This is a genomic window from Serratia inhibens (assembly GCF_003591175.1).
In the GTDB taxonomy this organism is placed as follows: Bacteria; Pseudomonadota; Gammaproteobacteria; order Enterobacterales; family Enterobacteriaceae; genus Serratia; species Serratia inhibens.
In genome coordinates, this window is record NZ_QYYG01000004.1 from 115190 (window position 1) to 172860 (window position 57671).

44 protein-coding genes, 1 tRNA gene and 1 other RNA gene (2 of these 46 running past the window's edge) are annotated in these 57671 nt (G+C 55.3%); 8 read left to right on the forward strand and 38 right to left on the reverse strand.

The annotated features are described in order from the left end of the window. Window positions 1-963, reverse strand: the 5' end (the start) of a protein-coding gene (gene rep, locus D4100_RS15135; protein WP_065505695.1) for a DNA helicase Rep. It extends 1062 nt beyond the left edge of the window; only the first 963 of its 2025 coding nucleotides appear in the window; its start codon is at window positions 961-963; its stop codon lies beyond the left edge, outside the window. Between the two features lie 108 nt (window positions 964-1071). Here rep and ppiC point away from each other — a divergent pair, with 108 nt between their 5' ends. After that, window positions 1072-1353 carry a peptidylprolyl isomerase PpiC gene (gene ppiC, locus D4100_RS15140; protein ID WP_004950862.1) on the forward strand — a complete coding sequence of 94 codons (282 nt, stop codon included), beginning with the start codon at window positions 1072-1074 and terminating at the stop codon, window positions 1351-1353. Between the two features lie 24 nt (window positions 1354-1377). On the opposite strand, the gene D4100_RS15145 is transcribed toward ppiC, so the two are convergent. The 9 genes from D4100_RS15145 to bcsR form a co-directional block, all read right to left on the reverse strand. Then, the gene (locus D4100_RS15145) at window positions 1378-2871 is read right to left on the reverse strand and encodes a M16 family metallopeptidase (protein WP_119804678.1); all 1494 of its coding nucleotides are present in this window, start codon (window positions 2869-2871) and stop codon (window positions 1378-1380) included. Window positions 2872-3150: 279 nt separating this feature from the next. Next, window positions 3151-4440 carry a dicarboxylate/amino acid:cation symporter gene (locus tag D4100_RS15150; protein WP_119804679.1) on the reverse strand — a complete coding sequence of 430 codons (1290 nt, stop codon included), beginning with the start codon at window positions 4438-4440 and terminating at the stop codon, window positions 3151-3153. Between the two features lie 300 nt (window positions 4441-4740). Next, a complete protein-coding gene (hmsP, locus tag D4100_RS15155) occupies window positions 4741-6747 on the reverse strand; it encodes a biofilm formation regulator HmsP (protein ID WP_119804680.1) in 2007 nt (668 codons plus the stop codon). A gap of 277 nt (window positions 6748-7024) precedes the next feature. Beyond that, window positions 7025-10498 (reverse strand): cellulose synthase complex outer membrane protein BcsC, encoded by a 3474-nt coding sequence (bcsC, locus tag D4100_RS15160; RefSeq protein ID WP_119804681.1) that lies wholly within the window; start codon window positions 10496-10498, stop codon window positions 7025-7027. Continuing rightward, window positions 10480-11592, reverse strand: a complete 1113-nt coding sequence (bcsZ, locus tag D4100_RS15165; RefSeq protein ID WP_065505690.1) for a cellulose synthase complex periplasmic endoglucanase BcsZ — start codon at window positions 11590-11592, stop codon at window positions 10480-10482. The genes bcsC and bcsZ overlap by 19 nt, the downstream gene beginning before the upstream one ends. Window positions 11593-11597: 5 nt before the next feature. Continuing rightward, the gene (bcsB, locus tag D4100_RS15170; RefSeq protein ID WP_119804682.1) at window positions 11598-13904 is read right to left on the reverse strand and encodes a cellulose biosynthesis cyclic di-GMP-binding regulatory protein BcsB; all 2307 of its coding nucleotides are present in this window, start codon (window positions 13902-13904) and stop codon (window positions 11598-11600) included. A 55-nt stretch (window positions 13905-13959) separates the two neighbouring features. Further along, window positions 13960-16563: a UDP-forming cellulose synthase catalytic subunit gene (gene bcsA / locus D4100_RS15175; protein ID WP_065505688.1), complete on the reverse strand. Its 2604-nt coding sequence runs from the start codon at window positions 16561-16563 to the stop codon at window positions 13960-13962. After that, window positions 16560-17282: a cellulose biosynthesis protein BcsQ gene (bcsQ, locus tag D4100_RS15180; protein WP_065505687.1), complete on the reverse strand. Its 723-nt coding sequence runs from the start codon at window positions 17280-17282 to the stop codon at window positions 16560-16562. Before bcsQ ends, bcsA begins: the two co-directional genes overlap by 4 nt. A 3-nt stretch (window positions 17283-17285) precedes the next feature. After that, entirely contained in the window at window positions 17286-17477 is a 192-nt protein-coding gene (gene bcsR, locus D4100_RS15185; protein ID WP_065505686.1) for a cellulose biosynthesis protein BcsR, read from the reverse strand. Between the two features lie 215 nt (window positions 17478-17692). Here bcsR and bcsE point away from each other — a divergent pair, with 215 nt between their 5' ends. Genes bcsE through bcsG form a run of 3 tightly spaced genes read left to right on the forward strand, consistent with a single transcriptional unit; the run spans window position 17693 to window position 21103 of the window. Further along, complete coding sequence (gene bcsE / locus D4100_RS15190; protein ID WP_119804683.1) at window positions 17693-19264, forward strand: cellulose biosynthesis protein BcsE; 1572 nt, start codon at window positions 17693-17695, stop codon at window positions 19262-19264. Next, a complete protein-coding gene (gene bcsF / locus D4100_RS15195) occupies window positions 19251-19454 on the forward strand; it encodes a cellulose biosynthesis protein BcsF (RefSeq protein WP_065505684.1) in 204 nt (67 codons plus the stop codon). Before bcsE ends, bcsF begins: the two co-directional genes overlap by 14 nt. Further along, complete coding sequence (gene bcsG / locus D4100_RS15200; RefSeq protein WP_065505683.1) at window positions 19451-21103, forward strand: cellulose biosynthesis protein BcsG; 1653 nt, start codon at window positions 19451-19453, stop codon at window positions 21101-21103. Before bcsF ends, bcsG begins: the two co-directional genes overlap by 4 nt. A 326-nt stretch (window positions 21104-21429) precedes the next feature. Here bcsG and dppF read toward each other — a convergent pair whose 3' ends face one another. The 14 genes from dppF to D4100_RS15275 all read right to left on the reverse strand — a co-directional run bounded on the left by dppF (window position 21430) and on the right by D4100_RS15275 (window position 37106). After that, window positions 21430-22419, reverse strand: coding sequence for a dipeptide ABC transporter ATP-binding subunit DppF (gene dppF, locus D4100_RS15205; protein WP_065505682.1), 990 nt, complete (start codon window positions 22417-22419; stop codon window positions 21430-21432). Next, entirely contained in the window at window positions 22416-23396 is a 981-nt protein-coding gene (gene dppD, locus D4100_RS15210) for a dipeptide ABC transporter ATP-binding protein (protein ID WP_065505681.1), read from the reverse strand. The genes dppF and dppD overlap by 4 nt, the downstream gene beginning before the upstream one ends. 15 nt (window positions 23397-23411) lie before the next feature. Next, window positions 23412-24314 carry a dipeptide ABC transporter permease DppC gene (gene dppC, locus D4100_RS15215; protein WP_065505680.1) on the reverse strand — a complete coding sequence of 301 codons (903 nt, stop codon included), beginning with the start codon at window positions 24312-24314 and terminating at the stop codon, window positions 23412-23414. Window positions 24315-24325: 11 nt separating this feature from the next. Continuing rightward, window positions 24326-25345, reverse strand: coding sequence for a dipeptide ABC transporter permease DppB (dppB, locus tag D4100_RS15220; RefSeq protein WP_065505679.1), 1020 nt, complete (start codon window positions 25343-25345; stop codon window positions 24326-24328). Between the two features lie 168 nt (window positions 25346-25513). After that, window positions 25514-27121, reverse strand: a complete 1608-nt coding sequence (gene dppA, locus D4100_RS15225; RefSeq protein ID WP_013811013.1) for a dipeptide ABC transporter periplasmic-binding protein DppA — start codon at window positions 27119-27121, stop codon at window positions 25514-25516. Between the two features lie 601 nt (window positions 27122-27722). Next, entirely contained in the window at window positions 27723-29414 is a 1692-nt protein-coding gene (gene chiA / locus D4100_RS15230; RefSeq protein ID WP_119804684.1) for a chitinase ChiA, read from the reverse strand. A 547-nt stretch (window positions 29415-29961) separates the two neighbouring features. Then, a non-coding RNA gene (locus D4100_RS15235) (RtT sRNA) lies at window positions 29962-30077 on the reverse strand. 33 nt (window positions 30078-30110) lie between these two features. Continuing rightward, a tRNA-Pro gene (locus tag D4100_RS15240) sits at window positions 30111-30187 on the reverse strand. A gap of 119 nt (window positions 30188-30306) precedes the next feature. Beyond that, window positions 30307-31638 carry an MFS transporter gene (gene uhpC, locus D4100_RS15245; RefSeq protein WP_119804685.1) on the reverse strand — a complete coding sequence of 444 codons (1332 nt, stop codon included), beginning with the start codon at window positions 31636-31638 and terminating at the stop codon, window positions 30307-30309. A 96-nt stretch (window positions 31639-31734) separates the two neighbouring features. Then, window positions 31735-33276 (reverse strand): signal transduction histidine-protein kinase/phosphatase UhpB, encoded by a 1542-nt coding sequence (gene uhpB, locus D4100_RS15250; RefSeq protein ID WP_043911823.1) that lies wholly within the window; start codon window positions 33274-33276, stop codon window positions 31735-31737. Next, on the reverse strand, window positions 33276-33866 hold the full coding sequence (gene uhpA / locus D4100_RS15255) for a response regulator transcription factor UhpA (RefSeq protein ID WP_006316823.1): 591 nt from the start codon (window positions 33864-33866) through the stop codon (window positions 33276-33278). Before uhpA ends, uhpB begins: the two co-directional genes overlap by 1 nt. Window positions 33867-33985: 119 nt before the next feature. Beyond that, on the reverse strand, window positions 33986-35680 hold the full coding sequence (gene eptB, locus D4100_RS15260) for a kdo(2)-lipid A phosphoethanolamine 7''-transferase (protein WP_119804686.1): 1695 nt from the start codon (window positions 35678-35680) through the stop codon (window positions 33986-33988). A 377-nt stretch (window positions 35681-36057) separates the two neighbouring features. After that, complete coding sequence (locus D4100_RS15270; protein ID WP_004950797.1) at window positions 36058-36483, reverse strand: organic hydroperoxide resistance protein; 426 nt, start codon at window positions 36481-36483, stop codon at window positions 36058-36060. A gap of 158 nt (window positions 36484-36641) precedes the next feature. Then, on the reverse strand, window positions 36642-37106 hold the full coding sequence (locus D4100_RS15275) for a MarR family winged helix-turn-helix transcriptional regulator (RefSeq protein ID WP_006316825.1): 465 nt from the start codon (window positions 37104-37106) through the stop codon (window positions 36642-36644). Window positions 37107-37216: 110 nt separating this feature from the next. Between D4100_RS15275 and D4100_RS15280 the strand changes: the two genes are divergently transcribed. Further along, window positions 37217-37816, forward strand: coding sequence for an HD domain-containing protein (locus D4100_RS15280; protein ID WP_006316826.1), 600 nt, complete (start codon window positions 37217-37219; stop codon window positions 37814-37816). Window positions 37817-37819: 3 nt separating this feature from the next. Here the strand turns inward: D4100_RS15280 and D4100_RS15285 are convergent, their stop codons facing one another. The 11 genes from D4100_RS15285 to D4100_RS15330 all read right to left on the reverse strand — a co-directional run bounded on the left by D4100_RS15285 (window position 37820) and on the right by D4100_RS15330 (window position 52077). Then, window positions 37820-39214: a carbohydrate porin gene (locus D4100_RS15285; protein WP_119804688.1), complete on the reverse strand. Its 1395-nt coding sequence runs from the start codon at window positions 39212-39214 to the stop codon at window positions 37820-37822. 129 nt (window positions 39215-39343) lie between these two features. Next, window positions 39344-40747, reverse strand: a complete 1404-nt coding sequence (locus tag D4100_RS15290; protein ID WP_119804689.1) for a glycoside hydrolase family 1 protein — start codon at window positions 40745-40747, stop codon at window positions 39344-39346. A 14-nt stretch (window positions 40748-40761) separates the two neighbouring features. Continuing rightward, entirely contained in the window at window positions 40762-42633 is a 1872-nt protein-coding gene (gene bglF, locus D4100_RS15295; protein ID WP_119804690.1) for a PTS beta-glucoside transporter subunit IIABC, read from the reverse strand. Window positions 42634-42947: 314 nt separating this feature from the next. After that, a complete protein-coding gene (locus D4100_RS15300; protein ID WP_119804691.1) occupies window positions 42948-45074 on the reverse strand; it encodes a peptidase domain-containing ABC transporter in 2127 nt (708 codons plus the stop codon). Then, complete coding sequence (locus D4100_RS15305) at window positions 45067-46359, reverse strand: HlyD family secretion protein (RefSeq protein WP_119804692.1); 1293 nt, start codon at window positions 46357-46359, stop codon at window positions 45067-45069. Before D4100_RS15305 ends, D4100_RS15300 begins: the two co-directional genes overlap by 8 nt. 95 nt (window positions 46360-46454) lie before the next feature. Further along, window positions 46455-46778: a colicin V synthesis protein gene (locus D4100_RS15310; protein WP_119804693.1), complete on the reverse strand. Its 324-nt coding sequence runs from the start codon at window positions 46776-46778 to the stop codon at window positions 46455-46457. A gap of 29 nt (window positions 46779-46807) precedes the next feature. Then, the gene (locus tag D4100_RS25605; protein WP_147417755.1) at window positions 46808-47017 is read right to left on the reverse strand and encodes a hypothetical protein; all 210 of its coding nucleotides are present in this window, start codon (window positions 47015-47017) and stop codon (window positions 46808-46810) included. A 107-nt stretch (window positions 47018-47124) separates the two neighbouring features. Continuing rightward, entirely contained in the window at window positions 47125-48135 is a 1011-nt protein-coding gene (locus D4100_RS15315; protein WP_119804694.1) for a fimbrial protein, read from the reverse strand. 51 nt (window positions 48136-48186) lie between these two features. Beyond that, on the reverse strand, window positions 48187-50730 hold the full coding sequence (locus tag D4100_RS15320; protein WP_119804695.1) for a fimbria/pilus outer membrane usher protein: 2544 nt from the start codon (window positions 50728-50730) through the stop codon (window positions 48187-48189). Between the two features lie 46 nt (window positions 50731-50776). Further along, on the reverse strand, window positions 50777-51454 hold the full coding sequence (locus D4100_RS15325) for a fimbrial biogenesis chaperone (protein ID WP_119804696.1): 678 nt from the start codon (window positions 51452-51454) through the stop codon (window positions 50777-50779). An 86-nt stretch (window positions 51455-51540) separates the two neighbouring features. Next, window positions 51541-52077 (reverse strand): fimbrial protein, encoded by a 537-nt coding sequence (locus D4100_RS15330; RefSeq protein WP_119804697.1) that lies wholly within the window; start codon window positions 52075-52077, stop codon window positions 51541-51543. Window positions 52078-52483: 406 nt separating this feature from the next. Between D4100_RS15330 and D4100_RS15335 the strand changes: the two genes are divergently transcribed. After that, complete coding sequence (locus tag D4100_RS15335) at window positions 52484-52981, forward strand: winged helix-turn-helix domain-containing protein (RefSeq protein WP_119804698.1); 498 nt, start codon at window positions 52484-52486, stop codon at window positions 52979-52981. 518 nt (window positions 52982-53499) lie between these two features. Here the strand turns inward: D4100_RS15335 and D4100_RS15340 are convergent. Continuing rightward, window positions 53500-54258, reverse strand: a complete 759-nt coding sequence (locus D4100_RS15340; protein WP_119804699.1) for an SDR family NAD(P)-dependent oxidoreductase — start codon at window positions 54256-54258, stop codon at window positions 53500-53502. A gap of 114 nt (window positions 54259-54372) precedes the next feature. Here D4100_RS15340 and D4100_RS15345 point away from each other — a divergent pair, with 114 nt between their 5' ends. Together D4100_RS15345 and D4100_RS15350 are read left to right on the forward strand one after the other, a co-directional pair. Further along, window positions 54373-55236 carry a LysR family transcriptional regulator gene (locus D4100_RS15345; protein ID WP_006316844.1) on the forward strand — a complete coding sequence of 288 codons (864 nt, stop codon included), beginning with the start codon at window positions 54373-54375 and terminating at the stop codon, window positions 55234-55236. 92 nt (window positions 55237-55328) lie between these two features. Then, a complete protein-coding gene (locus tag D4100_RS15350; protein ID WP_043911830.1) occupies window positions 55329-56078 on the forward strand; it encodes an NAD-dependent epimerase/dehydratase family protein in 750 nt (249 codons plus the stop codon). Here D4100_RS15350 and D4100_RS15355 read toward each other — a convergent pair. Together D4100_RS15355 and D4100_RS15360 are read right to left on the reverse strand one after the other, a co-directional pair. Beyond that, window positions 56075-57523 carry an alpha/beta hydrolase gene (locus D4100_RS15355; protein WP_119804700.1) on the reverse strand — a complete coding sequence of 483 codons (1449 nt, stop codon included), beginning with the start codon at window positions 57521-57523 and terminating at the stop codon, window positions 56075-56077. The genes D4100_RS15350 and D4100_RS15355 overlap by 4 nt on opposite strands. Window positions 57524-57654: 131 nt before the next feature. Continuing rightward, window positions 57655-57671 carry the 3' portion of a DUF4282 domain-containing protein gene (locus D4100_RS15360; protein WP_004950762.1) on the reverse strand. 220 nt of this gene lie beyond the right edge of the window, so the window shows 17 of its 237 coding nt (coding positions 221-237); its start codon lies beyond the right edge, outside the window; the stop codon is at window positions 57655-57657.

Below are 57671 nucleotides of genomic sequence, written 5' to 3' on the forward strand. Positions count from 1 at the left end.
ATCCTCGTTATTCGCAGTCACCACTTTCAGCTCTTCACCGTAGCCCAGCTCGGAAAACAGCCGCTTTTCAAACACGTGCGGATTATTGGCGATCAGAATATTCGCCGCTTTCAGAATGCGTTCGCTGGAACGGTAGTTCTGCTCCAGCTTGATCACCTGCAGCGCCGGGAAATCTTCCTTCAGCAACACCAAGTTTTGCGGCCGCGCACCGCGCCAGGAATAGATCGACTGGTCATCATCCCCTACCACGGTAAAGCGCGCGCGATGACCCACCAGCAGTTTTACCAGTTCATACTGGCTGGTGTTGGTGTCCTGATACTCATCCACCAACAGATAACGAATACGATTCTGCCAACGCTCGCGCACTTCTTCATTACGCTGCAGCAGTAAGGTCGGCAACAGGATCAAATCGTCGAAATCCAGCACGTTACACGCCCTCATATGGGCGTGATACAGGCCGTAGCAATGCGCGAACAGCTTGTCACGCTCGGAACGCGCCAGCTCCATCGCCTTTTTGGGGTCGACCAGGTCATTTTTCCAGTTGGAGATAGTGGAAATCAACTGCGCCACCAACGTTTTGTCGTTCTCCAGCCACTTTTCAGTCAGCTCTTTCAACAACGCCAGCTGATCCTGATCGTCAAACAGCGAGAAGTTGGACTTCATCTCCAGCGCAGCGTATTCACGCTTGATGATTTCCAGGCCCAACGTGTGGAAAGTAGATATCATCAGCCCACGCGCTTCTTTGCGCCCCATGGTTTGCGCCACACGCTCTTTCATCTCGCGCGCCGCCTTGTTGGTAAAGGTCACGGCAGCGATATGCCGCGCCTGATAACCACAGTTGTGGATCAGGTGAGCGATTTTATTGGTGATGACGCGCGTCTTGCCGGAACCGGCACCGGCCAGCACCAGGCAAGGCCCGGTAACGAATTCGACGGCTTGTTGTTGGCTGGGATTTAATCGCATGGCGCTTTATTGCTCGGCTTTATCACGTGGAAGAGGATTGTAGCAGAAAGCGCCGATGAGATTTAACGGGTATACTCGGCGCAATTTCTATATCGATAAGGCAATACCATGGCAAAGACGGCGTGCGCCCTGCACATTTTGGTAGATAATGAAAAACTGGCCAACGATCTGCTGGCCAAGCTGAAGCGCGGCGTCAGCTTCGACACGCTGGCGCGCAAATACTCCAGTTGCCCGTCAAAGCGCAACGGCGGTGCCTTGGGCGAATTCAACAAGGGCACCATGGTGGCGGCCTTTGATAAAGCGGTGTTCAGCATCCCGCTGCTGAAGCCTTATGGCCCGGTGAAAACCCAGTTCGGCTACCACATCATCAAGGTATTGTACCGCAACTAAGGGGGCAAGCCGCCCCCTTCGCTTTTACTGTGCGCTGGTTTCCGGAGCCGGAGCGGTGTCGGTCGGTTTGACCTCTTCCGTCACCACGGCCGGCGCAGGTGCCATAATGCCGTTGTAGGTTTCCTGCAACTGCTTCATGCTCATTTCCGGCTCGCCCTTCGGCTGCATCAATACCAGCGTCGCATCCTGCGAGAGCTGAAGCTTCAGCTCCTGGTTCAATGCTTCCAGCGTTAATCCGGACAGGAACTCCTGACGCAGTTTCTGATATTGCTCGGGCGCGATGTCCACAACACCGCTTTGTTGCGAACGCAGACGCTGGCTCATCAGCACGTCGGTGTCGGTGCGAGCATAGGTGGCAAACAGCTTGCTCAGTTGATCGTTTTTCTGCGCCAACAGGCCGTTAAACTCCTCCTGCGACAGCCCATTGTTACGCACGCCGACCAATTCGCGGGCGATAAAACCCAGGCTGTTGTTCAGATTGTTGTTCGGCGTATCAAGGTGAATCGCGCACTGGGCACGCTGGTACTGCACGCGGCAATCAAAGCCCAAATGCAGGTTTTTCTGATCGCTCTTTTCCAACACCTGCTGAAGGTGCCAGAACAGCGCCTCGCGGGCGATATCGCTGCGCCAGTAACGGCTAAGGTTCTGCGAATCGCGGATCGGATGCCACGGCGCGTCCCACATGATCGACAAGGTATCCTGCTTCACCTGATCGCCGATCAGGCTGACCGGCTGCGGCGGCAACGGTGTCAGCGTCGGCATGGTGGCAGGCGTTTCACGTTTCCCTTTCAGCGGCGAGAAGGCTTTGTTGATCTGCTCGCCCAGGCTGCGGCTGTCCACTTTACCCACCACATACAGGGTCATCGCGTCCGGTGTATACCATTGCTGATAGAACTTCTTCAGTTGATCGACATTCACCGGCCGTTTCACCAACTGGGCCGGATCGTGCGCCAGCAGCGTCGAGCCTTTCAGGCGATAGCGCCACCAGGCATCTTTGGGGTTTGGCGGGAAAGTGCCGACCGGGTCGACGCTGGAGTTCACTACCGCATGCACGGTATGTTCGTCGATCGCCAGCTTGCCCGTGGTATCGGAAAGCCACGCCAGCGCTTCTTTCAGCAAATCTGGGCGGTTATTCGGCAGACTGAGATTATAAAGGGTGAAATCATAAGAGCTGATTGCCGGCGGCAAAGGCCGCTCGCTGTCCACGCTCTGCTGCCACAGCGAACGCAACTGCGGTGGCGTAAAGCTTTCACTGCGTGCCAGCGACAGGCGTGGCAGCAGGTGGGCAAAACCGATCTGCTGGGAAGACTCCACCAACGAGCCGGTATTGACCATCAACCGCAGCTCGACGCGATCGCTCGGTCGCTGCGGCGTATCAAGTATCTGCCATGAAAACCCGTTATCGAGCTTACCCTGCTGCCAGGCAGGATCGGGTTGTAGTGCTTCAGCCTGCACGCTGCCGTTGGCTACAGCCAACAGCAGCCCACCCACTATGAGATGAATTCTGGTGCCCTGCATGTGAACCCCTACTTAATTACTATCCAATTTCTGTATACAAATGCGGATATTCCATTCACCGGAATATTAGGCTGTGTCGTACAGCCTACAAATACGCCCTGAGTTTCACAGTGGGGCGGAAAGCAGAAAGTGTACCACTCTGTTAGACCGCACGCCTTTGCGGATGTCACTCATTGAAGTGAAAAATAATGGATAGTCGGGTTTTTAATGCAAGAATTCTTTACTCGGGGGAATAAAACATCACCGGCTACGGCCGCAGCCGGTGTTTTGAAGCTAAAATCAGGCGGAAGGCAGTGTTTTATCGGCACCGTTACCGTGCTTGTTGGACAAGGTGTCTTTCAGCTGTTTTTCATCCAGCTGTTTACACCATTTCGCCACCACCACGGTTGCCACGCCGTTACCGACCAGGTTGGTCAGCGCGCGGGCTTCGGACATAAAGCGGTCAATACCCAGAATCAGCGCCAGGCCGGCCAGTGGCAGGTGGCCCACGGCGGAAATGGTGGCAGCCAGCACGATAAAGCCGCTACCGGTCACCCCTGCAGCCCCTTTCGATGACAGCAACAGCACCACCAACAGGGTCACCTGATGCATGATATCCATATGGGTATTGGTCGCCTGAGCGATAAATACCGCTGCCATGGTCAGGTAGATCGAGGTGCCGTCCAGGTTAAAGGAATAGCCGGTCGGGATAACCAGCCCCACCACCGATTTTTTACAGCCCAGCTTCTCCATTTTGTCGAGCATGCGCGGCAGCACCGACTCGGAAGAAGAGGTCCCGAGCACAATCAGCAGCTCTTCTTTGATATAGCGAACAAATTTGAAAATGCTGAAACCATTGGCGCGGGCAATGGTGCCAAGCACCACCACCACAAACAGCACGCAGGTAATATAGAAGCAGGCAATCAACTGGCCGAGTTGCAGCAGCGTACCCACGCCATACTTACCGATGGTGAACGCCATCGCCCCGAAGGCACCCAGCGGCGCCAGGCGCATGATCATATTGATGATGCCGAAAATAACGCGCGAGAAGCTGTCGATCACGTTGAAGATCAATTGGCCTTTGTCACCCAGACGATGCAGGGCGAAACCGAACAGCACGGCAAACAGCAATACCTGCAGAATGTTGCCGCTGGCGAAAGCGCCAATGACGCTGCCGGGAATGATGTCCAGCAGGAATGGAATGATACCCTGCTGCTGGGCCTGTTCGGCGTATACCGCCACCGCTTTGGCATCCAGCGTGCCCGGATCTATGTTCATCCCCGCGCCCGGCTTCACCACGTTGACGATCAGCAGGCCAATCAGCAGCGCCAGGGTGCTGACAATTTCAAAATAGAGCAGCGCGATCGCACCGGTGCGGCCTACGGCCTTCATGCTCTCCATACCCGCAATGCCGGTCACCACGGTACAGAAAATCACCGGCGCGATGATCATTTTAATCAGCTTAACGAATCCATCGCCCAGAGGTTTCATCTGTGCGCCAATATCAGGATAAAAATGGCCAAGCAGGACGCCCAGCGTAATCGCCGTCAGCACCTGAAAATAGAGGCTCTTAAAGATAGTGATTTTCATATGAACATCCTTTGGGGGGGAAGACACGCACCAGGCGGTAGTCTAGTTATCTCGCCTGTTCATCGCTTGCGCGGAAAATAACACCCACATAACAACATGGAAATAATTTGTTGCAGCCACAGACACATGTTGATACGAATTTAAGAGCTGAAACGCGTCAGCTAGAATGCAAGGCGGCGAATTGCGTAACTATTTCTTTGCACTAACGCAAAAGGGGTAGCTGATAATCAACGTTTTTTTGGCAGGATATTCAACGGGCGACGCACACGTCGCCCGAAACGAAAGACACAAGTGCCGGGCTTAAGCCGAGGGTTGGCAGAACTGAGATTCAAACTCCGCGCGCGGCAACGGGCGGGCAAACAGGAACCCCTGACCGCTGTGAATGCCGTGCTGCAACAGCCAATCGCGCTGCCCGGCATTTTCGACCCCTTCAGCCATTACCGGCAGATGCAGCACCTCAGAAATGGAACTGACGATGCGCACCATCGCGTCATCCGCCGGTAACCCCTGAATAAAGCTCTTGTCGATTTTAATCAAATCGATCGGCAGGCATTTCAGGCGGTTAAGGTAATTAAGGCTGGAATATCCCATGCCAAAATCGTCCAACGCAATCGACAACCCCAGATCGTGCAATTCCCGCAACAGCGCCAGCGCACGATCGAGATCGTCGATGCGCACCGTTTCGGTAATTTCCAGCAGCAGCTTGCGTGGGTCGATATGATGCTGCGCCAGCACGCTCTTCAGGTGCGGAATAAAGTTTTCATGCTGCATCTGGATGGCGGAAATGTTGACCGCCAGCGGCAACGTAATGCCTCTGGTTTGCCAGTCCGCCAGAATGCGGCAGGACTCTTCCAGCACCCAGTTGCCGAGCGGCACGATCACGCCAAGCTCCTCGGCCAACGGAATGACGTCTGCCGGCAGAGTAAAGCTGCCGTCGTACTGCTGCCAACGCAGCAGCGCCTCGGCGCCGATCACCGCATTGGACTGCATGTCCATCTGCGGCTGTAAAAACAGGGTGAAACGGCGTTGATCGATGGCGTGCAGAATTTCACTTTCCTGCGTCAGCCGTTTTTGGGTGCGCTCCGTCAGGCTCGGCTCAAAGAACAGGATCTGGTTTTTGCCTTCACGATGCGCCGACATCATCGCCGAAGTGGCGCTGCGCAGCAGCTGTTCCGCACTCTCACCCACATTGAGATAGTGGGCGATACCGATGCTGGCGCTTGGCCGCAACGGCATTTCCTGCAGGCTCAGCGGCGCATTGATTTGCGCCATAATGCGGCGCGCCAACTGCATGGCGTGGAACGGCCGCTCAACGCCTTTGGCCAAAATAGCGAACTCGGTGTTGCTCAGTTGCGCCAGTACGCCGTTTTCATCAATACACTCACGCAGCTTCTTTGCCAACGTCAGCAACAGCGCTTCGCGCATCGCCGGGTTGAGCACGCCGGATGCCTCATGCAGCGTCTCAATGCCAATGACCAGCAGGTTAAAGCGATCGGGCCGCAGGCTGGAGGCGATATGCTGTTCCAGCAGAGCGGTAAACAACGCCTGGTTAGGCAGCTCGGTTACCGGATGGCGCGTGCTCAGACGGCTCATCTCGGCATAGGCTTTAGCCAGCCGCTGCTGATTGCGATTGTAGTTGCGCACCAGCAACCCCAGCTCATCGTCCTGGTGCAGGGCCGGCAGCATCAGTTGGTGATAAGGCGCTTCATCTTGCGAAATATTTTCCAGCTCTTTCGCCATTGCGCGCAGCGGATGCACCATCAACCGGTTCATACACCAGCTGATAGCGACCGACAGAATCAACGCCAGCAGCAAATAGGTCGACAGCATGGTCGACAACATGCTGAGAATGAATTGGTACATGCGGAACGAATCGGCCTGCAGCACCAGATAAGCCAGAGGCTGCGGGTTGGCCGGCACGCGCTCCAGCGAATAGAGCGGAACGGAAATTTGGATCGGCAGCTCGAAGAGACGGGCGATTAACGTAGGTACCGGACGTTCCGGCGGGAAGTTGGCGTGCAGTGCCTGAAACTCATTCGGCAGCACGATATCCGCACGGGTCAGAATGCCCACCGGCAACAGGGTATTCAGCACCCGTTTGGTTTCCGGCACATCCATGCGCAGCACGGCCTCCGCCAGCGGTTGCCGCACGGAATGAGCAATGTTTTCCAGTTGCTGGGCATAGTCATCCCTGCGCTGCTGCACAAAATGGAATAACTGGATCACGATAAATATGCAGATCGTCACCAGCGCCACACCGGACACCGTTGCCATCTGTTTAATCGTTAATGAACGCCTGACCCGCAAACCTGCTCTCCGCTAATTCGGGCTGAAATAAAAAAGAGGTTAAGAAGTATCCTACCCCCCTTCGGACCGGTCCGAGTATACTCGATTGTCTGCTGTTTTTATCTTGCCATACTCATGGCAGAACCAAGAAAACTGCGGGTTTCAGTCTTTTCTTAAACGAAAGCCCCTGTCTCGCCCTGCTACCTGAGTGCCGGTGGCGGAAAATGGCAAGGCGCAGCCTTAACACAGGGTAGCAAAACTACCCTGTGTCCGACACTCCGAATCTGACTGAGCCAGGTTATTTGAAGTCTGCGTAAGGCGTGAGCGGTTGCGGCGGTAAATCGAGATCGCCCTGCCAGCCCGCCAACGAATAGCGTAGATAAATCAATGCGTGGCTCGGCGTATAATCCTTCGCCTGCTGAATATCGATACCGGCGCCCAGCGTCCAGTGCGAACTGAGACGGCGCTCAACGATCGCCCGCAAAGTATAACCGACGCCGGAAGAGGAGCTGCCGTCTTCCATAGCGAACTTGTCCGGCAACGAATCCGGTATCAGCCCCTGCAGCGGATAACGCCGCTGGCTGTTGGTTTTCGAATGGGACAATGACACCGAACCACCCAGTTCCCAGGACCAGTTCTCGGTGCGTTGGCGATAATTTACCGGCACCGCCAGCGACATATATTGCTGCGGGCTGTAATAGCCACCCTGGCCGAGCGAGTAGCCGCTCAAATCCTTTTGATAGTGCCACAGCATGGTGTTCAGCCCGACGGTGACGCGGCGGTTATCTTCATTAATCAGCTTGTAGTAATAACCGGCCATAAAGCGCTCACGCTGGTTATCCTCGACGTTCTTGCCGGTCAACTGGTGCGCGCTGAGGTCAGCCCAGACGCCGTGCGCTTCGCCGCGATCGTAGCTGGCGCTAAGGCTTACCCCGGTGGCACGCACGCCCCCCCAGGTGGTGCCGGTATTCGGATCTTTGGTCCCGCCAAACGCCAGCAGCGAACTGGAGATCGGCCGCCGCGAGGCCGCCAGCGTCCAGCCAATGTGGTTCCAGTCATTGCTGTAGGCCAGCCCACCTACCCAGTCGACTACCTCAAAGCCCATCGGCGTGGTACCTATGTCCCCCGCCCAGCGATCGTTTTTCCAACCGGCCGCCACGCTGGTGCCGGTGGCTTTCTGATGTTCATCGCCGCTGCAGCCCTGGGTATTGCAGGTGCCGAAGGTTTCGTAATACCTGCCGCTGCTGTCGGGGGAGAAACTGCCGGCATCCAGTTGCACGGTGTCGGTCCGCAAGAAGGCCCGCCCATCGTACAGCGGCATGTCCACCTGCAACATGGTGTCGTGCGCTTTGTAATCGGAGATGCCGCCGGTACCGCTGGAACGCCAGTAATCGTGATCGAGCGTAACATTGACATCTTGCTGGCGGTACAGATCCGCCGCGTCCGATCGAATACCGCGCTTGAGCCAGTCGTCACCCGGGTTATTGCGCGTCAGATAGGTATAGCTATCGTTATCCTGCGGCACGCTTGGCGTGATGCCACTGGCGACCATCGCTTGTTTATAGTCCTGCTGTGCCAATTCCGGCTGCCGCTGTTCCCGTTCAACCCGGGCCGCATCGCGGTAAATCAAGGCTTTCGCCTGCCCCGCCGGTTCCTGTTGCGCGGCCGTTTTCAGCCGGGTAAAGATATCGCTCGCTTTCTGCGGCTCCCCAACGGCATACCAGGCATTGGCCACCCGCCGCTCGCTGCTGCTGGAAGGTTCCGGCTCCTGCGGTTCGGTTTGCAGGCGCTGGCGCGCCTCGCTGAGTTTGCCCTGCGCCACATAGGCCTCAATCTCCCCCAACCGCGCATCCGGGTTGTTCGGCTCACGGGCCCGCACCCGCTGATAATCGGCCAGCGCGGCGTCATATTCACCGCGGGCCAGCGCCCAATCGGCCAACTGAAGATCGATGCGGGTATCCGCCGGCTGCCGGCGCAAATAGGCCACCGCGCCAGGTTCGTCGCCTGCGGCGCGCAGCCGTTCGGCCTGTTCCAGCGTCGCCTGCATTTTCAGCCGTTGCGCCAGCTCGCGCATGTTGTCGTTCCACTGCGCGGCGGGCAAGGTATTCAGCTGCGCCAGCGCCTGCCGGTCGCGATCGCTGCCGGAGAGGTATAACGCATAAGCGTAGGCCTGCTGCGGATTGTCACGCTGCTTCTGCGCCAACCGGCCGAACAAGGCGTCCGCCTGCTGCGGTTGCCCAGCCTGACGCAGCGTCTGCGCATAGCGATAGGTCAACCAGACGTCATCAGGGTCCATCAACTGGGCGCGGCGGTATTTTTCCGCCGCCTGATGCCATTGCTGCTGCCCGGCCAAATCGTCAGCCTGCTGTTTCAGCATGTCGAGCTGCAGGCCGTCGAGCGTACTGCGCAGCTTGTTTTGCTGGCTGCGCGGCAGGCTATTGAGATAGACCAGCGCCTTTTCCGGCGACTGACGTTGATAGATATTCACCAGGCCGCGCACCGCACTGCCGTTACCCGGCTCCAGCCTCAGCGCCTGCTGATAATAACGTTCCGCAGCGGCGTCATCTTTACGCGCTACCGCAACGTCACCCAGGCCGAGTGCCGCACTGCTGTCACGGCCGTCAATCTGACCGGCCTGCTGGTATTTCTGCTGCGCCAATACCAGATTGCCGGCTTTCAACGCCTTGTCGCCTTCGTCAATTGCCAGCCAGTAAGAGTTGCTTTTAATCAGGCTCTGCCATTTACTGCTGTTGTTGCCACCCTTATCGGCCTGCAACGCCTGACGAAACAAGCTCAATGCCTGTGGGCGATTACCGGCGCGTGAATAGGCCTGGCCAAGCGCTCCCAACACTTCAGCATCATTGGGTGAGGCCACCAGCGCTTTTCTTAATTCAGGGATCGCCGCGCGGCTGCCGCCCTTGTCCACTTGCGCCAATCCGCGTACCCGCGCCAGATAGGTGGGATCCGACAGCAGCGCTTGCTGCCGGGCCAGTTCCTGTCGGGCGTTGACCGCCTGATCGCCGGTTTCAAATACGCCGAGGAATCGATTGAGGGCCGCCACGCTTTGCGGGCCGACCGGCATGGCTTTGACCTTTTCCAGCCACAGATCGGCAGCCTCGCCGCGCCCGGCGGGATCGGCGGCCACTTTTTGCAGTAAATCATAGGCCTGCGCGTCACGATCCTGGCTGAACAGCATCCGCACCAGCGACATGCGCAACTGTACGTTACCGGAATAGTGTTTATCCAACGACTGCAGCTGTTTCAGCGCAGCGGCTTGCTGACCCGGCAGACGGGCAACCAGACGCCAGTATTCCACCGCCAGTTCCAGCGTCGGCGGATCGCCATGGAACAGGTCGTCATATTGCGCTTTCGCCTCCGGCAAACGGCCGGCGGTCGCCATCAACCGCGCCTGTTGCAGTTTCTGGCGGGTTTCCGGCTGGGTCAGCAGCATGTTCATTTGCGCCTGACGATAAGCGCTGGACTGCGGCGCGACCTGCTTAAGCTTATCCAGTTGCTGCTGCGCCAGCGCCTGATTGCCCTGCCGCAACGCCAGGCGCATGCGCGCTGAAATCACGTCCGGGTTATTCGGATCCATCAGTTCAAGCCGATAAAGCGACTGGCGCACCAGTTCATCCTTGTTACTGGCTTCCCCGACGCGCACCTGCTCCAACAACCACTGCTCCGGCGAGACGGCTTCTGCCGCCTGCGCCTGCGGCAGCATCGCCAGACTTAAAGGCACCAGGCCCAACCAGTTTATTCTGAAGTTACGCATTGGCCGCCCCAGGCGGGTTGAAGTTCACCCTGCCGATTAAAACGATAACGTTGTTGATCCCATCCCTGGCCGAACAGCGTCAGCGAGGCGCTGAAATAGGCATCGTCGCCCGGCGGGTGTTGATTGATGCGTTGGCGCTGGGTGTCCAGCGCAGCCGTTTGATTGGCCAGTATCGGCAGCATGGCTGCGGAGAAGCCCACCGGGCCGTCACCGCTGGTTTTACCGCTGGCGGTGTCGGTTTTTTCCGGCGGAACGCCCTGCTGAGCGGTCGATTGCGCCATCGGCAGCAGCTGTTTGACCAATGCGGCTTTATGCTCGTCATCGTCCGCCAGCATGCCGGCCCACAGATAAACCCGGATGGCGTCATAGCCGCCGATATCCGGTTTGGTGGTGTCCGGCTGCCAGCCTTTGCCGGCCTGCCACACCGCCCAATCCGGCGAGAAGCCGTGCGGTGCGGTTTCCAGCAACAGCCGCTGATTGGTTTGCTGCATCGCTCGCCACGGGCCGTTCAGGGCGGCGAAACGCGCCAGCAGCTGCGGCGGCAGGTAGCTTGGATTAAGCCGCCAGCGATCTTCCGCCACGAACCCGACCTTGCCCGGCAGCAACATCAGCCCCAGCCCGGGGATATCAGCCACTTCTTCGCGGCCGATACGCTGCAACAGCAGCGTCCCCAGAGTTTGATAACGCCGGCTTTTCCACAAACGGCCGGCTTCCAGCAGATTGTAGGCAATCCACAGGTCGGCATCGGACGCCGTATTGGTGTCCAGCACCGTCCAGCGTTTTTTATCGTCCTCGCCCCACAGCCAGGCGGGTAAATGGGCGCTGAGATCGCCCGCCGCCAGGTTGTTTTCCGTCCACTCCAGCAACTTGTCGAACGCCGGCCGATCGTTCGCCACCAGGGCGAAGAACAGGCCGTAGCTCTGTCCTTCCGAAGTAGTGATACGGTTCGGGCTGCTCGGGTCGATCACCCGCCCTTCGTCGCTGATGTAAAACTGTTTGTACTGTTGCCAGGCCGGCCACTCGCAGGCCGCCGCCGCGCTGAATGCGCACAACAGCAGCATGCCGAACGTCAGGCGTTTCAGCGTTACGGACATGGTGATTAATCCCGATCTTCAGGCGACAGGCGGCGGCGGCTGAAAGCCTTCAGGCCACGCCACAACATCAGCGCCAGAATCACCACCACAATCACCGCAATCGCCGCCAGCAACACCGGATGGGTCGACAACGCGTGCCAGATGCGTTCCCACCACGGCAGGTGGCCGACATAATAAACGTCGCCCACGCGCAGGCTGTTCACCCCCGATTCGCGGATTACCGCCACCGAGCCGAATACCGCCGCGCGCTTGCCGCTGTCCAGCAGCGCCGTGTTCAGCAGATCATAGCCGCGCGGGCTGTCGGCCAGCAGCGCCACAATGCTGCGCTGATCGTTAAACGGCGACTGCACGCCGATAATCGCCGACATCGCACCTTCGGAACTGATGGTGGTCTGGCTGTCCGGTTTGGTGTCCTCCGGCAATACATCCATCGTCGGCAGCGGCAACTGACGCGTTGGCTGCTTCACCCAGCTCTGGGTGGCATCCACCAGCAGGCTGATTTTTTTGTCGTCCCGCAGTTCCGGCGGAATAGTGCCGATCATCAGAATATCGGCATCGCGATCTTTGGCCTGCGACCAGTCGTCACTCAAGGTCATCGCCAGCGCCGGGTAACCGGTTTGGGCACCGATGATCCCCAGCGAGTTCAGCATTGCGCTAACCTGCGCCGGCTGCGGCTGTTTGTTGACCAGCACCAGCGTTTGCGACAGGTCGGCCATACGGCTGAACGGGAAACCGGCATTGGCGAAGGCGCGCAGGTCCGGCATCGCCATAAAGTGACGGTACCCGGAGAAATCAATGGTCGATGAACCGTCGATGATTGCGTGGTTTTGGGTGAAGGAATACGTCTCGCAACGCCCTTCCGCCCCACTGGCCAGCAGCGTGGTGTAATCAAAGTCGAAACGCATCTGGTTGCTGGCACCCAGCCGCAGCGCCGGAATATTGACGCTCTTGTCGGAGTCGATCAGCCCCTGGGTCAGCGGCAGACGCAGCAATTGAGCGCCCTGTTCGTGTTCCGGCACCAGCGAATAGGCCTGCACGAACTGGTTGTTCAGGCTAACGCTCAGACGCGAACCGTCCTGAATGCGCGGCGCGGTGTAGCGGTATTTCAGGTGCATATCTATGCCGGTGCTGCGGATCAGGAACAGATCCGGCGGCAGGTTCATGGTCAGCGAGATCGGGCCAGGTTCGATGCTGCTGGTTTGCAGCTGTTCGGCATATTGCTGCAACTCGGCAAAGGTCATCGGCCGATCGGTACGCACCCAGTTAGGCGCATCGTACGGCTTGCGCGGCGCCAGTTGTTCAACCTTGTCCACCGTGACGTTCTGGCCGCGGAACAGAATGTTACCCTGCGCAATGCCTTTTACCGCGGTGATCAAATCGTTGTCATCGCGCCCCTGCACCAGCAGCAGTTTGACGTACGGATTATCCGGATGGCTGATCATTTCCACCGTTGGCCCGTTGACCGCCGGGTAATCGCGCAGGAAATCCGGGCGCTGCTTATTGGTGGCGAAGACGATGGCATGCCGGTCCGGCAGCTTGTTATACAGCGTCGGGAACGACTGGCCGCGCCACTGCGCCTTGCTGCCGAACCACGAGGCCAGCATGCCCGCCGCACGCTGCTGAGCGAGGTCCGGCGAGCCGGCGAATACTATCGGCAAGGTCAGCGGCCGGTTGTCGCGGCTGTCCAGGAAGGGTTCCGGGAAATGCGACAGTTCGTTTTTCAACGGCAGCGTCTGGAAACGCAAATTCAGCGAGCTGGACTTGCTGACGTCGAGCCACAGCGTACTGTTGGCCGGATTTTCGCAGATGTTCTGGTAATGGCCGACGAACACCAGCCGCACGCGGTTAAAATCGGTGATATAGCGCGGGTCGATCGCCATCTGAATGCGGTTCGGCTTGCCGAGCTGTTCTTTGGTGAGGGTGGTCACGCCCATCAGTTCGTCATTGAGGTACACCTTGACGTGCGATTCCACCGGGATCAGCGACGGCGACGGTGTGAACTCCAGATCGAGCGTCGCCTGCGACACCACTTCGTCGCTGCGTACGCCGAACTCAACCTGGCCATCCGGTCGGGTGCCGCGCAGGGTAAAGGTTCCCGGCGGCGGCGCTATCTGGGCAAACTGCAATTGCACGTCACGGACCGGCGCATTCGCATCCTGAGGTGCAGCCGCTCCCATAGGTGCAGTGACCGGTGCATCGGCCGGCACGCTCACCGGTGGCGCGACGACGGTCGGCGCGGTGGCGGTTTCAGCCTGAGACAGGGTGCTGATGCCTAAGGCCAGGGCGGTAAACCAGGTTATTTTTCTCGTCATCGTATCATCATCAATGTTAGCGCCTGGGAACCAGGCAAGTGAGCGGGCGGTTTGCCTATACCACTGTCTCTTTTTGGCTGAAAGCCGGGTTCCTGCCTACGCCGTGCGGGATAAACGACGCTATCCACGCAATCAGCGTCGTGAATCCGACCAGCAGGCTGCGCACCATCGGCGGCGCATAGTCCGCCATGCGCAGGTAACCCCGGAAACCCAGCGCCAGAACGTCGCGCAGGCTTTCGATCGGTTTATCTTCAGGGAACCCGTCCTGCCACAGCGCCCAGGTATCGGCGCGGGCAAAGGTGCACTGAATAAAATCAATATGTTCACGGGTGCTGAGATCGACCATGCGGATCCCCACCTTGCTGCCGAAGGCGCGCGTGACCACGCACGGGAAGCTGTATTCCTGCTGGCCGCGTTTTAACAGCAGCGATGCCTTGTCGCCATCTTTCAGCGCATCGGATACGCGCATTTCAATCCCTACCCCGCCGTCGGAATAGTCGCGCAGCGTGCAAGGGAACAGGTGACCATCGGCGCGGGCTATCGCGGCCGGCATGGCAATCTCCACGCGGTGCGCCTGGCGCACCTGCTTGGCCTCCACCGCCACCGCCACCGCGCCGCCGAGAATGGTCATGTTGTACAGCACCCACACCAGGCTGATGATCACCGTCATGATCTCGTCCGTCGGGCCGTAGGCCAGCCGCCAGGCGCCGAAGATCAGGCCCGCCAGATTGAGCACCACCAGGAACATGTAAGGCCGGGTAATGACCCAATCGACATGCTCCTCTTCCACCAGCCCGCCTTTGGCGGTCACGTTGAATTTGCCTTTGTGCGGGTTGAACAGCGCCACCGTGGTAGGCCGGGCGATATACCAGGCCAGCACCGTTTCATAGATCTCGCTCCAGAAGGAGTGACGGTATTTACCCTGGATGCGTGAGTTGGTCAGGCTGGCGTGGATCATATGCGGCAACACATAGAGCGCGATCGCCAGCGCCGGCGCAAAGATGATATAGGCGTGCATCAGCAGGAACGCCAAAGGTGCGGTGAGGAAAATCAGCCGCGGAATGCCGGACAAGAAGTGCAACATGGCGTTGGCATAACACAGCCGCTGCGCCAGTTTCAGCCCCTTGCCGAACAGCGGGTTATCCAGCCGGAAAATCTGCACCATACCGCGCGCCCAGCGAATGCGCTGGCCAATGTGCGCCGACAGGCTTTCGGTCGCCAGCCCGGCAGCCTGTGGAATACGGATATAGGCCGAAGTGTGCCCGCGACGATGCAAACGCAACGAGGTGTGGGCATCTTCGGTGACGGTTTCCACCGCGATGCCGCCGATCTCATCCAGCGCGCTGCGGCGCAGGATGGCGCAAGAGCCGCAGAAGAAGGCCGCGTCCCACATATCGTTGCCGTCCTGCACCAGGCCGTAGAATAGCGTGCCTTCGTTCGGGGTCTGGCGGAAGCGCCCCAGATTGCGCTCAAACGGATCCGGCGAGAAGAAGTGATGCGGGGTTTGCAACATCGCCAGCTTCTTGTCTTTGAAGAACCAGCCCATGGTCAATTGCAGGAAGGAGCGAGTCGGTACGTGGTCGCAGTCGAAAATCGCCACAAACTCGCCGGTGGCCTGCTTCAGCGCGTTGTTGATGTTGCCGGCCTTGGCGTGCTCATGGGTCGGCCGGGCGATATACTTCACCCCCACCTCTGCGGCGAAGGCTTTGAATTCGGGCCGGTTGCCGTCATCGAGGATATAGATATTGACCTTTTCTTTCGGCCAGTCGATGCCCAGCGCGGCGTAAATGGTCGGCTTCACCACCCCAAGATCTTCGTTGTAGGTCGGCACCAGCAGATCTATGGTCGGCCAGGTGGTACTGTCGGCAGGCAGCGGCACCGGCTGGCGGTTAAGCGGCCAGACGGTCTGAAAATACCCCAGCACCAGCACCACCCAGGCATAGGTTTCCGCCGCCAGCAGCAGCAGGCCGCAGGTCAGGCTGAGCGGATCGTCCCAGTTCAGCGTGGCGGTATAGCGCCACCAAAGGTAGCGGCAGGAAACGGTCAGCGACAACACAATCAGCATCAGCCCCGGCAGGCGGCCCGGCACCCGGCGCACCACCATCGCAATGCACCACAGCAGTACCACAAACACGAACTGCGCCGGCAAATCGAAGGGCTGCGAAATGCACAGCATGGCGAGGATCGCCGCCAGCACGCCGACAATAATAAATAGCACACGGCGCATGCGCCGGCTCATCTGGCTCAGGCGCTCCACCGAACGCTGCTCTACCCCGGCGCTTTGCAACCGGTGCGGGAGCCTTTGCAGCCAGTTGGCATAGCGCAATTGCAGGCGATGCCAACCGGCGAAATAATGACGGCCCATAGGTGCGCGACCGGTGCGAAACAGCAGCAACCACAGCCCCTGCAGCAGATAACGCAGTCCATCCGCAGGGCGCGGGCGGATGAAGGACAGGTGTGGGAACCAATAGGCGCGGCCGGCACGCACCCGCTGCCAGCCCGGGGATTCAAAGCGCAGGAAAATCCAGCCCAACGCCACCAGCAACGTGGCGAAGAAAGCGCTAAAGGCCGAGGATCCGTTACGGCGGTAGGTTCGGTAGCGCGTCTGCACCGCCTGATAGACCGGCGGCACCAGCAGCAGGCTCATCACCCGGCTCATGGCGCCGCATCCTTGAGATTGATCAGGCACCAGTTGGCCAGCGTCAGCACCTCATCGGCAGCCAGGCTCTCGGAGCGGTACTCACCCAGCGGCTGCTTTGCCGCCAGCGCCTCGGCCATCGCCTCATCGCGGTGGATAACCACCGGCAACAGGCCACCCAGCGTTTGCAGCCACAGCTGATGCAGATCCTGCTGCAACTGACTGGCGGCAAAATAATGGTTAATCAGGAAGCGGCAACCTTCCGGCAGCGCCTGTTGATGCAGGCGGATCTGGCAGTTGGCGTCCGGGGCGATCAGCATGAAAACGCTGTCTGCCAGCGCTAACGCCTGACGCGCCAGCACACCATCATCCGCCGGCACATCCAGCAGGATCCAGTTGTATTGACCGCCGGCGGCCAACTGCGCCAGATTATCTTGCCAGCGAGCCGGGGATTGCAGATTCAGTCGTTCCGTGGCCGTTAGCCGGCCAAAAGGAAGAAAATCGAGTTTTTCGCAGTAGCGCATGGCACCCTGCTGCCAGTCGCCGCCGTCCTGCTCTGCACGAGCCCAGCCGCGTGCCAGCTCAAACGGCGTATTGAAATGCAGGCGTAACAGATTATCCGGCGCGAAATCAATCGCCAGCACCGACTCGCCCAACTGTTGTAATGCCCAGGCGAGTGCCGCCGTGACTGACGTCGCCCCCATCCCGCCTCGCAGCCCTTGCAGCGCAATTACCGGCATAAACTAACGGCTCCCTGTTGTTTGCGCCAATTCGGCCAGCAATGGCCAGCGCGTCATCATCTGCGTTAATCGTTCCTGACGCGAAATATCGACATAACTTAATGGTGGCAGAGAAAAAGCCTGACTAAGGGCCAGCAGATCGTCCTGAGTTTCCGGCGATACCACCGCGTGAAAGCGCGTTAATTGATTATTCATTCTGCCGCCTTTTAAAAATAGGCTAATGTTAATTAACTATAGCAATGTAGAAAAAAGAGCAACTTAAAAAAACACATAACCAATAAGATGATTCTTAACAGATATTATTACACAGATTGCCAGATTTGTTATTATTGATCCCAATGATACGATGACTGACTAGCAATACTCAGTTGCCCGCGACGACACTTTCAACGAAAGTAGAAAAATATCCTATGGCGCAATCTTTCTCATTAGGTATTCGGCAGATTTGGGAAGAACTGTCAGTGATGCAGTCCCCTGGGCTTTATTGGGTGAATGTCGACCGCCAAACTGATGCCACTCTGCTCTGCCAACAAACTCTGGCTGCCCAGGCCGCAACCAGCCAGGTCGCGTTGATTTGCAGCGGGGAAAAACCCGACAAACTCTTGGCCGAGCTGGCTTCCCCCGCGCTGAAAAAAATTCCGCTGTACCAGTTACCGGAGAAAAAAGCGGCGTTGACGCATTTCTGCGATGACCTGATGCGCGCCTTAAAACCGCAAAACCGCTTATTGATCCTGCTGGCCCACGCCAGCCTGTGGCAAACCTTCACCACCGAAGAGTTGCGCGACTGGGCCAGTACCACCGGCCACTGGCTGCATCGGCAAGGATGCACCCTGTTGATCCTCAGCCATGGCAGTGGCGTGAACAAACTCAAAGGGCAGCTCAGCACCCAGCACCGCATTCTTAACGGCTTGTCCAGTCTGCAGTGGCAGCAAGACAGCGCACAGTATCTGGTGAATTGGTGGTGTACGAAAAACGGCATCAACGCCAACCAATTGCTGACGCTGTTCGCCGGCGAAAGCGGCTGGCAGGGGGACGATGACGGCAATCAACCTTCGCCAACTGCCATACGCAGCGACGAAGGCCTCTATCTGGCGCAGCAAAGCATTCTTGAAGGCGCGCCACCGCTGTCGGCCAACTGGCAACTGTTGGAAAGCAATGCGCAACTTGCTCAGCACGGCATGTTGACGCTCTCGGCAACGCTGATATTTGCGCTCTATCAGAGCGATGAAATCGATGCGCTGGCACATCAAATTCACAGCCTGCGCCGCCAACGCGGCAACGGACTGAAAATTGTGGTGCGCGAGATGAGCGCCAGCCTGCGCTACAGCGATGAACGCCTGCTGCTGGCCTGCGGCGCCAACCTGATTGTGCCGCACGTTGCGCCGCTATCACGCTTTCTGACCATGCTGGAGGGCATCCAGGGGCAACGCTTCTCGCGTCATGTTCCGGCGGATATCGACGCCCTGCTGCACGGCCTGCGGCCGCTGCAATTGAAAGGCTATATGCGTCCGGACGACTTCAGCCAGGCCGTCATTTCACTGATGAACAACACGCTGCTGCCGGAAGACGGCAAAGGCGTGATGGTCGCGCTGCGCCCTGCGCCTGGGCTGCGCGCCGAACAGGCGATGACCCTGTGTCATCTGCGCCGCTTCGGCGACGTAATGACCGTGGTGCAAGGGCGGCTGGTGCTGTTCCTCTCCACTTGCCGGATTAACGATCTGGACACCGCGCTGAAATTCATCTTCCGCCTGCCGGTGAACGAGGCGTTCAGCAACCGGGTGGTATGGCACCAGGACGTGGATATTACTTCAGAAATCAAACGGCTGGCGCAAAACGCCAATATTCCGTTAGCGACGCAGGCCACCACGCCGTTCGCGCCGCGCCAGAGCGCCGCCGTGGCTGACAGCCCGCAGGAACGCCGTCAACCGGTAGCCTTCACGCTGGCCACCGGCGCACAGGAGAACAAGCATGTTGAACCTTAACGATATCGTGCAGTTGATCCTGCTGTGCGCGATCATTTTTATTCCGCTGGGCTATTTCTTTCACCGCCGTTTCCCACGCTGGCGTCAATATTGGCAAAACCTGTTTTTATCACCGCGTTATTTAAAATCCTCTGGGTTATGGGTGCGCGAAGGTTCTTCATCTCAGATTAAGCATAAGAAACAGCCATGAAGCCAAAAAACAACATCCAACCCGATAACTCTCTGTGGCGCTACTGGCGCGGGCTCGGCGGCTGGAACTACTACTTCCTGGCCAAATTCGGCCTGCTGTGGTTCGGCTACCTGAATTTCCACCCGCTGCCGAACCTGGTGTTCATGGCGTTCCTGCTGATGCCGATACCGGCGCTGCGTCTGCACCGCTGGCGGCACTATGTCGCCATTCCTGTCGGCATCGCCCTGTTCTATTACGATACCTGGCTGCCGGGCATTAACAGCATTCTCAGCCAGGGCTCGCAGTTGACCGGCTTCAGCGCCCAATACCTGCTGGAACTGGTGAACCGCTTTATCAACTGGCAGATGATCGGCGCCGCCTTCGTGATGCTGATTGCCTATCTGTTCCTGTCCCAGTGGGTGCGCGTCACGGTCTTCACCGTGGGGGCGCTGGTGTGGCTGAACGTCCTGACCATCGCCGGCCCGGCCGTGTCGCTGCTGCCCGCCACCACCACCGCAGCCACCACCACGCCGGCTGCGACGGCCCCGGCCGCAACTGGCGGTGACAACGCCCCGACCGACAGTGCGCCGCCGACCAGCGCCAACCTGACGGCCTACCTGAATCAGTTTTACGATCGGGAAAAATCCCGCGCCACCGCCTTCCCGGCCGCCCTGCCGGCCGACGCCCAGCCCTTTGACCTGCTGGTGATCAATATCTGTTCGCTGGCCTGGGCCGATATGGAGTCGATCAACCTGCAGAACCACCCGTTGTGGTCGAAAATGGACATCATGTTCGACAACTTCAACTCGGCGACTGCCTACAGTGGCCCGGCAGCTATCCGCCTGCTGCGCGCCAGTTGCGGCCAACCTTCGCATCACGATTTGTATCAACCGGTGAATCAGCAGTGCTATCTGTTTGATAATTTGGCCAAACTTGGCTTTAAAGAACAGTTGATGCTGGACCATTCGGGCGTGTTCGGCAATTTCCTCAAAGAGCTGCGCGAACAGGGCGATCTACAAGCACCGCTGATGTCGCAAGCCGGTATCGGCAATGAACTGGCCTCTTTCGACGGCGAGCCGATTTACAACGATCTGGAGCTGCTCACCCGCTGGCTGGATCAACAACAAAAAGCCGGGGATACCCGCAGTGCTACCTTCTTCAACATCATTCCGCTGCATGACGGCAACCGCTTCGTCGGCTCGAACAAGAGCGCGGATTATCAGCCGCGGGCGCAAAAGCTGTTTGACCAGTTGAATACCTTCCTGGAACAGCTGGAGAAGTCCGGACGCAAAGTGATGGTGGTGATTGTGCCGGAACATGGCGCGGCGCTGGTGGGCGACAAAATGCAGATGTCCGGCCTGCGTGATATCCCAAGCCCGAACATTACCCATACGCCGGTCGGCATCAAACTGGTGGGCATGACAGCGCCGCATCAGGGCAGCCCGTTGCAGATTAAAACGCCAAGCAGCTATCTGGCGCTCTCTGAGCTGGTATCCCGCCTGGTAGACGGTAAAGCCTTCACCGCGCCAAGCGTAGACTGGCAGGCGCTGACTCAGAATCTGCCGCAAACGCCGGTAATCTCGGAGAATGACAACGCCATTGTGATGCAATACCAGGGTAAGTCGTACATTCGCCTTAACGGCGGTGATTGGGTGCCTTATCCGCAGTAAACGCCACGGCCAATCCCGCAGTTAATTCTCAGGCACGCCTTCGGGCGTGCTTTTTTATGGCTGGTAGAATAAGGGTTAACTACAGCGCTGAACCGCCAGTCATTAAGTCATCGGGCTAATTAATAGAAAGATGGCGGGTATCATGTCACTAAGGAAATTCCTAATATAAATAATATTTTTTTCAGAATTACGATAATAAAATAAATATTTATGAATATATCCGAAATAATTATTCAATAAATAAAATTAATAACTCCGGGAAGCAGCCCAAAAAAAAACGCCGGCGCAAATGCCGGCGTTAACATTAATTATCAACAATAACAGACTTATACGCCGGGATTTTCATCCTGATCGACCGCAAAGCAGGCCACCATCTGTTCGCCGTATTGCTTAAGCTGCGGTTGCAGCTGGGTGCATGGCCCGAAAGCGCGACGGCAACGGGCGTTGAATGCACAGCCCGGCGGCGGGTTCATCGGGCTGGGCAACTCACCGGTCAGCTTGATGCGCTCGCGGCGCATATCCGGATTCAGGCGCGGCGTGGCAGACAGCAGCGCCTGGGTATACGGATGGCGTGGGTTATTGAAAATGGCGTCTTTACTGCCCTTCTCTACGCAACGGCCGAGATACATCACCATCACCTCGTCGGCAATGTGCTCCACCACCGACAAATCATGTGAAATGAACACATAGGACAGCCCCAAATCCTGCTGCAGGTCCATCATCAGGTTCAGCACCTGCGCACGTACCGACACATCGAGTGCAGACACGGGCTCATCGGCAATCACCACGTCCGGGTTTAGCATCAACCCACGCGCGATGGCGATACGCTGGCGCTGGCCGCCGGAAAACATGTGCGGGTAGCGATCGTAATGTTCGGTTTTCAGCCCGACCTTCGCCATCATCGCCAGCGCCTTTTCACGACGTTCCGCGCTGTTCAGCGATGTGTTGATCTGCAACGGCTCCTCGAGGATCTGCCCAACCTTTTTGCGCGGGTTGAGCGATCCGTAAGGATTCTGGAACACAATCTGGATCTTCTGGCGCCGCAGCTTCTCGGCGGTGACGTCCGGCTTCAGCAGATCCTGCCCCTGATAGTACAGTTCGCCGGCAGTCGGCACTTCGATCATCGTCAGCAGGCGGCCCAGGGTCGATTTGCCACAGCCTGATTCGCCCACCACCGCCAGCGTTTTACCGCGCTCCAGCGTGAAGGAAACGCCATCCAGCGCTTTGACCAGCCGTTCCGGGGCAAACATCCCCTTCTTGACCGCGTAGTGTTTCTTCAGGTCAATCGCCTGCAATAAGGGTTGATTCTGGCTCATGCGGTCGGCCTCCCCGCATCATCCAGCGGTGTGTGACATTTAACCTGACGGCCGGGAATGCTGCGCAGTTCCGGCTCCTCTTTGCTGCAACGCTCATTGGCGTACGGGCAGCGCGGGTTGAGCAAACACCCGTTCGGGCGGTCATATTTGCCCGGTACCACACCCGGCAGCGAAGCCAGGCGCGCCTTGTCGGCAGCGAATTCCGGCAGCGCACGCAGTAGCGCCTGAGTGTATGGGTGGCGCGGCGCACGGAAGATCTCTGCGGCCTTGCCGGACTCCACCACCTGGCCGGCGTACATCACGATGATGTGGTGCGCCGCTTCGGCTACCAGCGCCAGATCGTGGGTGATCAGCAATAGCGCCATATTCTCGCGCTGCTGCAACTCCAGCAGCAGTTCGATAATTTGCGCCTGGATGGTCACGTCGAGCGCCGTGGTCGGTTCATCGGCAATCAGCAACTTCGGCCGACAGGCGATTGCCATGGCGATCATTACGCGCTGGCTCATCCCGCCGGAAAGCTGATGCGGGTACACGTCCAGCCGCGAGGCCGGATCGGGGATACCCACCTGGGTCAGCAGATCGATAGCCCGCTGGCGGCGGGTACTGCGATTACCGCCCTGATGCACCTTCAACGCTTCCATGATCTGGAAACCGACGGTGTAGCATGGATTAAGGCTGGTCATCGGATCCTGGAAGATCATCGCCACTTCCGAGCCCACCAGTTGGCGGCGCTCTTTTTCGGAAATCTTGCGCAGATCCTGGCCATTAAACTCCAGTTTTTCGGCCATCACCTTACCGGGGAAATCGATCAATCCCATGATCGCCAGCGAACTGACGGACTTCCCGGAGCCGGATTCGCCGACGATGCCGACCACCTGGCCCTGCTCGATGCTGTAACTGATACGGTCTACCGCCCGGAAGGGGGTGCCTTCGTCACCGAAGTGCACCGAAAGCTTGTCTACATTTAATAACGCCATCTCTCTCGTCCTCTGTTACTGCTTGAGTTTGGGGTCGAGAGCGTCACGCAAGCCGTCCCCCATCAGGTTGAATGCAAGCACCGTCAGCAGAATCGCCACACCGGGGAAGGTCACGACCCACCAGGCGCTTTGGGCGAATTGCAGTACGTCGGAGAGCATGGTGCCCCACTCCGGCGTTGGCGGTTGCGCCCCCATGCCCAGAAAGCCGAGAGCGGCCATATCCAGAATCGCGTTCGAGAAGCCAAGAGAAGCCTGGACGATCAAGGGTGCCAGGCAGTTTGGCAGGATGTTGATAAACATTTGGCGCATCGCGCCGGCGCCCGCCACGCGTGAGGCAGTGACGTAGTCGCGGTTCACTTCCACCAGCACCGCCGCGCGGGTCAGACGCACATAGTGCGGCAGGGCGACGAAGGTCAGCGCCAGCGAGGCGTTAACGATGGAGGGGCCGAAGATCGCCACCAGCACCAGCGCCAGCAGCAGGCTTGGCAGCGCCAGCATGATGTCGACGATGCGCATGATGACCGCATCCACCACGCCGCCGAAGTAACCGGCCAACAGACCCAGCACCACGCCCATGATCAGCGACAGCACCACCACCAGACAACCGACCAGCAGCGACAATCGCGCGCCGTACATCAGGCGCGACAGCACATCGCGACCCACATCGTCGGTACCGAGGAAATACTGCCAACTGCCCCCTTCCTGCCAGGCCGGTGGCCTGAGCAGTGCGTCGCGGAACTGATCCGCCGGGGCATGCGGTGCCAGTACGCCGGCGCCAATAGCAATCACAAACATCAAAACGATATAAACCAGGCCGACAACGGCCCCTTTGTTGCGCTTGAAATAGTGCCAGAACTCCTGGAACGGGCTCATGGGCTTCGGCGCACCTTTAACTACAGACTCAGTGACTTGAGACATCAGAGCGCCCCTTATTTCTTGTGGCGAATACGCGGGTTGACCACGCCGTAGAGCACGTCTACCAGCAGGTTAACCAGAATGATCATACAGGCGACCAGCAACACGCCGCCCTGAACGACCGGGTAGTCGCGACGTTGCAGCGCGTCCATCAACCAACGCCCCAGGCCCGGCCAGGAGAAGATGGTTTCGGTCAGAATGGCACCGGCCAGCATGGTGCCGACCTGCAGGCCGATGACCGTCACCACCGGCAACAGCGCGTTGCGCAGCGCATGCACCACGATCACCCTCATACGGCTCACGCCCTTGGCGCGTGCGGTGCGGATGTAATCTTCGCCGAGCACTTCCAGCATCGAGGAGCGCGTCATGCGCACGATAACCGCCAGTGGGATGGTGCCAAGCACGATGGCCGGCAGGATCATGTGCATGACCGCATCCTTGAAGTCGCCCGGTTCGCCCCAGATCAGGGTGTCGATCAGCATAAAGCCGGTCAGAGGCAGGCTATCGTCGAGGAATACCGTATCGCTGACGCGTCCCGATACCGGCGTCAGGTTTAGCTGCACCGATACCAGCATGATCAGCATCATGCCCCACCAGAAAATCGGCATCGAATAGCCGGTCAACGAAATGCCCACCGCGGTGTGATCGAATATCGATCCCCGCCGGACCGCCGCCAGCACGCCAACCGGAATGCCCACCAGCACGGCGAAGATCATCGCGCAGAAACCGAGCTCCAGCGTGGCTTTAAAGCGTGGAACAAACTCTTCCCACACCGAGATGCGGCTTTTGAGGGAAGTACCCAAATCGCCATGCAGCACGTTGGATACGTAAGTGAAGTATTGTTGATAGAGCGGCTTGTCCAGCCCCATTTCCGCCATCAACTGCGCATGGCGTTCTGCGGAGATCCCGCGTTCCCCGGCCATGATGGTCACCGGGTCACCCGGGATCATATGGACGAATGCAAAAGTCAGCAACGTTATGCCGATAAACGTTGGGATAACTAACCCCAAACGTCGGAGTATGAACTGCAACATATCCCGAACTCTCTGTATCAATGCCCGGCAGCTCATCGTCCGCCAGGCTTATTAAAGCTCACACACTTTGAACAACCCTGATGCCATACGCCGGGGACGACTCAGCAGAAGCGCAACCTGTTGCGCCCCTGCCAAGTCCTTTTGTGCACCCCGGCCGAAGGGCCAGAATCAATCTAGAGAGACGTTCTCAAAGTGATGCTTACCAAGCGGATCCACGACGTAACCTTTCACTTCTTTACGCACGGGCTCATATACGGTGGAGTGCGCGACAATCAGCGCCGGAGCCTGATCGTGCATCACTACCTGGGCCTGTTTGTACAGCTCTACGCGTTTGTCGTGGTTCGGTTCGGCGCGCGCCGGTTGAATCAGATCTTCAAACGGCTTGTAGCACCAGCGGGAGTAGTTGGAGCCGTCTTTCGCTGCGGCGCAGCTGTACAGCGTGGCGAAGAAGTTATCCGGATCCCCGTTGTCGCCGGTCCAGCCCATCATCACCGTCTGATGTTCGCCCGCCTTGGCGCGCTTGAGGTATTCACCCCACTCATAGGTCACGATTTTGGCTTTCACGCCGATTTTCGCCCAGTCGTTCTGGATCATTTCCGCCATGCGACGCGCGTTCGGGTTATACGGACGCTGTACCGGCATCGCCCACAGATCGATGGCGAAACCGTCAGCCATACCGGCTTCTTTCAGCAGTTCTTTGGCCTTGACCGGATCGTAAGTGTAATCCTTCACCGCGTCGTTATAGCCCCACATGGTCGGCGGGATCAGGTTCTTGGCCGCCTGGCCTGCACCCTGATACACCGCGTCGATGATCGCCTGCTTGTTGACCGCCAGGGTCAGCGCCTGACGCACCTTCAGATTATCCAGCGGCTTTTTCTCGACGTTGAACGCCAGATAGCCGACGTTCAGCCCCGGTTTTTCCATCAGGTTGATGGTTTTGTCCTGCTTCATGCGAGCGATGTCGGCCGGATTCGGGTACGGCATCACCTGGCACTCGTTTTTCTGCAGCTTGGCGTAACGCACGGAAGCGTCAGGCGTGATGGAGAAGACTAAACGATCGATCTTCGGCTTGGTGCCCCAGTAGCCTTCGAACGCCTTGTACAGGATTTTGGAATCTTTCTGGTATTGCAGCAGTTGGAACGGGCCGGTACCGACCGGGTTCAGGTCCACTTTTTCCGGCGTGCCGGCTTTCATCATGTTATCGGCGTATTCGGCTGACAGGATGGACGCGAAGTCCATGCCCAGATCGGCCAGGAACGGCGCTTCCGGACGGTTCAACACGAAGCGCACGGTGTTATCGTCCACTTTCTCGATTTTGGCGATCAGCTTCGGCATGTCCATGCCTTCAAAGTACTCATAGCTGCCGCCGGAGACTTTGTGATAGGCGTTATTCGCGTCCAGCTGGCGTTCGAACGAGAACACCACGTCGTCGGCGTTAAAATCGCGGGTCGGTTTGAAGTCTTTGCTGCTCTGCCACTTCACGCCTTTACGCAGGTGGAAAGTGTAGGTTTTGCCGTCTTCGCTGACGTCCCATTTTTCGGCCAGGCCCGGCTCCAGCTCGGTGGTGCCGATTTTGAATTCGACCAAACGGTTATAGATGGGCACCGAGCTGGCATCATAGGTGGTACCCGAGGTGAACAGCTGTGGGTTGAACCCTTCCGGGGACCCTTCAGAACAGTAAACCAACGTTTTTGCCTGCACGCTGGCCGCTACGGTCAACGCAATCAGCCCAATCCCGAATTTCAGAATCCCTGTTTTTCCCAAGGAACTTGTCATCGCTGTGCTCCGTTATGTGATGTGATGTGTGTATTACTGCCAGACCCTATATTTTTTTTTGCGCGGCCTGTGCAGTCGATGCCCGAAGGCAGAAGGGATAAACGCGCGAGAGAGCCGGGTAGAACGCATCCCGACGGGGCGTCTGAGCGCGTGGAATTCACTCAAACAACTCTCGCTCTTACCCCTGAGGCTACCAAATTGCCAACTGTTTGGGGTGTCGTCAATATAACCAGTAGGGATTTACACAGACTGTGAGAAACAGCAAACAAACATAAAAAAAACCTTTTTTTAACAATTACAGCATTAAAAATTATGCTATACGGTCATTTTTAGCTCGATAGACTGCCTTGCGGAAAGTTATTGGTATTTAACTCCGAGAAAAAACTAAAAAAGTTTGTTGCTGAATGATGAATATCTGAACGGTTATTTTCGTTATCTGGGTTAAAAACAGGATGAAATGCTGATTCCTCACTCGAAAGGGTGAGGCGGAGTTGTCTTTTTTGCGCCCTGTGACATCACAATCTGTGCGGCGTGAAAAAACTTTCGTCTGTCAAAAAGCCGGGGGCGAAAGGATATCCCCCGGCAACGTGCTACAACCGAATTATTGCGCGCCGGCGCTATTGCCCAGGCTGGTATTCATATTGTTCAGAATATCCCCGTTGTCGGCGTCAATTTCCCAGGAGAACAATCCCCCCAACTGCTTATCCAACACATACTTGCCTTTCGCCTGTACCGAGCGCGGATCGTCAAAGGTGATCAGGTCGCCGGTAGATGGCTTGAACACATAAGGCGCTTCTGCGGTGGCGTCATAGTTGTACTGCCATTCGCCGCTCATAAACTCGTTGGCGATTTGGCGATAATCCACGATGCCATTTTCCCAGGTGCCTTTCACCGGTCCGGTGGGGGTGCCGGTAAACGGATTGTTGTTCTGGTAACCGCTCACGCCGGTCCAGCCACGGCCGTACTTGGCCGCACCCACCACAATTTTGCCCGGCTTCACGCCCTGCGCCAGCAACGCATTGACGCCGTTAACCGTGGTATAAGCCGTGTCCGGTTTCCAGGCCGGCGCTTTCAGTGCGGTCTGGTGGCCCAGATTTTTCAGATCGAAAGCGCCGTAGAAGTCATAGCTCATCAGGAAGATGTGATCCATCGAGTTCTGCGCGGTGTTGTAATCCACTTTGTCGATCTTGTCCTTACCGGCGCTGATGGCGGAGGTCAGCTCATACTTGCGGCCGGTTTCCGCCGAAAGCTGATCCAGCATGGCACGCAAATCTTTCATCAACTGCACGTAGGTCGCCCCGTCCTGCGCGCTGCCCAGTTTCGGGTTAGCGCCACCTCCGCCCGGGAATTCCCAGTCGATATCCACGCCGTCAAAGAACTTCCAGGTCTGCAGGAACTCTTTCACCGAACCGACGAAGCGATCGCGCTTCACCTTATCGCCCATAAAGAAGAACGGGTCAGAGAGCGTCCAGCCGCCGATCGACGGCAGGATTTTCAGGTCAGGACGCGCCTGTTTGAGCGCCATCAGCTGGCCGAAGTTGCCTTTGTAGGGGTCATCCCAGGCGGTGACGCCCTTCTGCCCTTTCTGCACTGCGGCAAACGGATCGTGGATCGACACCTTGAAGTCTTCGCGGCCCTGACAAGAGCGTTGCAGCGCCTGGAAGCTGCCTTCGACCTCTTTCAGGCTGTCGTTGATGCCGTCACCGCCACAAACCGGGATAAACCCGTACAGCAAATGCGTCAGGTTCTGCGCCGGGATTTTGTCGACGGTGAAATTACGGCCGTAAACGCCCCATTCAACAAAATAGGAACCGACGACTTTGCCGGAGTCTTGTTTATAAGGTTTATTCTTTTCCAGCAGCGGTTCTTTTAACGGCGCCAAATGGCTACCATCGGTATCCGCCACCACAATTTGCGTCACGTCGCTGGCAGTACAGCCGTCGGCATTGCATAATGCCACCTGCATTTGATAACGACCGCCCTTATTAACCTTAAAGTTTGCCGTGCCCGAAGTGCCGGTTGATGCACCGCTCCAAACTTCTTTTCCGTCTAATAATACTTTTGCCGTAGTGCCGGCATCGCCATTCCATAAATTCCATGAAATAGACACGTCGGCGGTGGTTTTTAACTTCACCAAATTATTATAAGCGGTTGCCTGTTGATCGACGTCCACGATGGCGAACTTGGTCGGGCCGCTGGCGATCGACGGTTTGCCTGGTACGGCAGCCTGCGCCGCAGAACACAGCGTGCTGCCGATCAGCAACGCCAACAGCGGTTTATTAAATTTGCGCATAACTGATTCCTTTATTCCGAGAGGATAAACGTAAAAGAGTTAATGACGGCCGTCTATTGCCGGAGAAAAACAACGCCGCAATAATCTTGGCCGATTAAAGTAAGAAAATATTAAATATCTTTCCATACAACGGTAATTAATTAATCCCGCTGTATGTAATCAGACTATAGATAAAACCGCCGACAAAACAATAGCGCTATCGACCGGGTTTTATTGGCCAAGGGTGAATTTATTTAAATATGAATAAAGGAAGTCGCCAGGAATAAGGAGAGTGAATTAATTAGTGAGGAAGGATGAATGTTTTTCATGGGAATGCGTGAGTTCTGAACGCTGGGTGAAAAACACAAACGACAGGCGAAAAAAAACCTGCTTAAAAAGCAGGTTTCAGACTGCTGACAAAGCCCGTTATTAGGGAGAGCGTGCCGAAGGGGTCGTAACGGCCTTGGCCGTCGGAGCGCCCCTCGGTGCGCTAGGCCCGGGTATCTCGGACTCAAAGACAACTTTGTCATCAACCTCAAACCTGCTTAAAAAGCAGGTTTCTTGAATGTGGTCGGCGAGAGAGGATTACGCGCATCTTTGATGCTTGCCCTGCGGGCCGTGGTCTCGCTACGCTCGGCTCAAACCTCCTTCGGAGGTGCTCATCCTCTTGAGCGACAGGCGAAAAAAAACCTGCTTAAAAAGCAGGTTTCTTAAATGTGGTCGGCGAGAGAGGATTCGAACCTCCGACCCACTGGTCCCAAACCAGTTGCGCTACCAAGCTGCGCTACTCGCCGATGGGGGCGCATGTTACTGCCGGCCATCATAGGCGTCAACGACTTTTTCAATCGCGCCCGTCAAGTGGCGATAAAAGCGGCATAAAGCGCTGCACCAGAGCCTGCGCAGCGCTTTTTCATTATGCCCTGGAGGTATTCAGCGCCGGCGACTGAGCGCGCAGGAACGGCAACAGGAACAGCGCGGACAAGCAGGCGGCGATGGAGATCACTACGAAGAAACCGTTCCAGTGCCAAATTTCCATCACCCGTGCGATCGGGTAGCCGGACAGCGCCGCGCCAAGGTAAGCGAACAGGCCGACAAAACCGGTCGCCGCGCCGGCAGCATCCTTGTGCGAACATTCCGCCGCCGCCATGCCGATCAGCATCTGCGGGCCAAAGATGAAGAAACCGATGGCAAAGAAGCAGGCGGCTTGCAACAGGAAGGTGACGCCCGGCATGATCCACAGTGCCGCAACCGACAGGAAGATACCGATGGCGAAGATCAGGTTCATTGGCCCGCGGTTACCGCGGAACAGTTTGTCAGAACCCCAGCCGGCCACCAGTGAGCCGATAAAGCCGCCCACTTCGAACAGCGAGATCGCCGAGTTGGCGGTCATCAGCGAATAACCTTTTTCCTGCGTCAGGTACAGGTTGCCCCAGTCGTTGATCGCGGTACGTACGATGTACACCAGCACGTAAGACACCGCCAGCAGCCAGATGTACTTGTTGGTCAACACATAGCGCTTGATGATTTCCCGGTTGGTCAGCCCCTGGCCTTCCGATTCCTGCACCAGTTCCATGGCGTCGTTGCGCCATTTGCCGACACTGGGCAGGCCCATGGTGGACGGCTTGTCACGCAGGCGCCAGCACATCAGCAGGCCCAGCACCACGCCGATGATGCCCGGAATGATCATGCCGTAGCGCCAGCTGAAGTGCAGCGAGATAAAGCCAACCAGCAACGGGATAAGCGCGCCGCCAAAGTTGTGCGAGGTGTTCCAAATAGCCCACCAGCCGCCGCGCTCGGAGCGGGAGTACCAGCTGGTGAGGATTTTGGAGCATGGCGGCCAGCCCCAACCCTGGAAGAAGGCGTTGAGGATCCACAGCGTGCCCAGCATCATCAACGAAGAGCTGAGGCCGAAGAAAATGTTGAGTATTCCGGTCATGATCAGGCCCAGCCCCATGAAATAGCGCGGGTTGGAGCGATCGCTGATCATGCCTGAGATAAACTTCGAACAGCCGTAGGTGATGTAAAACAGCGTGCCGAGGATGCCGACATCGGACATCGTCAGGCCAAGATCGCTCAGCATTGCCGGCATGATGAAGTTGAAGCTTTTGCGCGTGAAGTAAAACGCGGCATAGCCGATATACATCGTCCACATCAGTTGGATACGCCAATATTTATAGCTGGCATCGATCTGTTTTTGATCGGTGACCTGCGGCACATCCTGGCGGCTCTTAAGGAAAGACCACATGTGAAACCTCAGAAAGAGTGGGAAAAGTGCCGCTATCATGCTGCGCGTGCGCGCGAATGGCTTACGCCGGATTCCCGACGCGGCTAGGAGTATTTCCTAGTTTTGCCCCTCTGTCAGTGAAACTGTGGGTAAGATCACATTCAAACAGGTGCCCTGTTCTGACGTCAGCCGCAGCCGGCCGCCCAGCGCACTGATACGCTCCTGCATGCCGCGCAAACCATAACCCGGCTCGTGGCTGGCAGGATCGATACCCACGCCGTTATCGCGAATGGTCAACAGGATTTGCGGCGGCTGCCCTTTACGGCGGCCAAGACGCGCATCCAGCTCAATCCGGCTGGCGGCCGCATGACGACAGACATTGGTCACCCCCTCCTGACACACCCGATACAGCGTAATCTTCAGCGTTTCGTCCAGCAGTTCATCCGGCACCTGCCACTGCATCACGCTCACCAGAGAGGCGTCCTGCGGCAGTGACTCACGCAGCATCGCCGCCACCGCCGCCGACAGCGGCAGGTTATTCAACGCCGCCGGCCACAGTTGGGTCAGCACGTCATGTACGCCGTCATAGACCCGCAGCGCCAACGTATCTATGGCTTCGGCGCAACCCACCACCTGCGGCTGCGGCGCCAGGCGTTTAATGATACTGGCCTGGGTACGGATGACGGTGATGGTCTGCCCGACCTCATCGTGCAGTTCCCGCGCCACCTCACGCCGGGTCTGTTCTTCTGCGGTGACCAGCGCACGCGCCAGTTGGCGGTTCTCCGTCAGCCGCAGCCGCAGTTGCTGGTTCAGTTCGCGCTGGCGCTGGATACCCGCGCCGAGCAACAGACCGGTCAGGCTCTGGGCCAATAGCGACAACAACAGATCGCGGTGTGATTCCGGCTGCGGCGGCTCGTTGGCCACCAGCACCACGCCGTTGAGCAACGTCGCCAGCAGCGCGCCCTGCCAGCCATAACGATAGGACATAAAGACAATCGGAATGGCCAGGCAGAACGGTGCGAAGCGGCGCAGCTCGGCGGCGTTCACCTGCTGCTGCAGCCAGATGCTGAGCGCGAACAGCAGCAGATAGCTGGCCAGATGGTGCAGACGCAGCGTCACCGGTTTATGGATCAGGCCCGGTTCGAGCGGCACCCAGATTTGCCGCGCCAGATAATGCCACAGCAGCAGGCAGGTCGGCGCAATGGTGAAACCGCCCGCCAGGCCAAGCAGCAGCACGCGCGCGCCCTCACCGTTCACCAGTTGCCACACCATGGCCTGCAACAGTGCTGCCACCGCCACCACCGCGCCCTGCAGCAGCGGCCATTGCCATTCACTGTCGCTTTGCTGATGGCGTAACAACCAGGGGGAAGCCAGCAGGCTGAGCAACACCGTCAGCACCAGCACGACGACCGAAGCCCACAGCGCCGGACCATAGCCGAACTGATCCGCCAGCAGCACCATCAGCAACAGATCGGCCAGCAAAATCCCTGGCCAGAAACGGTAAGGGCTTTGCAGCAAAATGCCCATCCGCAGGCCAAACGGGAACAGCAACAGCGCCTGCCACGGCGGGTCGATCAGCGCCGTACCTATGCCCCACAGGCAAAAGGCGCTGGTGGCATAGATAAAAAACAGCGCCAACTGGGTGATCAGGCGTTGCATCACAGGTTCAGCATCCGCTTGGCCAGTTCGACGTTGTTATTGATGCCCAGCTTGGCGAACAAATTGGCGCGATGCACATGCACCGTTTTCGGCGATAATCCCAGTGCGACAGCGATCTCCCGCACCTCCTGCCCCTGCGCCAGCAGCAGCGCGATTTCGCGTTCGCGGCGGGTGAGCGGATCAACCTTCACCCGCGCCAGCTGTTGGGCGATTTCCGGCATCAGGTACACGCCACCGCTGGCAACGGTGCGCACTGCGGTGATCAAATCTTCCGGCTTGCAGCGCTTGGACAAAAAACCGCAGGCACCGCGCTCCAATGCCAGCTCCACCAGTGCCGGATTGTCATGCATCGACAGCATAACAACCCGGATCCCGGAGGGAATGTCCGCCAGCAGATCCAGCCCGCTGCCGTCCGGCATCGAAATATCACAGATGCAGATTTCCGCCTCCAGGCCCGGCAACCCGGCGCGCGCCTGAGCCGCGCTGCTGAACTCCCCGACCACCTGAATATCCGCCTCCAGCGACAGCAGTTGTACAAAGCCCGATCGCACAATGTCATGATCGTCAATAAAAGCCACGCGCAAGGTCATGGAAATCTCCGGTCCGAGGGGAAAGTGCGCAAGTATACCGCAAGCCTGAGCCGGATGAATTGATGGAGGGAAGGTATTCGCGTGAATTGCCGGGCGTCGGTTACGCCCGGCATAGGGAATTACAGCGGGGCCGCCGCCGCTTTTTCCTGCGGGATGTTGCACCAGTTGTTTTTATCTACGATGCCGCCATCCGGCGAGGTGTAACCGAGGCAGCCGAGAATGGTATCAAACAGCTCGACGTGACGGTGGGTCTTGCCGATACGCTGCTGCGCCTGCAATTGCTCAAACGCGCCGCGATGCTGCGGATCTTCCAGGAACTTGTCAGAGGCCCATACCATCATCGGCACGCGGAATTGCTCCGGCGGCGCCATTTCGCGCGGCGTGCCGTGCAGGTGCGAATTCTCGCCTATCGACTCGCCGTGATCGGACGAATAGAACACAATCGCCTTCTTCTCGCGCACCTGGTCGATCACATTGGCGATAAAGCTGTCGGTATACAGCACCGAGTTATCGAAGGCGTTAACCAACTGATCTTTGGAACAGAAGTCGTCAACGCCGATGCACTCCGGCTGATAGCGCGCGTAGCTGCGCGGATAACGCTGCGAATAGAGGTAATGCGAACCTTTGGTGTGCAAGATCACCATATGCTTGCCTTTCGGGTAACGCGCCAGCGACTCCTTCATTTCGTCCACCAGCAGCATATCGTCAACCGATTTGCCGTCGTTGCGTTTCTCGGAGGCGATCATCTCGCGGAACGAATAGTTATCCACTTCGGTATTGTTGTAGAACCACACCTCGCTCTGCATGGCGAACAGCTCGGAGGTGAAGCCCAGGTTGTTCAGCACCGCAAACACGTTTTGCTCTTTCAGCGTGCGCTGCGGATTGTCCGAAGTGCCGCCCTCGCGTACGAACATGCAACGCAGCGACAGCTTGGTCGAGGTGTCGCAAGATTCACCGCGGAACGCCACCAGGTTTTTCTCTTGCGACAGCCTTGGCGTGGTATCACGGTCATAGCCGAGAATGCCCATGTGATCCCAACGCGTGGTCTCGCCAATGATGAACACCACGTAGGTATCATCGATATCCGCCGGCGGTACATAGGTAAAATTCTTGGCCGGATCGAACAAATTGGCCTGATCCAGGCTTTCGTCGTAGCGGGTATAGGCAAACAGCCCCAGCGCCGAGATCCAGTTGGATGGCAGGTAGGAATGCGCCACCACGCCGCCGTAACTTGGCAGATCGACGTTGGTGATTTTTTCCTGTGCGCTTTGCTCTTTGTCCAGCATGCGCAGCGGCAGCCAGACCAACGCCACCACCGCCGCCAGCACCACCAGCGGTTTTATCCGGTGCCCAGGGGTTTTCAGCTGTTCGATCAGCGTGTAGCGCAGGTTGTTTTTCCAGATGCACAGCAGCGGCAATGCGCTGAGCACCACCATCCACAGTACGAAATGCATCCCGACCACTTCTTTCGACAGGTCGATATCCGTGGTCATCACCGAAACGACGATACCGTAGCCAATCACCACGTTGAAGAACGTCATGTAATAGCTGGCGGCAACGGAAATCAGCACCAATAACGAAGCGATAATGCGGTAAAACAGCCGGCCGCCCAGCGATACCAGCCGCATAATGAAGAAGGTGAACAGAACGATAGCGATAACTTCAGTGACCGCAGAGATAACCTTAATGCCCTGAATACCGTGCGAAAACGAATCGAAGCGACGATAAAAAACGGAAAGGTTCAAAAAGATGCCGATATAAATCGCTAACAATAACGATAAATTCTGCTGTGATAGCGATTTAACTTTGTTCATGTAACGCGGTGGCTCCGGAGCTTTAACAGTTCTGAATCAGTCAGACATTGGATGCGGCTGCAGGTTCAGCCGATCGGCAATAAGCGCTATTTTGGGGGTAATAATCAAGTGAATTCTCAAAAAACAGGCATTTTTTGCCATTTTTTGTGATGCAGATAAATGCGGGGCTGAAGGGGAAATGGAGGGTTATCCCTCCATTTCAGACTGCTGACAAAGCCGATTATTAGGGAGAGCGTGCCGAAGGGGTCGTAGCGGCTTGCCCGCCGGAGCGCCCCTCGGTGCGCTAGGCCCGGGTATCTCGGGTTTAAAGACAACTTTGTCATCAAACTCAAATGGAGAGTTTCCTCTCCATTTTTTCCGTGGTGTCGGCAAAAACGTTATTTAACGTTAAGAGTTACGTCAATATTGCCGCGGGTGGCGTTGGAGTATGGGCACACCACATGGGCTTTTTTCACCAGATCTTCGGCTACGCTGCGTTCAATGCCCGGCAGAGTGATATCCAGCTGCACTTCGATGCCGAACCCGTTAGGGATTTCACCGATGCCGACGGTACCGTCAATTTTGGCCTCGGCCGGGATCTTCACTTTTTCTTTCGCCGCGACAAACTTCAGCGCGCCAAGGAAGCAGGCCGAGTAACCGGCGGCAAACAGCTGTTCCGGGTTGGTGACTTCACCGCCCGCGCCACCCATTTCTTTCGGCACACCCAGTTTTACATCCAACACGCCGTCGGATGAGGTCGCACGGCCATCGCGGCCACCGGTGGCTGTTGCATGAGCGCGGTAAACAACTTTTTCAATGGACATAAATCGTTCCTTCTTTCTGGGTTGGAGGCATGACATCGGGTTCAATAGGCTGAACGCCGTCATTGGTCTATCTTTCGCGATTAAATCGCACACTACTTATATTGGGCGCTTAACTCAGTGTAGTGCACGATCGGCGATCGTGCTTCTGGCACTGGTCATCAAATCTGGTCGATCAGCTTGCCGCGCAACTTTTCCAGTTGCTGCTTGATATTCACTATTTCGTCGAGGCTGCAATCGGTGGCGCACATCACCGCTTCCGGCACCGCCTGCGCTTTTTCACGCAACGCGCGGCCGTTATCGGTTAAGGCGATGATCACCTGTCGCTCATCGACAGTGGCGCGATAACGCACCAACAGGCCGGCGGTCTCGAGCCGCTTCAGCAGCGGCGTCAGGGTGGCAGAATCGAGAAACAGCCGTTCACCGATGTCCGAGACCGTAATTTCATCCCGCTCCCACAGCACCAGCATCACCAGGTATTGCGGATAGGTGAGTTCGAGTTGGCTCAGCAGTTTGCGATACACCTTGTTCAACGCCAGGTTGGCGGAGTACAGGGCAAAACACATCTGCTGGTCGAGCAGCAGCAGGTTTTTCGCAGTGGGTTGTTCGGTGTCTTTGGTTTTCATGAGTTGAATATAGATAGTGCACGATGCAATCGCAAACTATTTTTTTCGCGATGTGCTACATTTTTAATGCAGGGGATGCCACAGCAGGGTGCTGTGCGGAGGGAAAGGATATGACAACCACACTGGTAGAACGTGCGCGCCGTTACGCCACCAAAGCGCACGCGGCGATCGATCAGCGCCGCAAATACACCAATGACCCCTACATTGTTCACCCGCAGGCAGTGATGGAAATCGTCAGCAGCGTACCGCACAGCGAAGCGATGCTGGCCGCCGCCTGGCTGCATGACACGGTGGAAGATACGCCGACCACCCTCGGGGATATCGCAAGCCATTTTGGGCCGCAGGTCGCTGAACTGGTGGGCATGCTGACCAACGTCAGCGGCGCCGGCGGCGGCAACCGCTTTGAACGCAAAAACCGCGATCGGCGGCACAGTGCCGGCGCCTCGCCGCAGGCTAAAACCATCAAACTGGCGGACCTGATCGACAACACCCGTTCACTGCTGGAATACGACAGCCACTTTGCACGAACCTATCTGATTGAAAAACAGCGACTGCTGGAAGTGCTGACCGAAGGTGACCCGACGCTGTGGCGACAGGCCAGCCATATCGTCGAACAAGGGCTGGCCAGGCTCCAGTTGCCGCCGCATAACGTCCCGGCAAGCTGGTTCGAACATGCGCGCCAGCGTTACCGGGAAAGCGATGCAGCGTAATCGTCAGAACGTCACCACCGTTTTCAACGCCGTCACCCAAGCATCCTGGGTTTCGCTGACGCCCGCCGGGTGATGCCAGTATTGCAGACCCGGCTGCAACTGTAACCATGGGGTGACATTGAAGCGATAGAACAGCTCCGCCGTCACCGAATGCCCCGGCACCGGACGATAGTTGGGATCCTGGTAATCGGTAGCCTGGTTGATTTGATTCAGATAACGCTGGTTATCCCGGTAATGATCGCTCAGCTTGACCATAGATACCCCCAGCCCCAGCCAGTCGTCCGGCCGCGCGTCGAACAAGCCGTGGTAGCGAATGCCGGTCGAGGTGGAATAGTGCATATAGTTGGTGCGCTGATCCGCCAGCCCCAGGCTGTAGAACAGGCTCAAACCCCGGCTGGCATCACCGCGGTGGCGCGTCACCTGTTGGTTAAAACCGCTATACAGGAACCAGGTGCGGTTGTGGCTGCGATACCCGTTCGGATCGGTCGCACCCGCCCCACCGGAAACCCCTTCATACAAATCCTGCTGCCTGGCGTTGGTGAACAGGACACCGATGTTGTACACCCCCGGCAACTGATTGACCGCGTTGGTTTTCAGCTCCAGTTCCATCGGCAGTAAAAAACCCTTGCTGCCCTGAGTGGTGGTGCTCCAGGCATGGCCGCGGCTCGTGGCGTTCGGGTTCTGCTCCATCACGCCGGTTTTGAAGGTCAGCCCGTCGGTCAATTTGTACTGCAGGGTGGTGCCCCAGTAGTGCACGTTCCAGTTATACCAGGTCAGCGAGTTGGCGGACTTGCCGCCGCACAGCGCCAGCGTCTGGAAATCGCAGGGAATGATCTGATCGAAATCCTGCACCTTGTTCATCATGCCGATGCGCCACTGCAGCCGGCGATCGAGAAAACTGCGGCTGAAGGTCAGCCAGCCCAGTCGGGTGATCGACTGGCCGCCATAACTTTCCTGCGACAAATCTGTCGGGTTGGCGCGCGGATCCTGCAAGCGATCGCGCGTCAGGTTATTGTCGTGGTTGCGGTTAACGATATTGCCCTCGAGCGCCGCGTCCGGAATGCCGGTCAGCGCCTGCAAATCCTGACTGAAGGTCAGCGAGAACTGATCGATATACGAAGCCTGCTTATCCTGGTCATACCCGCCGCCGGCGTTATACGACAGCTGGCTGAGATAACCGAGATTATAGTGAAAGCCGCTCTCTTCGAGGATCGGTCTGATCCCCAGCATATCGCCCAGCAACCCCGGCGAAGGTGGCTCGAAACCGAGCGCCACGCCATCCCATTTGGCGGTTGGCGCTTCGACGTCTTTGCCGGTTTGCAGCGTTTCCGCCTGCACGCTGCCGCAAAACAGCAGCAGTGCCGCGAATGTCCCGGTGTGAGGTAATGGATATTTCATTATTATATTTCTCCGCATATAAAACGCTGACTGCGGGCAACAGCATTCCCTGGGCGAGAATTCCCCATAATTGGCAGCAGTGAATAAAGGTCATTGCCCGACGATTGCCGTCGGGCGGATTTAGGACAGCTAGCCTTGGTCTTTCAGGCTGTTACCGTTGCTTTGAATCACATCGCGATACCAGTAGAAACTCTTTTTGCGGCGACGCTCCAGGCTACCCTTGCCTTCATCGTCGCGATCGACATAAATAAAGCCGTAGCGCTTGGACATCTCGGCTTTAGAGGCGCTGACCAGATCGATCGGCCCCCAGCTGGTGTAACCCATCACCTCCACGCCGTCGTCAATCGCTTCCGCCACCTGCACCAGATGATCGTTGAGGTAGTTGATGCGATAGTCGTCGTTGATGCTGCCGTCGGCTTCAATGCGGTCCTTGGCACCCAACCCGTTCTCCACGATAAACAGCGGTTTCTGGTAGCGGTCATACAGCACGTTGAGCAGGTAACGCAGGCCAATAGGGTCAATCTGCCAGCCCCACTCCGAACTGGCCAGGTGCGGGTTCGGTACCATGTTGAGAATGTTGGCGCGGGCGGTCTCGTTCTGCGCCTCGTCGGTGGTGACGCAGCCGCTCATGTAATAGCTGAACGAGATAAAATCGATAGTCTCGCGCAGCGCCTGTTGATCCTCGGCGGTGATCTCGACCTGAATGCCGTTTTCACGGAAATAGCGCTTCATATAGGCCGGATAGCCGCCGCGCGCCTGCACATCGCCAAAGAACAGCCAGTCGCGGTTCTGACGCTGGGTTTCCAGCAGGTCCTCCGGCCGGCAACTCAACGGATACAAAATACCGCCCAACAGCATGTTGCCGATTTTGCCTTCCGGCACAATCTCATGGCAGGCCTTCACCGCCTTGGCGCTGGCTACCAGCTGATGGTGGATCGCCTGATAAATCTCGCTCTTGCTGCTGCCTTCCGGCAGGCCGACGCCGGTAAAGGGCGCGTGCAGCGACATATTGATCTCATTGAAGGTCAGCCAGTGCTTCACCTTGTGCTTATAGCGTTCAAACACAGTACGCGCATAGCGCTCAAAGAAGCCGATGGTCTTGCGATTGCCCCAACCGCCGTACTTTTTCGCCAGCCCGTACGGCATCTCATAGTGCGACAAAGTAATCAGCGGCTGGATACCGTACCTGGCCATTTCATCAAACAGCCGATCGTAAAACGCCAGCCCGGCCTCGTTGGGGGTTTCCTCATCGCCCTGCGGGAAAATGCGCGTCCAGGCAATGGAGGTGCGCAGGCACTTGAAGCCCATCTCCGCGAACAGCGCGATATCCTGCGGGTAACGGTGGTAAAAGTCGATCGCCACGTCCTTGATGCCGCTGTCGCCATCAACCCGTGGCGTCACCGCGCCGAAAATGCCCTGCGGTTGCAGATCAGAAGTCGACAGCCCTTTACCGTCGGTCTGATAAGCCCCTTCCACCTGATTTGCCGCAACTGCGCCGCCCCACAGAAAATGGTCTGGAAATTTGCTGCTCATCGCTTTCTCCTTGGTTAACGTAATAAAGTCAGCAGCGGCGCCTGTTCCTGCACCCTGCCCTGGCCGCTGGCCAACACGTCGACGTAGTCATCGCTGTTGCTGACGATGATCGGCGTGGTGGTATCAAAGCCGGCGGCGTGGATCGCCGCCTGGTCAAACTCAATCAGCAGATCGCCCGGGTTGACCCGATCCCCTTCTTGCACGTGAGCGGTAAAATGCAGCCCGTCGAGCCTGACGGTATCTATGCCGACGTGAATAAGGATTTCCGCGCCGTCGTCCGACTCAATGCCGATGGCGTGCTTGGTTTTAAACAGTGAAGCCACACGCCCCGCCGCCGGTGCCACTACCCGGCCTTGCAATGGGACGATCGCCACCCCCTTGCCCAGCAACCCGCTGGCGAAGGTGGCGTCGTTGACCTGTGCCAACGGCATCACCTCACCGGCGATTGGGCTGACGACAATCTCCTTGCGATTGAGCGATGCGACGGGCATCGGCTCCTGTGGTACAGCCTCCTCTGCCGGTGCCACGCCGAACAGATAGCTGGCCACTGCGGCGAAACAGAACGACAGCAGGGTTCCGCCAATCGCCCCCCATACCGTGGAATCGAAGCCGCCGGCGGGAATAATCTGCGCAAAGGTGAAAACGCTCACCAGGCCGAAAGAGTACGTGGCGGTATGGAAATAGCCGATTACCGCGCCGCCGAGCGCACCGCCGATACAGCCAAAGATAAAGGGCCGTTTGTTCGGCAAGGTCACGCCGTAGACCGCCGGCTCGGTAATGCCAAACACCCCGGCGCCGATGGCCGAGCCGGCCAACGCCCGCAGTTTGGCGTCGCGAGTGCGCAGCATCACGCCCAGCGTGGCGCCCACCTGCCCCATCACCGCCGGCAACAGCAACGGCACCATGGTGTCGCGGCCGAGCACGCTCAGGTTATTGACCATCAAGGGTACCAGGCCCCAATGCAGGCCGAAGATCACGCACACCTGCCACATCGCCCCCATAAAGGCACCGGCGACGATCGGGTTAAAGGCGTAAATGCTTTGATAACCGTTGGCCAACAGGTGGCTGAGCCAGGTTGCCGCCGGGCCGATCAGCAAAAAGGTCAGCGGTACGGTAATCGCCAGGCACAGCAGCGGCGTAATGAAGTTGCGCAGCGCGCTGTGGATCACCCGGTTAAACAACGGCTCCAGCCGGCATGAGACCCAGGCGGCGAAAATAATCGGGATCACCGATGAGCTGTAATTGATGAAGGTCATCGGGATGCCGAGAAAATACTCGCGCACTGCGCCTGGCTGCTGCGCGGCTTCGAACGCCGCCATCATCAGCGGATGCGTCAGCGCACCGCCGATCGCCATGGTGACGAACGGATTGCCGCCGAACTTTTTCCCGGCGGTATAGCCCAGCATGATCGGCAGGAAGTAGAACAACGAGTCGCTGGCGGCAAACAACATTTTAAAGGTGCCGCCGCTTTCCAACAGCCAGCCACAGGCCAGGCTCAGCGCCAGAAAACCTTTCAGGATCCCCGAAGCGGCCATTACCCCCAACAGCGGGGTAAAGATGCCCGACACCACGTCGATAAAACGGCTGAACAGGTTTTCCTTCTTGCCGTCGTCCCCGTCACCCGCAGCCGCGCCATCGCTCAGACCGGCGGCCTGATTAACCGCGTTATAGACTTCCGCCACATGGTTGCCCACCACCACCTGGAACTGCCCGCCGCTCTCCACCACCATGATGACGCCGGGGTTTGCTTTCAACGCCGCAGCGTCGGCGCGCTGGCGGTCACGCAATTTAAAACGTAAGCGAGTGGCGCAATGCTGCAGGCTTTTCACGTTGTCGCGGCCACCGACGCCGGCCAAAATCTCACTGGCTAATGTGTCATATTTCATAGCGTTATCCTTACAAGCGATGTTCTGCCGCTCCTGCACAACGATGGCCAATCGCCGTGACGGAATTCAGCGCAAAAAAAAACCTAAACCTCATGGCCTCTGATCCCAATAAGGACAGAAACACGAGGTTTAGGTTTTGCCTGCCGGAGCAGTGACAACCCTAAAGTGGCTGAGTCATGACGTTAACACTCCGTTTTTTGCCACGGCAAGGCTTTCCGGCAGCAAATTGTGGAACTGTGATCGGCATACCGTAATCTCTGCAGATCACGGTATTGCCTGATCCTGGTGCGCCACGACACTCAATGCGAGCGTCGTTAAACTTTTTCGTCGTCAGGCATCTCACCTCCCAATGCGATGATCCTGTCGACAGACTTAATCGTTGATGGCCTATGCGCGACGATTATTCTGCTGACTTGCAACTGCGAAAGGGAATGGTTAATGAAAGCTTCATTTTCTAGATCAAGATGGCTGGTAGCTTCATCCATAAAAATAATATTTGGTTTACGGTACAATGCACGAGCAATAAATAATCGCTGTTTCTGCCCCCCAGAGAAACCACCGCCCAATTCACCAACCAGAGTTTCATACCCCATTGGTAATTGCATTATTTCATTATGAATATTGCTATACATGGCACAGGCAACCAGCAGGTCCTTATTCATATCACTGTCGAAGCCAGAAATATTTTCGGCTATCGAACCGGAGAAAAGCTTATCTTCCTGAAGCACACAAGATATAGCATTTCTATAATTATTAATACCGGCTTTATAAATGTCGATTTTATCAATCAAAACCTCCCCTCTGCTTGGCACCAGTAAACCACACATCACCTTTAGCAAGGTTGTCTTTCCAACACCGGAGGGCCCCACAATAGCAATGCTTTCACCAGGAGAAACATGAATATTAATGTCGTCGAAGATCGGTTTTGACAATTCATCATATCGATAGCATAAGTTTTTAACTTCAAAGGATACCGGTGTGCTGGGAGGGAAGAGTTGATACTCCGGCAACTCTTCCTCAGTATCGGTAAAGACAATATCCGAGATCCTGTCATTATGCAGCGATAACATTTTCAAACTGATAGCCAAATCAATCAGTGAGGCCGCCCGCTCTGAAAACTGCCCACGGTAGGCATTAAACGCCATGAACATCCCCAATGACATTTTATTGTCAATCACCATCAGCGCACCCAGCCATAAAATAGCAATTTGATCAATCATGGCCAGAAAAGAGTTAATTCCGCCAAAAAGCATGTCAAAACGCGTTTGCTTAATGCTCGAGTTTGCCGTATCAATATTGAGATTGAGCCAAAAATTAGCACGTTTTTTATAAACCCCCAGGGCTTTAATTGTAGAAATACCGTACAGCGTCTCCATGAAATGCGACCCTGACTTGGCGCTTTTGACGATTTGTTCCTCAGACACCTTGCGATAATAACCATAGGTGGAAATACGCAGCAATGCGTAACAGAGCGTGAATCCCAGCACGACCCACAACAGCCAGCCACCATAAAGCACCATCATGGTTATCAAGCCGACGGTCATAATGCAGTCGATCAAACCACTGATAATACCATTGGTAAATGTACGTCTAATGACCTCAAGAGAGGAGAAACGCGACTGAATATCGCCAAGATTTCTTTTCTCGAAGAAGGCCAAGGGCAACTTCATCAAATGGTCGAACAGAGAGCTTTTCCACTGAATGTCAATGTGGGTACCAATAACGAGGGATACCCAGGCACGAATAATGCTGACAAAAGATCGGAAGACCAAAAAGAACAACAACCCAATACAGATCACGACCAACAGGCTTTGATCCTTAGCCTGAATAACATGGTCCATCACTAATTGCGTACCTACCGGCAGCAACAGGTTGACAGATTCAATAATGATGGACAGGCTGAATATTTTCAGCAACGCCCCTTTCAAACCATTGACGTTACGTAACAGATCCAGAATTTTCACTCTGCTTCTTAACGTTTTTCTTTCAAAATGGCTATCCGGCCAAAGCTCCAGCGCCACGCCGGTAAAGCTGCCGGATAACTCCTGCAAACCAATTACGCGGCGGCCAAAAGCCGGATCATGAATAATAAACGAAGATTTCTTTACCGCCACCAGAACCACAAAGTGGTTCATGTTCCAATGAAGGATACAAGGCGTTTTCAACTGTTTGACTTCATTAATATCCAACGACAAAGAGCGCGTTTTTAACTGCACTTCTGAAGCGACTTTAACCAATAAATTCAACGTAGCGCCCTGTGTTGACACCCCGAATTTTTGGCGAAGATTCAACAAATCAACGTCAAATCCATAATACCCGCAAACCATCGCCAAGCAAGCCAAGCCACACTCCGAAGATTCCGCCTGAAGGATCTGCGGCACTTTTTTACCCAAGCTGAAATTCAGTTTTTTATTGATATAGTCGAACACAGAATCATTCATCTATTTTCCCTGCCACGCTATTCTTAATATTATAGAAAGGAGTAAACATCCATTGATATAAAGGGCGTTTCTCAAGGAATACTATCGTTCTGGCCTTGAGGCCGTTTGATAGTTTCATCGTCTTATTTTTTAGGCTGAAGTCAACGTCAGGTAAAGAAACCAAAACTTTATAGAAATTTTCCGCGTCTAAGCCATTTCCATTTGGGGCCCCGCTGCTATACTCCGACAGTTCCTGTCGAGATGCCGGTATATATGAAACGGTCTCTATGCGCCCTGGGAACTGGCCAAACTTTTCTGCTGGAAATGCATCGTAGCGAATGTTTATCCGATCGCCTATGTTGACATAAGGCAAAGCGCTATTTGGCAGCCAAAGCATCAGGAAATACTGTTTATTTTTTGTCGGCGTCAGCTGTGCCAGGCTGCTACCGACATTAATCATCTGACCGGCAGTCACGCTTAATGACTCTACCTGGCCAGATAGCTGGGCATTAATAATCAACGTATCACCGGCGTCAGATTCGACCAATCTACGCTGCAAGTCATTACGTTGATATTCATTCTGCGAAATCTGGTTATCAAAGTCAGCCGACTGAGTCAGGATATCACTTCTAATACGGGATATTTGTAGCCCTTCCTGGATCCCCTGGCTATTTAACGACTGATAACCGCTTTGCTGTTGATAAAACATAAACCTTTGGTTGTTTAGCTGATCTTTGGTAATCAACCCGCTACGCTGATACTTGTCATAGTTGGTCATGCCCTGCCGCATTTTCTCGACCCCATCACGGGCGCTGGCAATTAACTTTTCAGTTTCTTTGTGGGTTTCAACATACCTATCCAGCTGTTCCTGCAAATTTTTTAACGTCAGCCGCTTGTTCTCTTTCGTCTTGGCAATAATGGAATTGATATTTTCAATCTGATTATTGATCGTATTCTTTGTTTCTCGCCCCACATTACCCGAGCTGGTTACTCGTGACACATCAATTTCGTAAAGAGGGTCACCGCGATTGACCATATCACCAACCTTAACAAAAGATCGGACGATATAACCTTGCTGCGGTGAAAATACGTTAACAGCATGAGGCAAAGTAATAATCTCGCCGGCAACGTCAATTCTGCGCGTGTAGTCCAGGAAAATTAACAGCAGGATAAGCACTGCAATAAATACACTGGAGGCCAGCGCAATTATCCATGCGGGGATCCCTGATAGCAGTAATGCCTTGCCTACCCATTTTTGCTTCTGGCTATCAATGGCTTCCTGACGGAAAAGACTTTTCTTTTTCATAAATCAGCTGTCACTAAGATCTTTTTTTATGGGTGAGGCTTTAAAAAGCCATAATGAGTTCATCATTATGGCTTTGCATTATATTTTCTTATAAATTAAATGGTGCCGCCCAGAAGACCGTTCGCTGCTTGTTTGCAAAGTTTCCAGGTCTCCGCATAACCGATGATTGGAGCGCCAATTGCGCCGCCAACAGCAGCAATCAAGCCACCGCTAACCATGCCGACCAGCTGACCAATTGCACCGACCCCTAAAGCGCCGCCGCCATCACCGCCATGTTTCCCGCCAATGACAGCGCCAACAAAACCAGCGCCAATCCCACCGATGATGGAACTGGTAACAGCTTCACCTACATCATTGAAAAAACCATTACCATAAGAACCAGAAACCATATCCATTTCGTAAGTAGTTAACTCTTTCATAATAATTCTCCTGCTAAATTTAGCTAATTTTATTTTTTAAATGAGTTTAAAATATCTGGACCGATAACGCCAACAGGTGGAACCATAGTGTTATTACCACCCCAAGGATAACCACCAAAACCCGGGTCAATATTACCCCCCCCCCACGGAAGTTTATTCTTATCAAAATAGAATGGCAGAGGACGTATTAACCCAGCACCTGAAACCTGCTCTAAAACATCAGATGAAAGTTTCTTCATAAGTTACTCCATGTAATTAAATTATCGGCGTACAGTATTGTAATCGCCGCACTTCTGCTTTATTGCCTTTATTGACAATGACAATAACTATAAAATTATTCTTACCGCTAGTTTTGAGTAATGGTGAATGTTATCGCCGTATTGGCAGCCCCAGGTGTCACCACACCGCCACGCCGAATATATTGCGCTCTCAAGGGGATAATCAGCCTGTTATCACTCGCACCATAATAAGTTTTCTCACTACCAAAAATGACATTGGCGCCATTTTCATACGTTAGTTTAACAGCCACCCCATTAGCCACTCCCTCACCTGGTTCAATAGTTAAAATACCTGAGTCAGGGGAATATCCACCAAGCGGATCAATAGATATATAGACAGGTGTTTTATTATCATCACACAGCAAATCTATAGTAAAAATCTTTGCCGGCGTCGTGCTTCCTATAGCAGGAAAATCGCTACTGCTAAAGTTACCAAGCGGAACGTTAATTGTCGTGGGTTGTTTTGCCCAACAGGTCTTACGTGTAATAATTCCACCGCGCACAGATAATGTCAAGAAAGTTTGGAGCCTATTAGTTAAATTTGCAACGCTAAATGATGCTATATTCCCACTATTAACACTTCCACTAGTTATATTACCAGTCTTAATAAACTCAACTTTAATACTTTTCACTATAATAGCGTAATCGCTGGGTGGTAAACTTCTCACAATCGGCAAAGACTTGCTTTCATCGATAATATCCCTTACCCGCAAACCCAAACCGGGCACACCGCTTTCATAGACCGCAGGAAAGTCGGCATTCGGCGTAGAGAATGCCCCGGTCATTACCGCTTCATAAGCGGATGAATTATAACATAACCCTATCAATCCTGAGGTTGGCAAGGTGATTACCCTGGCAAACAGCACAGAACCCACTGCCGCATTAGGGTCTACATATATATTCCCCAGGTTAAGCCTGGCATCTTTTACTGATGATAATATACATCCGGCGAATCCCGTCACCGGTGATAAAAGCGTTAATATTAATAAGCTAAAAATGACTTTCCGCATAACTTGCGCTCCCAGTCGTTCATCAATAGAAATATTTTCACCTGAGAAAACATGAGCCGACGTCGCCATGAATTCACTATAAAATCAGGAAATTAATTTTTTCAATTAATATCTATTAATTTAATTATTAAGATGGCAAAGGGCATTAATACGAGAAACATTTTGTTCCGGTTGATGTTCCAATTGGTAATCAACCTGGCATTGCTCAGTCACACGCGCTCCCCATTGCACGAATAGGCTCCCTTTCTCCGGTAATCCCGTCAGATAGACCTCTCCCCGATCCCCAACAATGCTGGCTGAATCGGTATCGGACGAAGTTTGCGTTGCAATAGCTCCAAACGGCACCGCGCCGCTGCCAGGCAGGCGTAATGTCATGAGCACTCGGTTACCGACGCGCACGTCAAAGTCTGCCTTTACCACCGCGCCACGGGTTGGTACTACCGTACTGTTGGTTAATGATAAGTCGACATCATTCGCCAGGGTTTCCGTATCCAGCGAAATATCGTTTTCACGATATGGGCTGACGTAAGGTACCAATGTGTAACCCCGGAAATCAGTCTTTACGCCAGTTTGGTTATTGACGCTAACACCCGCGGCCCCCGTTGCCTTAACCAAAGCGACGGTTTCGCCTAACGGCTGCCCAAGCGTGATTCCATCGGCATGGGCTACAATGCCGCCCTGAATTCCATAATTAATCCGTCGCGCATAACGGTCATAGCCATAACCCGTCGAAAACTCGCCATAGGTACCGCGATAATCGATATGAGCTTGCCCGCTGTTGCCTTCACCTTTACTGCTATACCCTTGTTGAAGGCTCCAACTGAGATTTTTGTCATCCAATAAAGAACCATTGATCCCCAACGTATTAGTGGTGCTCCCCCGTTGGCTACTGTTCAGGCCATAATTGACGCGGGTATTGCTCAGCCAACGATCCAAAGGCACGCTGATATTGAAAGCGACAATCTGGTCCCGCTCAATTCGCCGATCGCTGGATGAGCTATAACCTCTGGCATAGCGGTTATAACTGTAATTCAAGCTATAACTTATCCCACCCCAGTTATTGTTGTAACCAAGTCCAATGGATTGCATTCGGCGCTGGCTGTCCCAATAGTCTTCGTTCACCAAATTGAACGAAAGTGCGCCAAAATCACTACCCAAACGCTGATTAAGCAGCATCTCCGCACGATTACGGCGGCGTTCAGGCAGCCACGCATTCCAATCACGGTAAGAATCCAAGACTTCTTGCAAACCATAAAAACCGTCGGTGGAATACCGATAACCGGCAATGGCAAAGTTAGTCCCGGTTTCAATCACGTTTTTGCTGTAGCGTAAACGCCATGATTGCCCCGTTGTCTTTTTGTCATCCTTCAGCGTCGACCAAGCCTGAGTCATATCGGAGGATAATGCGCCAAAATCCCCCATATTTTTGCCAATACCGAATGCTAACGACTGATACTTGCTCGACATTTGATTACCGCCATACAAGGTAATGTCGTAAGGCAAGCCATAGATCCCCGTTATTTGCCCAAAGGGTGTTTTCTCCACATTATTGCTGTAAGCGCGGTATTGGCCGCCTGTTATGCTGTATTTCACCCGCCCTTCGCGCTGTAACACCGGTAACGAAGCAAAGGGAATGGTTGAATGCTGCTCACTCCCATCCGACTCCTTGATCGTGACTTGCAAATCTCCGCTGCTGCCAGTGGGATACATATCGGTAATTTCAAAAGCGCCGGGAGCGACATAACTCTGATAAATGTTGTAGCCATTCTGCCGAACGATGACTTGCGCGTTGCTGCGCGCAATTCCTCTGATCACCGGCGCATATCCCCTCAGGCTTTCTGGCAACATCTCATCATCAGAGGCTACCTGCATGCCGCGAAAGGGGACACTGTCAAAAATGTCCGACGGGGAACTGCTGTCGCCCAATATCAGTTGGCTGTTTAAACCGATAATGTCCCGCTGCGCATAGCTATACACAGTATTCCACTTGTCTTCGCCATTACTGTCGCGGCTCCAGGTAGAATAATTGCGCAAACGCCAGGCTCCTAAATTCATACCGGGCCGTAAGTTCAAGAACTGATTGTTGTTATTCTGTCCATAATCGCCGCGTACAGAATTTTGCGAGCCGTTAAAACTATAATTGAGCAATAACGCAGAGATCCCTTCATCCCATTTTGTCGATGGGACATAACCACGCGGCATATGTAACAAGGCTGCCTGCGGAACACTTATAACCAACTGCTGACTGCTGAAAATGAATTCTGCCGATGCCTGCGGAATTGCAGCAATATTTGCACATTGCGATCCCTCTACGGGTTTCAACGCAGGAAAAATGTCGGTTTTTACGCCGAAATTTTTCAGCAAATCCACGCTGAGGCAGGGTTGAAGATTTTCTTTTCCAGTATTATCTTTACCCAAAAAGAAAACCACATCACGACTATCTACCACCCTGCCTTCCAATAAAATATCAACCCGATACGTTCCGGGAACCTGGCCGCCTGACTCAAATCGCGACAGGTTTATTTTATCTTTATTCGTTTTACCGAGTTCTAATAGCTTGGGGTTAAAAAAATCCTGGGCATTTATCGGAGCAGCAACAAAAGTCAAAACAACCAACCACGACAGCTTTGCTATTCTAAATCTGTTATATATTATGTTGTTCATCCCTGAGATACTCCGTAAGATATTTTCACATCAAAATATAATGTTGTTAAAGCGATGCTTGGTGAATCTTGCCGATAGCACCATAGTCACTGATAATCTGCCAGCTCACCTCGCCAGCAGGCTTGCCACCGGAGGGGAGTTTGAATTCTGCTGTCGAACGCGGCCCAACAAAAGTAGGGTCGACCACGCTCACGCCATTCACCATGATCGAATTGAAATTCATGTAATAGGCTGTTGGATTAGATACCTGCAATACCTTACCCTGACTTTTCCATTGGAGTTGTGAGGTCACATCTTCAGGTGTTTCGCTTTTTAATCCACTCGGTCTAAATATTAATTTTATTCGCGTCTTTACCGCAATTTGTAATGTGTTATCTTTCTTTGGTGCTGACGGGATAGATTTTACATTTATCCAAAAAAGCGACTCCCTGTCTTTTGGCAAAGCATCGCCGGTATATATCACACGCAATATATTCCGTTGTTCTCCATCCAGACGGAACAAAGGCGGTGTAATCAAGAAAGGCACGTTATCAGCATTGCCGCTACCATCCTCGACCCAGGATTGAATCAGATAAGGTGCTCGTTCCGGATTACTAACGTTTAGCGAGGCTTCTTTTTTATCACCCTCGTATATCAAGCGAGTCCCCCCAATCACCACACCGGCGCGAGCAGCGTTGGCACACATAATTAATGTCACCAACAGCCCGATGCATTTTAGTTTCATTACCTTTCTCCTGGGAAAATACGGACTGGCGGACAATACCAGCCCGTCTAAGCACATATAACTAACGTCGGGGTTTTCCCCTGGTCTTAGTTATAATTCACGGTAAAGGTTGCGGTTGAATTAGCCGGACCTGCGGTAACCTCAGCTTTGGTTGCGATATAGCGCGCATAAAAGTCGAGGTCGTTGACTACAGGTGATGCTTGCAGAGGGAAAGCTTTAGATGCGGTATACAGCGGCAATACACCGTTTGGCGCATCCGCCAGTTGTACGGCCACACCCGTCGCTGCACCTGTAGCGGCATCTACAGCCAACACCTGAGGGTTCACGCCGTCAGCCACACCGTCAAACTTAACTTTGGCGGTAGTGGCAGTTTCCGGACAATCTGACAATTTCAACGTGAATTTCGTTGCGGAAGAGGTAGCTCCTACACCGGAGCTGAAACTAGTACGGGCAACTTCACCCAAATTCACCGTCAGTGCGTTGCTGCCGCCACCAAAATCCACTGTGCAAACATTATCAGAGATTTTACCGGTAAAGTTTACGGTACCATCCGCAGCAGCCACAGCCGAAGAACAAAACACAACGGTTGCAACTAATGCAGTCGCGATGACATTCTTTTTCATTTTAAATTCCTTTATCTTGCCCAACCGGTTATTCAACCTGGTTTATTTTCTACCGGACACTTCCATTTTTTTCTGGTAGTACCCATGTGTGACAATCACGCAAAGAACACAAATTTACCCATCAGCGTGTTGCACAAAAACTGTAATAGCCGTTTAGTTAATTTTAAAGAGGAAAAGTAAAACTTCACATAAACAACCCCAAAAGAATACATTAATAAAAAACCAATTAAGTTATTAATCAATATTAACCAAAAATATAAACCCTATAACAGAGCTATACGAATAACATGTCAATTATTAATTAACATAACTGGATAATTTATAAACACATGTATTCAGAGTGAGTTGAATAGCAGAAACAAAAATGCTATTTGTTAGTAAAAGCTATAAACAAGGATGATTACCTATGAATGACACATATAAAATAAATGGAAAGATAATTTTTAATGCATATGAAAAATCTATCACTCCCAGCGACAACGAAGGGGAAAGGCCCCCCAAAGGCAGCCTGAGAATCAATATCCCTGTAAGTCGATGCTTTTCATTACTAATTGAAAATAAAGGGAAAGTAGTTTCAAGAGAAGAGTTTATCAATGAGGTATGGCGTAAAAACGGCATTGAAGTGTCTATGAATACGTTTTACCAAAACATATCTATTCTTAGAAGAAACATTAAGCAGGCCGGGATACATGAGGAAATAATAATCACCGTCCCCAAAAAGGGTTTAACGCTCTCCAATTCAGTTTTAATTGAAAAAATCGAAGAGCGCCCGAAAGAAACCCCATTTCCACAACCATTAAAAGAAAATAAAAATCTACTTGCAAGGATTGCTTTATTTAAAGTGGCATTAATTTCAATAATATTATCTATTTTGATCTATACATTTATACTCACAACCCTGTAAATGACCAAAATCTGTAACATTTGTACACCGATATTTCTATTTCGCCCGCCAAAAAATGAAAATGTCGATGTATCAACGTTAATTATTTATATTAATATTAAAATGGAAGTTATTTTCCAAAAAAATAAGAACATAACGCCGACAAGTATGGAAAATAATCAATCGGTTATGGCTAATAGCTCATCCCACCGCCTGCCGGGACCACCGAGCAGGCGGCATTTCCTATTCTGTGTGCCAGGAAATGCCCCACGCCAGAGGTCCTATTTCCCCGTTTATCACTCATACGCAAACCCATGTTATCGCAAGCTTCGCTGCCCACCGTAATCAACTAATAAACCCTATAGATAACTTCTCTCTCTGAACCTAGCGCCCGAATTGTCTCGACACTGTGCCGCACCCGGCCACCGACCTATCGCCCGATAAAATTTTTTACAACTCTCTGATGCATAAAGGGGCCTCGGCACCTTCAATATTTTACGTTCGGTAAAGTTCGCCGGCATTACAGAGGGGGGAAGCTTTCAGTGAGCGAAATAGTGCATGCCGCCGTCTACCGGGATCACTGCGCCGGTGATATAGCGCGCCAGCGGGGAACAAAGAAATGCCGCCAGATAAGCCATGTCCTCCGGCTCGCCAAAGTAGCCGATCGGGATGTTCTGCTTGATGAACGCCTGGCGTGCGGCCTCGGTCGGGTGCAGTTTTTCACGCACCTGTTCGCTATTAATCCGCCCCGGCTGCAGCGTATTGACGGTAATACCCTGCGCCGCCAGCTCGCTTGCCAATCCCTTGGCCCATAGATGTAATGCGCCCTTGGCGGCGGTGGCGGCATTCAGGCTGCGCGGTTCCATCGAGCCGCTGATGTTGATCACTCGCCCCCAGCCCTGCTTCTGCATGCCCGGCAGCAGCGCCTGGGTCACCCGGCGGGCCGGCGTAAAGTTCAGGGCAAAGGCCTCTTCCCAACCGGCGTCGCCTTCACTCAATGCGGTTGGACGAGCGCCGCCGACCGCATTAATCAGGATATCAATCGTCCCGACCTGGCGTGCCGCTTGCGCCAACATGCTGCTGAGCGCCGCCGCGTCGGTGATGTCCGCCGCGATCGCATGCGGCCGCGGGGCACCGCTTCGTTCTATTTCATCGGCCAGAGCCAGCAAACGCTCCTCACGACGGGCGGTCGCCACCACGGTGACCCCCTGCGCCGCCAAAACCCGAACCATACCGGCGCCGATGCCTTCGCTGGCGCCGGTGACCAGCGCGACACGATCCTGCAGCTGCAAATTCATAAGAAACCCTAATTGAATAATTCAATTTAGCGAAAGAGATAACAGCATTGAATCACAGCCTGCTCTGTGTGAATATTCCTTAAAATCGCGGAAATACTGTGCAGGAATTCACTGATGTTCGATTGGCAGGATTTAAAACACTTTGTGGTGCTGGCTCGCACCGGTTCATTGTCGGCGGCAGCGCGGGAGTTGGGCTGCGACCACGCGACGGTCGGCCGGCGAGTGGCGGCGTTGGAGAAGGCGCTCGGGCTGCGGCTGATCCTGCGATTGCCGCGCAGCACGCCACTGACGCCGGACGGCCAAAGGGTGGCCGGGCTGGCGGCAGAGATCGAAAATCAAAGCCACGCCATTGCCCGCCATGCCCGCAGCGCCGGTGAAACGCCGCAGGCCCAGGTGCGTATCAGCGCGCCACCGTCGATCGCCGCACGGGTCATAGCACCGTATATCGCCGAATTTCACCAGAGTTTTCCGCATATTACGCTGGTGCTCTCCGGTGAAGCCTCCATCGCCGAACTGGATCGCGGCGACGCCGAAATAGCGGTGCGCATGGTGCGGCCACAGCAGCCGGATCTGCTGGTGCAACGCATCGGTATGATGCGCTACAGGTTATATGCTACCCCGCAACACGCCGCCCTGCCGGAAGCGGCGCGGGCCTTTATCGCCTACGACCATCACTACAGCAACCAGCCTCACCAGCAGTGGTTGCAACAGCTGTTGCAGGGCCGCCCGGTGGTGTTTCAGGCCAGCGATCTGTTCTCTTTGCAGGAAGCCGCACGATCGGGGCTGGGTGCCGTAGTATTGCCGACGTTTGTCGCCGATAACGACCCGGCACTGGTCGCGCTACCGACGCCGATAGCGCCGCCAACGCGCGAGTTATGGCTGGTCACTTACCCCGATCTGGCGCGTTCCACCGCCATTCGCACGGTCATGACTTTCCTGAGCGATCTCATCGGGAAAAAATGCCCGACGGCAACGTGAAACATCAGATTGGCTAATTGAATGCTGGACAAAAGTCACCCGGGGGATTATTACTGATCACCGCGGAATTTACTTTATGGACGGCTGTGATCATGACATTGCGTACTGAGTTTGGACGAATTTTGATTACCGGCGCGGGTGGCCGGGTCGCCACGGCATTCCGTCAATCGGTGGGAGATCGCTATCAACTGCGGCTGGCGGAAAGAGACATCAACTTGTTGACCGGCCTGCAACCCGACGATGAAGTGATCAGCTTCGACATTGCCGATCTCGATGCCTGCCGCGCGGCCTGCGCCAATATCGATACCGTGCTGCACCTGGCCGCCGATCCCTCCCCCGATGCCGATTTTTGTCACTCGTTGAAAGATAACAATATCCTCGGCACCTACAATATTTTCCGCGCGGCGAAAGACGCCGGCTGCAAACGCGTGGTATTCGCCAGCAGCGCGCAGGCGGTAGAAGGTTATCCGCTGGATTATCAGATCCGCCCGGAAGACGCGCCCAAACCGAAAAACCTGTACGGCGTCAGCAAGGCGTTCGGCGAAGGTATCGCCGCCTATTTCGCCCATCAGGAAGGGCTTTCCGCGCTGTCGGTGCGCATCGCCAACTTCACCACGCTGGCAGCCGGCGAGCAGCTAAGCGCCCGTGACATGAGCGCTTTTCTCAGCCACCGCGACGCTGCCGATCTGCTGGAGCGCTGTATCCGCATTGAAGGCGTGCACCATGCGGTGGTGCACGGCGTCTCCAACAACCGCTATAAGCGGCTGTCGTTGGAAGAGACCAGCCGCCTGCTCGGCTACTACCCGCAGGACGATGCGTTCAGCATCCTCGGCTTCGCCTAAAGCTTGTCGTCGATGCGCTGCAGCAGGTAGGGGAAGAACGGGTTGGAAGCGATGCGCATCAGCGAATCGAGATCGACCACCAACACCGACCGTTCGCCGCGCGCGGCGATAGTACCCAGGCTAATGCCGAATTCATCGCGCTGCGCCGGGAAACGCCCATACAGCGAATCGCTCACCGGGAACGGCAGCGCCACATGCGACAACGAATAAATATCCGCCGGGTAAGTCATTCCCAGCGGCTGCACGGTTTCCGTGGTTCCTCCGGCGGGCATTATGCGGGCAATCGCCTCACTGCTTTCCAGTGAGGCATTAGCTATTACCGTCGTCCGGTAACGGCGTGGCGGCGCAGGCAACAGTTGGCTAACCGCCGCCGCTGCGTTTGGCCGCAACAGCGGCCCGAAGTTGATCGTACGATTGACGTCAAACAGCACCAGTTCGCTGCCGTTCGCCGGCAATTCGTTGTATAAGGCGCGGATCACCGCCCGGGTACTGACGGTGGAATCCATCACCGACTGGAAGGTCAGCACCGGCGGCAAGGTACCTAGTTTGCCGGCACGCGCCGCACGGGCGATTTGCTGTTGCAGGCTATTACTGAGCAGATAAGACTGGCGTGCACCATTCACCGGAAACGAGTTGTATTTATACGGATTAAACTCCGGCAGCACCCCTAGCCACGCCGCTTTGGCAAACGCCGGGAACACCGCCGGCCAACCGGCGATGCCGGCGAAACGGGCAAAACTGGTGACGCCAATCATCGGCGAAATCAGAATCAGCCGCTGCGGCGCCGCCAGTTTCGGGTCTTCCAGCGCATCCAGCGCATATTTCATCGCCAGCGCACCGCCGTTAGAAAAGCCCACGATATGCAGCGGCTTGTCGCCCCCGACTTTACTGCGCGCCTCGCGTACCGCCAACCGCGTCGCCGCCAGCCAATCGCGCCATTCGATATCGGTCAACGCACCCGGTACCGTACCGTGCGCCGGCAGGCGAATGCCGACCGCCACAAAACCGCGCTGCCGGTAGTTTTCGGCGATATGCCGCAGGCTGTAAGGGGAATCGGTCAGGCCATGCAGCAACACCACCGCACCACGCGGTTCGCCCTGCGGCAGCAGCTCATAGGAGCGGTTCCAGTCCTGAGCGAAGTGCGGCGGATACACAGGGCTGCCGTCGAAATAGCGGTTAAGCGGAATGCGCTCGCTGGCGGAAAGCTTGTCGGTGACGTTGGCCTTCACCTCGTCGAACACCCGGTTTTCGGCGGCCAGGTACGCTTGCCAGTCAGCCTTATCCAACTCGGCGGCAGCCAACTCGTGCGGCACAAAAGTGTGCCACGGCTCCAACGCCGGGCCGCGTTGGGTGTCGTAAACCCGCACCGCAAGCAACGTGAATACAACGGTGACGACCACAATCGTCAGCCGTTTGATCCCTTTGATTATCGCCCTGGACGGCATGCTCCCCCCTGAATTCACGGTTATCCAGCAGCGATTATAGGAGCTAAAGGCGCTCAGGGGCAGTGGTGTGCCATGAAAACACCGAGACAGGAATGAACAACGCCGGGCATGACCCGGCATTTTCAACTAAATTATGGCTTTTCGGCGA

Bases quoted from the DNA above. Each gene is read 5' to 3' on its own strand.
- ppiC (WP_004950862.1), top strand. From the start codon at position 1,072: ATGGCAAAGACGGCGTGCGCCCTGCACATTTTGGTAGATAATGAAAAA.
- D4100_RS15145 (WP_119804678.1), bottom strand. From the start codon at position 2,871: ATGCAGGGCACCAGAATTCATCTCATAGTGGGTGGGCTGCTGTTGGCT.
- D4100_RS15150 (WP_119804679.1), bottom strand. From the start codon at position 4,440: ATGAAAATCACTATCTTTAAGAGCCTCTATTTTCAGGTGCTGACGGCG.
- bcsC (WP_119804681.1), bottom strand. From the start codon at position 10,498: ATGCGTAACTTCAGAATAAACTGGTTGGGCCTGGTGCCTTTAAGTCTG.
- bcsZ (WP_065505690.1), bottom strand. From the start codon at position 11,592: ATGTCCGTAACGCTGAAACGCCTGACGTTCGGCATGCTGCTGTTGTGC.
- bcsB (WP_119804682.1), bottom strand. From the start codon at position 13,904: ATGACGAGAAAAATAACCTGGTTTACCGCCCTGGCCTTAGGCATCAGC.
- bcsA (WP_065505688.1), bottom strand. From the start codon at position 16,563: ATGAGCCGGGTGATGAGCCTGCTGCTGGTGCCGCCGGTCTATCAGGCG.
- bcsQ (WP_065505687.1), bottom strand. From the start codon at position 17,282: ATGCCGGTAATTGCGCTGCAAGGGCTGCGAGGCGGGATGGGGGCGACG.
- bcsR (WP_065505686.1), bottom strand. From the start codon at position 17,477: ATGAATAATCAATTAACGCGCTTTCACGCGGTGGTATCGCCGGAAACT.
- bcsE (WP_119804683.1), top strand. From the start codon at position 17,693: ATGGCGCAATCTTTCTCATTAGGTATTCGGCAGATTTGGGAAGAACTG.
- bcsF (WP_065505684.1), top strand. From the start codon at position 19,251: ATGTTGAACCTTAACGATATCGTGCAGTTGATCCTGCTGTGCGCGATC.
- bcsG (WP_065505683.1), top strand. From the start codon at position 19,451: ATGAAGCCAAAAAACAACATCCAACCCGATAACTCTCTGTGGCGCTAC.
- dppF (WP_065505682.1), bottom strand. From the start codon at position 22,419: ATGAGCCAGAATCAACCCTTATTGCAGGCGATTGACCTGAAGAAACAC.
- dppD (WP_065505681.1), bottom strand. From the start codon at position 23,396: ATGGCGTTATTAAATGTAGACAAGCTTTCGGTGCACTTCGGTGACGAA.
- dppC (WP_065505680.1), bottom strand. From the start codon at position 24,314: ATGTCTCAAGTCACTGAGTCTGTAGTTAAAGGTGCGCCGAAGCCCATG.
- dppB (WP_065505679.1), bottom strand. From the start codon at position 25,345: ATGTTGCAGTTCATACTCCGACGTTTGGGGTTAGTTATCCCAACGTTT.
- dppA (WP_013811013.1), bottom strand. From the start codon at position 27,121: ATGACAAGTTCCTTGGGAAAAACAGGGATTCTGAAATTCGGGATTGGG.
- chiA (WP_119804684.1), bottom strand. From the start codon at position 29,414: ATGCGCAAATTTAATAAACCGCTGTTGGCGTTGCTGATCGGCAGCACG.
- uhpC (WP_119804685.1), bottom strand. From the start codon at position 31,638: ATGTGGTCTTTCCTTAAGAGCCGCCAGGATGTGCCGCAGGTCACCGAT.
- uhpB (WP_043911823.1), bottom strand. From the start codon at position 33,276: ATGCAACGCCTGATCACCCAGTTGGCGCTGTTTTTTATCTATGCCACC.
- uhpA (WP_006316823.1), bottom strand. From the start codon at position 33,866: ATGACCTTGCGCGTGGCTTTTATTGACGATCATGACATTGTGCGATCG.
- eptB (WP_119804686.1), bottom strand. From the start codon at position 35,680: ATGAACAAAGTTAAATCGCTATCACAGCAGAATTTATCGTTATTGTTA.
- D4100_RS15270 (WP_004950797.1), bottom strand. From the start codon at position 36,483: ATGTCCATTGAAAAAGTTGTTTACCGCGCTCATGCAACAGCCACCGGT.
- D4100_RS15275 (WP_006316825.1), bottom strand. From the start codon at position 37,106: ATGAAAACCAAAGACACCGAACAACCCACTGCGAAAAACCTGCTGCTG.
- D4100_RS15280 (WP_006316826.1), top strand. From the start codon at position 37,217: ATGACAACCACACTGGTAGAACGTGCGCGCCGTTACGCCACCAAAGCG.
- D4100_RS15285 (WP_119804688.1), bottom strand. From the start codon at position 39,214: ATGAAATATCCATTACCTCACACCGGGACATTCGCGGCACTGCTGCTG.
- D4100_RS15290 (WP_119804689.1), bottom strand. From the start codon at position 40,747: ATGAGCAGCAAATTTCCAGACCATTTTCTGTGGGGCGGCGCAGTTGCG.
- bglF (WP_119804690.1), bottom strand. From the start codon at position 42,633: ATGAAATATGACACATTAGCCAGTGAGATTTTGGCCGGCGTCGGTGGC.
- D4100_RS15300 (WP_119804691.1), bottom strand. From the start codon at position 45,074: ATGAATGATTCTGTGTTCGACTATATCAATAAAAAACTGAATTTCAGC.
- D4100_RS15305 (WP_119804692.1), bottom strand. From the start codon at position 46,359: ATGAAAAAGAAAAGTCTTTTCCGTCAGGAAGCCATTGATAGCCAGAAG.
- D4100_RS15310 (WP_119804693.1), bottom strand. From the start codon at position 46,778: ATGAAAGAGTTAACTACTTACGAAATGGATATGGTTTCTGGTTCTTAT.
- D4100_RS25605 (WP_147417755.1), bottom strand. From the start codon at position 47,017: ATGAAGAAACTTTCATCTGATGTTTTAGAGCAGGTTTCAGGTGCTGGG.
- D4100_RS15315 (WP_119804694.1), bottom strand. From the start codon at position 48,135: ATGGCGACGTCGGCTCATGTTTTCTCAGGTGAAAATATTTCTATTGAT.
- D4100_RS15320 (WP_119804695.1), bottom strand. From the start codon at position 50,730: ATGAACAACATAATATATAACAGATTTAGAATAGCAAAGCTGTCGTGG.
- D4100_RS15325 (WP_119804696.1), bottom strand. From the start codon at position 51,454: ATGAAACTAAAATGCATCGGGCTGTTGGTGACATTAATTATGTGTGCC.
- D4100_RS15330 (WP_119804697.1), bottom strand. From the start codon at position 52,077: ATGAAAAAGAATGTCATCGCGACTGCATTAGTTGCAACCGTTGTGTTT.
- D4100_RS15335 (WP_119804698.1), top strand. From the start codon at position 52,484: ATGAATGACACATATAAAATAAATGGAAAGATAATTTTTAATGCATAT.
- D4100_RS15340 (WP_119804699.1), bottom strand. From the start codon at position 54,258: ATGAATTTGCAGCTGCAGGATCGTGTCGCGCTGGTCACCGGCGCCAGC.
- D4100_RS15345 (WP_006316844.1), top strand. From the start codon at position 54,373: ATGTTCGATTGGCAGGATTTAAAACACTTTGTGGTGCTGGCTCGCACC.
- D4100_RS15350 (WP_043911830.1), top strand. From the start codon at position 55,329: ATGACATTGCGTACTGAGTTTGGACGAATTTTGATTACCGGCGCGGGT.
- D4100_RS15355 (WP_119804700.1), bottom strand. From the start codon at position 57,523: ATGCCGTCCAGGGCGATAATCAAAGGGATCAAACGGCTGACGATTGTG.